Origin of the sequence: Stutzerimonas stutzeri, assembly GCF_024448955.1 — a bacterium.
In the GTDB taxonomy this organism is placed as follows: Bacteria; Pseudomonadota; Gammaproteobacteria; order Pseudomonadales; family Pseudomonadaceae; genus Stutzerimonas; species Stutzerimonas stutzeri_AQ.
In genome coordinates this window covers 1-56,357 of record NZ_JAMOIH010000013.1, presented here as the reverse complement: position 1 = coordinate 56,357, position 56,357 = coordinate 1, and the positions used below count along the sequence as shown (strand labels likewise).

The 56,357-nt window shown below is 61.6% G+C and carries 55 protein-coding genes and 1 pseudogene (1 of these 56 running past the window's edge); 28 read left to right on the top strand and 28 right to left on the bottom strand.

What is annotated here, in order from left to right:
- Positions 1-240, top strand: the final stretch of a protein-coding gene (locus NA645_RS14600; protein WP_256049494.1) for an LLM class flavin-dependent oxidoreductase. The gene continues 756 nt to the left of window position 1, outside the view; only the last 240 of its 996 coding nucleotides appear in the window; the start codon falls outside the window, past its left edge; its stop codon occupies positions 238-240.
- Between the two features lie 96 nt (positions 241-336).
- Here the strand turns inward: NA645_RS14600 and NA645_RS14595 are convergent, their stop codons facing one another.
- From NA645_RS14595 to NA645_RS14570, 6 genes are all read right to left on the bottom strand, one after another.
- Positions 337-552: a dodecin gene (locus NA645_RS14595; RefSeq protein WP_256049493.1), complete on the bottom strand. Its 216-nt coding sequence runs from the start codon at positions 550-552 to the stop codon at positions 337-339.
- A gap of 301 nt (positions 553-853) precedes the next feature.
- Entirely contained in the window at positions 854-1,069 is a 216-nt protein-coding gene (locus NA645_RS14590; protein ID WP_256049492.1) for a KTSC domain-containing protein, read from the bottom strand.
- Positions 1,066-2,871, bottom strand: a complete 1,806-nt coding sequence (locus NA645_RS14585) for an ABC transporter ATP-binding protein (RefSeq protein ID WP_256049491.1) — start codon at positions 2,869-2,871, stop codon at positions 1,066-1,068. Before NA645_RS14585 ends, NA645_RS14590 begins: the two co-directional genes overlap by 4 nt.
- Positions 2,868-4,022 (bottom strand): beta-glucosidase, encoded by a 1,155-nt coding sequence (locus NA645_RS14580; protein ID WP_256049490.1) that lies wholly within the window; start codon positions 4,020-4,022, stop codon positions 2,868-2,870. Before NA645_RS14580 ends, NA645_RS14585 begins: the two co-directional genes overlap by 4 nt.
- A 13-nt stretch (positions 4,023-4,035) precedes the next feature.
- The gene (gene glf, locus NA645_RS14575; RefSeq protein WP_256049489.1) at positions 4,036-5,277 is read right to left on the bottom strand and encodes a UDP-galactopyranose mutase; all 1,242 of its coding nucleotides are present in this window, start codon (positions 5,275-5,277) and stop codon (positions 4,036-4,038) included.
- Positions 5,265-6,449, bottom strand: coding sequence for a glycosyltransferase family 1 protein (locus NA645_RS14570; RefSeq protein ID WP_256049488.1), 1,185 nt, complete (start codon positions 6,447-6,449; stop codon positions 5,265-5,267). The genes glf and NA645_RS14570 overlap by 13 nt, the downstream gene beginning before the upstream one ends.
- 565 nt (positions 6,450-7,014) lie before the next feature.
- Between NA645_RS14570 and galE the strand changes: the two genes are divergently transcribed.
- Positions 7,015-8,079, top strand: coding sequence for a UDP-glucose 4-epimerase GalE (gene galE, locus NA645_RS14565; RefSeq protein ID WP_256049487.1), 1,065 nt, complete (start codon positions 7,015-7,017; stop codon positions 8,077-8,079).
- Positions 8,080-8,194: 115 nt separating this feature from the next.
- Here galE and NA645_RS14560 read toward each other — a convergent pair whose 3' ends face one another.
- Complete coding sequence (locus NA645_RS14560) at positions 8,195-9,118, bottom strand: LysR family transcriptional regulator (protein WP_256049486.1); 924 nt, start codon at positions 9,116-9,118, stop codon at positions 8,195-8,197.
- A 120-nt stretch (positions 9,119-9,238) separates the two neighbouring features.
- Between NA645_RS14560 and trpB the strand changes: the two genes are divergently transcribed.
- From trpB to NA645_RS14535, 5 genes are all read left to right on the top strand, one after another.
- Entirely contained in the window at positions 9,239-10,456 is a 1,218-nt protein-coding gene (trpB, locus tag NA645_RS14555) for a tryptophan synthase subunit beta (protein WP_272892079.1), read from the top strand.
- On the top strand, positions 10,453-11,274 hold the full coding sequence (gene trpA, locus NA645_RS14550) for a tryptophan synthase subunit alpha (protein ID WP_256049484.1): 822 nt from the start codon (positions 10,453-10,455) through the stop codon (positions 11,272-11,274). The genes trpB and trpA overlap by 4 nt, the downstream gene beginning before the upstream one ends.
- A gap of 173 nt (positions 11,275-11,447) precedes the next feature.
- Positions 11,448-11,972, top strand: a complete 525-nt coding sequence (locus NA645_RS14545) for an REP-associated tyrosine transposase (RefSeq protein ID WP_256049483.1) — start codon at positions 11,448-11,450, stop codon at positions 11,970-11,972.
- A 220-nt stretch (positions 11,973-12,192) separates the two neighbouring features.
- Positions 12,193-13,035 (top strand): glutathione-dependent disulfide-bond oxidoreductase, encoded by an 843-nt coding sequence (yghU, locus tag NA645_RS14540; protein ID WP_256049482.1) that lies wholly within the window; start codon positions 12,193-12,195, stop codon positions 13,033-13,035.
- 467 nt (positions 13,036-13,502) lie between these two features.
- Positions 13,503-14,297, top strand: a complete 795-nt coding sequence (locus NA645_RS14535; RefSeq protein ID WP_256049481.1) for a hypothetical protein — start codon at positions 13,503-13,505, stop codon at positions 14,295-14,297.
- A gap of 259 nt (positions 14,298-14,556) precedes the next feature.
- On the opposite strand, the gene NA645_RS14530 is transcribed toward NA645_RS14535, so the two are convergent.
- Positions 14,557-15,048: a DUF4126 family protein gene (locus NA645_RS14530; RefSeq protein ID WP_256049480.1), complete on the bottom strand. Its 492-nt coding sequence runs from the start codon at positions 15,046-15,048 to the stop codon at positions 14,557-14,559.
- Positions 15,049-15,316: 268 nt separating this feature from the next.
- Here NA645_RS14530 and NA645_RS14525 point away from each other — a divergent pair, with 268 nt between their 5' ends.
- Positions 15,317-17,134 (top strand): bifunctional metallophosphatase/5'-nucleotidase, encoded by a 1,818-nt coding sequence (locus NA645_RS14525; protein ID WP_256049479.1) that lies wholly within the window; start codon positions 15,317-15,319, stop codon positions 17,132-17,134.
- Between the two features lie 205 nt (positions 17,135-17,339).
- On the opposite strand, the gene NA645_RS14520 is transcribed toward NA645_RS14525, so the two are convergent.
- The 4 genes from NA645_RS14520 to pnuC all read right to left on the bottom strand — a co-directional run bounded on the left by NA645_RS14520 (position 17,340) and on the right by pnuC (position 20,743).
- Positions 17,340-18,824 carry a YdgA family protein gene (locus tag NA645_RS14520; RefSeq protein WP_256049478.1) on the bottom strand — a complete coding sequence of 495 codons (1,485 nt, stop codon included), beginning with the start codon at positions 18,822-18,824 and terminating at the stop codon, positions 17,340-17,342.
- Between the two features lie 147 nt (positions 18,825-18,971).
- On the bottom strand, positions 18,972-19,376 hold the full coding sequence (locus NA645_RS14515; protein WP_131649199.1) for a hypothetical protein: 405 nt from the start codon (positions 19,374-19,376) through the stop codon (positions 18,972-18,974).
- 282 nt (positions 19,377-19,658) lie between these two features.
- Complete coding sequence (locus NA645_RS14510) at positions 19,659-20,183, bottom strand: AAA family ATPase (RefSeq protein WP_256049477.1); 525 nt, start codon at positions 20,181-20,183, stop codon at positions 19,659-19,661.
- Entirely contained in the window at positions 20,180-20,743 is a 564-nt protein-coding gene (pnuC, locus tag NA645_RS14505) for a nicotinamide riboside transporter PnuC (protein ID WP_256049476.1), read from the bottom strand. Before pnuC ends, NA645_RS14510 begins: the two co-directional genes overlap by 4 nt.
- 468 nt (positions 20,744-21,211) lie before the next feature.
- Between pnuC and NA645_RS14500 the strand changes: the two genes are divergently transcribed.
- Genes NA645_RS14500 through NA645_RS14490 form a run of 3 tightly spaced genes read left to right on the top strand, consistent with a single transcriptional unit; the run spans position 21,212 to position 23,102 of the window.
- Positions 21,212-21,724: a PAAR domain-containing protein gene (locus NA645_RS14500; RefSeq protein ID WP_256049475.1), complete on the top strand. Its 513-nt coding sequence runs from the start codon at positions 21,212-21,214 to the stop codon at positions 21,722-21,724.
- A gap of 9 nt (positions 21,725-21,733) precedes the next feature.
- Complete coding sequence (locus NA645_RS14495) at positions 21,734-22,690, top strand: DUF6402 family protein (protein WP_256049474.1); 957 nt, start codon at positions 21,734-21,736, stop codon at positions 22,688-22,690.
- 1 nt (position 22,691) lies between these two features.
- The gene (locus NA645_RS14490; RefSeq protein ID WP_256049473.1) at positions 22,692-23,102 is read left to right on the top strand and encodes a hypothetical protein; all 411 of its coding nucleotides are present in this window, start codon (positions 22,692-22,694) and stop codon (positions 23,100-23,102) included.
- A gap of 299 nt (positions 23,103-23,401) precedes the next feature.
- Here NA645_RS14490 and NA645_RS14485 read toward each other — a convergent pair whose 3' ends face one another.
- The 3 genes from NA645_RS14485 to NA645_RS14475 are packed head-to-tail and all read right to left on the bottom strand — an operon-like array spanning position 23,402 to position 28,025.
- Positions 23,402-25,015: a hypothetical protein gene (locus tag NA645_RS14485; protein ID WP_256049472.1), complete on the bottom strand. Its 1,614-nt coding sequence runs from the start codon at positions 25,013-25,015 to the stop codon at positions 23,402-23,404.
- The gene (locus NA645_RS14480) at positions 25,015-26,076 is read right to left on the bottom strand and encodes a nucleoid-associated protein (RefSeq protein WP_256049471.1); all 1,062 of its coding nucleotides are present in this window, start codon (positions 26,074-26,076) and stop codon (positions 25,015-25,017) included. Before NA645_RS14480 ends, NA645_RS14485 begins: the two co-directional genes overlap by 1 nt.
- A gap of 56 nt (positions 26,077-26,132) precedes the next feature.
- Positions 26,133-28,025 carry a 3'-5' exonuclease gene (locus NA645_RS14475; RefSeq protein WP_256049470.1) on the bottom strand — a complete coding sequence of 631 codons (1,893 nt, stop codon included), beginning with the start codon at positions 28,023-28,025 and terminating at the stop codon, positions 26,133-26,135.
- 235 nt (positions 28,026-28,260) lie between these two features.
- Here NA645_RS14475 and NA645_RS14470 point away from each other — a divergent pair.
- A pseudogene (locus NA645_RS14470) lies at positions 28,261-28,798 on the top strand (DUF421 domain-containing protein).
- A 350-nt stretch (positions 28,799-29,148) separates the two neighbouring features.
- Here the strand turns inward: NA645_RS14470 and NA645_RS14465 are convergent.
- The 4 genes from NA645_RS14465 to pbpG form a co-directional block, all read right to left on the bottom strand.
- Positions 29,149-29,349: a DUF2934 domain-containing protein gene (locus NA645_RS14465; protein ID WP_256049469.1), complete on the bottom strand. Its 201-nt coding sequence runs from the start codon at positions 29,347-29,349 to the stop codon at positions 29,149-29,151.
- A gap of 176 nt (positions 29,350-29,525) precedes the next feature.
- A complete protein-coding gene (locus NA645_RS14460; protein WP_423836583.1) occupies positions 29,526-30,146 on the bottom strand; it encodes a DUF4157 domain-containing protein in 621 nt (206 codons plus the stop codon).
- Between the two features lie 111 nt (positions 30,147-30,257).
- Positions 30,258-32,327, bottom strand: coding sequence for a maltose alpha-D-glucosyltransferase (gene treS, locus NA645_RS14455; protein WP_256049468.1), 2,070 nt, complete (start codon positions 32,325-32,327; stop codon positions 30,258-30,260).
- Positions 32,328-32,545: 218 nt separating this feature from the next.
- Positions 32,546-33,490: a D-alanyl-D-alanine endopeptidase gene (pbpG, locus tag NA645_RS14450; RefSeq protein ID WP_256049467.1), complete on the bottom strand. Its 945-nt coding sequence runs from the start codon at positions 33,488-33,490 to the stop codon at positions 32,546-32,548.
- 394 nt (positions 33,491-33,884) lie between these two features.
- Between pbpG and NA645_RS14445 the strand changes: the two genes are divergently transcribed.
- Together NA645_RS14445 and NA645_RS14440 are read left to right on the top strand one after the other, a co-directional pair.
- Complete coding sequence (locus tag NA645_RS14445; RefSeq protein ID WP_256049466.1) at positions 33,885-34,193, top strand: DUF883 family protein; 309 nt, start codon at positions 33,885-33,887, stop codon at positions 34,191-34,193.
- A gap of 48 nt (positions 34,194-34,241) precedes the next feature.
- Positions 34,242-34,856, top strand: coding sequence for an NAD(P)-dependent oxidoreductase (locus NA645_RS14440; protein WP_256049465.1), 615 nt, complete (start codon positions 34,242-34,244; stop codon positions 34,854-34,856).
- 191 nt (positions 34,857-35,047) lie between these two features.
- Here NA645_RS14440 and aroE read toward each other — a convergent pair whose 3' ends face one another.
- Both aroE and hemF read right to left on the bottom strand, forming a co-directional pair.
- A complete protein-coding gene (gene aroE, locus NA645_RS14435; RefSeq protein WP_256049464.1) occupies positions 35,048-35,866 on the bottom strand; it encodes a shikimate dehydrogenase in 819 nt (272 codons plus the stop codon).
- A gap of 63 nt (positions 35,867-35,929) precedes the next feature.
- Positions 35,930-36,847, bottom strand: a complete 918-nt coding sequence (gene hemF / locus NA645_RS14430) for an oxygen-dependent coproporphyrinogen oxidase (RefSeq protein ID WP_256049463.1) — start codon at positions 36,845-36,847, stop codon at positions 35,930-35,932.
- A gap of 120 nt (positions 36,848-36,967) precedes the next feature.
- Here hemF and NA645_RS14425 point away from each other — a divergent pair, with 120 nt between their 5' ends.
- Positions 36,968-37,945, top strand: a complete 978-nt coding sequence (locus tag NA645_RS14425; RefSeq protein WP_256049462.1) for a quinone oxidoreductase family protein — start codon at positions 36,968-36,970, stop codon at positions 37,943-37,945.
- Positions 37,946-38,192: 247 nt separating this feature from the next.
- Here the strand turns inward: NA645_RS14425 and NA645_RS14420 are convergent, their stop codons facing one another.
- The 3 genes from NA645_RS14420 to NA645_RS14410 all read right to left on the bottom strand — a co-directional run bounded on the left by NA645_RS14420 (position 38,193) and on the right by NA645_RS14410 (position 41,014).
- Positions 38,193-38,750, bottom strand: a complete 558-nt coding sequence (locus NA645_RS14420; RefSeq protein ID WP_256049461.1) for an L-threonylcarbamoyladenylate synthase — start codon at positions 38,748-38,750, stop codon at positions 38,193-38,195.
- Positions 38,751-38,811: 61 nt separating this feature from the next.
- Complete coding sequence (dprA, locus tag NA645_RS14415) at positions 38,812-39,903, bottom strand: DNA-processing protein DprA (RefSeq protein WP_256049460.1); 1,092 nt, start codon at positions 39,901-39,903, stop codon at positions 38,812-38,814.
- A gap of 85 nt (positions 39,904-39,988) precedes the next feature.
- Positions 39,989-41,014: a LysM peptidoglycan-binding domain-containing protein gene (locus NA645_RS14410; RefSeq protein ID WP_256049459.1), complete on the bottom strand. Its 1,026-nt coding sequence runs from the start codon at positions 41,012-41,014 to the stop codon at positions 39,989-39,991.
- A 148-nt stretch (positions 41,015-41,162) separates the two neighbouring features.
- On the opposite strand from NA645_RS14410, the gene def reads away from it, so the two are divergent.
- The 9 genes from def to NA645_RS14365 all read left to right on the top strand — a co-directional run bounded on the left by def (position 41,163) and on the right by NA645_RS14365 (position 49,587).
- Complete coding sequence (gene def / locus NA645_RS14405) at positions 41,163-41,669, top strand: peptide deformylase (RefSeq protein ID WP_256049458.1); 507 nt, start codon at positions 41,163-41,165, stop codon at positions 41,667-41,669.
- A 55-nt stretch (positions 41,670-41,724) separates the two neighbouring features.
- On the top strand, positions 41,725-42,654 hold the full coding sequence (fmt, locus tag NA645_RS14400; protein WP_256049457.1) for a methionyl-tRNA formyltransferase: 930 nt from the start codon (positions 41,725-41,727) through the stop codon (positions 42,652-42,654).
- A 5-nt stretch (positions 42,655-42,659) separates the two neighbouring features.
- Complete coding sequence (gene rsmB, locus NA645_RS14395; RefSeq protein WP_256049573.1) at positions 42,660-43,985, top strand: 16S rRNA (cytosine(967)-C(5))-methyltransferase RsmB; 1,326 nt, start codon at positions 42,660-42,662, stop codon at positions 43,983-43,985.
- A gap of 139 nt (positions 43,986-44,124) precedes the next feature.
- Positions 44,125-45,498, top strand: coding sequence for a Trk system potassium transporter TrkA (trkA, locus tag NA645_RS14390; protein ID WP_256049456.1), 1,374 nt, complete (start codon positions 44,125-44,127; stop codon positions 45,496-45,498).
- Positions 45,499-45,848: 350 nt separating this feature from the next.
- A complete protein-coding gene (ehuB, locus tag NA645_RS14385) occupies positions 45,849-46,703 on the top strand; it encodes an ectoine/hydroxyectoine ABC transporter substrate-binding protein EhuB (protein ID WP_256049455.1) in 855 nt (284 codons plus the stop codon).
- Positions 46,704-46,948: 245 nt separating this feature from the next.
- On the top strand, positions 46,949-47,608 hold the full coding sequence (gene ehuC, locus NA645_RS14380; RefSeq protein ID WP_256049454.1) for an ectoine/hydroxyectoine ABC transporter permease subunit EhuC: 660 nt from the start codon (positions 46,949-46,951) through the stop codon (positions 47,606-47,608).
- Positions 47,605-48,264, top strand: a complete 660-nt coding sequence (gene ehuD / locus NA645_RS14375; protein ID WP_256049453.1) for an ectoine/hydroxyectoine ABC transporter permease subunit EhuD — start codon at positions 47,605-47,607, stop codon at positions 48,262-48,264. The genes ehuC and ehuD overlap by 4 nt, the downstream gene beginning before the upstream one ends.
- Positions 48,261-49,094 carry an ectoine/hydroxyectoine ABC transporter ATP-binding protein EhuA gene (gene ehuA / locus NA645_RS14370; RefSeq protein WP_272892074.1) on the top strand — a complete coding sequence of 278 codons (834 nt, stop codon included), beginning with the start codon at positions 48,261-48,263 and terminating at the stop codon, positions 49,092-49,094. Before ehuD ends, ehuA begins: the two co-directional genes overlap by 4 nt.
- A gap of 175 nt (positions 49,095-49,269) precedes the next feature.
- Positions 49,270-49,587, top strand: coding sequence for a tetratricopeptide repeat protein (locus tag NA645_RS14365; protein WP_256049452.1), 318 nt, complete (start codon positions 49,270-49,272; stop codon positions 49,585-49,587).
- A 28-nt stretch (positions 49,588-49,615) separates the two neighbouring features.
- Here NA645_RS14365 and NA645_RS14360 read toward each other — a convergent pair whose 3' ends face one another.
- Genes NA645_RS14360 through NA645_RS14350 form a run of 3 tightly spaced genes read right to left on the bottom strand, consistent with a single transcriptional unit; the run spans position 49,616 to position 51,425 of the window.
- Positions 49,616-49,882 (bottom strand): PilZ domain-containing protein, encoded by a 267-nt coding sequence (locus NA645_RS14360; protein ID WP_256049451.1) that lies wholly within the window; start codon positions 49,880-49,882, stop codon positions 49,616-49,618.
- A 28-nt stretch (positions 49,883-49,910) separates the two neighbouring features.
- On the bottom strand, positions 49,911-50,798 hold the full coding sequence (locus tag NA645_RS14355) for a lysophospholipid acyltransferase (protein ID WP_256049450.1): 888 nt from the start codon (positions 50,796-50,798) through the stop codon (positions 49,911-49,913).
- A 60-nt stretch (positions 50,799-50,858) separates the two neighbouring features.
- The gene (locus NA645_RS14350; RefSeq protein ID WP_256049449.1) at positions 50,859-51,425 is read right to left on the bottom strand and encodes a DNA-3-methyladenine glycosylase I; all 567 of its coding nucleotides are present in this window, start codon (positions 51,423-51,425) and stop codon (positions 50,859-50,861) included.
- Between the two features lie 139 nt (positions 51,426-51,564).
- On the opposite strand from NA645_RS14350, the gene glyQ reads away from it, so the two are divergent.
- Genes glyQ through NA645_RS14330 form a run of 4 tightly spaced genes read left to right on the top strand, consistent with a single transcriptional unit; the run spans position 51,565 to position 55,859 of the window.
- A complete protein-coding gene (gene glyQ / locus NA645_RS14345; RefSeq protein ID WP_256049448.1) occupies positions 51,565-52,512 on the top strand; it encodes a glycine--tRNA ligase subunit alpha in 948 nt (315 codons plus the stop codon).
- Positions 52,509-54,563, top strand: a complete 2,055-nt coding sequence (gene glyS, locus NA645_RS14340) for a glycine--tRNA ligase subunit beta (RefSeq protein WP_256049447.1) — start codon at positions 52,509-52,511, stop codon at positions 54,561-54,563. Before glyQ ends, glyS begins: the two co-directional genes overlap by 4 nt.
- Positions 54,564-54,567: 4 nt before the next feature.
- The gene (gene gmhB, locus NA645_RS14335) at positions 54,568-55,107 is read left to right on the top strand and encodes a D-glycero-beta-D-manno-heptose 1,7-bisphosphate 7-phosphatase (protein WP_256049446.1); all 540 of its coding nucleotides are present in this window, start codon (positions 54,568-54,570) and stop codon (positions 55,105-55,107) included.
- Positions 55,107-55,859 carry a lysophospholipid acyltransferase family protein gene (locus NA645_RS14330; RefSeq protein WP_256049445.1) on the top strand — a complete coding sequence of 251 codons (753 nt, stop codon included), beginning with the start codon at positions 55,107-55,109 and terminating at the stop codon, positions 55,857-55,859. The genes gmhB and NA645_RS14330 overlap by 1 nt, the downstream gene beginning before the upstream one ends.
- Positions 55,860-55,926: 67 nt before the next feature.
- On the opposite strand, the gene NA645_RS14325 is transcribed toward NA645_RS14330, so the two are convergent.
- A partial coding sequence (locus tag NA645_RS14325; RefSeq protein WP_256049444.1) for an FAD-dependent oxidoreductase occupies positions 55,927-56,357 on the bottom strand: 431 nt, incomplete at its 5' end.

The window sequence follows — 56,357 nt, the reverse complement described above, 5'->3', positions numbered from 1 at the left end:
GGCCAGAGCCTGGTGCTGGTACCACCGGTGAAGAGCATGCAAGGCAAGTGGCTGCCACACGAGCAGGACGCCGTAGGCAACTTCCTCGGCATGGCCTTGATCGGTGGGCCGGAGAAGATCCGCGCGCGGCTGGAGATTCTGCTGGAGCAGACCGGGGCCGACGAACTGATCTTCACCTGCGACTTCTACGAAACCGCCGACCGCCATCGTGCGTTCGAGATTCTTGCCGGGTTGCGGTGAGGGCCTTGGGTAACGGTGGGCTGAAGCGGAACGCCGCCGGCCGGCTCCGTAGGGTGGGCTTCAGCCCACCACCCAGCAAGCCAACAACAATGGCGATCAGCTGTCGGCGAGGCGGAAGCCAACTTTCATCGTGACCTGGAAATGGCCAATCTTGCCGTTCTCGACATGGCCGCGAATTTCGCCGACCTCGAACCATTCGACGTTGCGCAGCGTCTTGCTGGCTTCGGCGATGCCGTTCTGAATAGCTTCATCGACGCTGGTGCGCGAAGACCCGACGATTTCGATCTTCTTGTACGTGTGATGATCCGACATAGATTTCCCCTTCTGATCTGAGGAGCCTCCGCTCGGTGATGACGCATCCTGTCTGATTGAGGCCAGCCTGACGGGCCGGAAGTTCAGCGCAGCGGCCTAATCGAAGCGATTAAAGTGGGCGTACGCGTGGCGTCGTGAACGCGAGCAAGCTCGGTCCTACAAACTGCACTGGCCATTGGTGACAGGCGATAGCCGTAGGGTGGGCTTCAGCCCACCGGTAAGCTCAACCCCGCATGGTGGGCTGAAGCCCACCCTACATGCTCGCGATCCGCATCCACGCGAAGCGGGCCAACCACGTAGATTATTCGAGGCGCCGGTAGCGGTAATGCTGCGGCTTGAACACCTGATTGAAATAACGGCCCAGCGAATCCGCTTCGAGCAGCGCCTGCACCACCTCAGCCGGCACCTGCTCGTAGCGATAGACCGAGCCGTTGTGAAACTCCACCTCCAGCTCCTGCTCGTCGACGTCATAGCCCAGCGAACGCAGGCTGCGCGAGGACACCGCGACACGCTTCATACAGCCGAATCTGGCTGCTGCTTGAAGCCCTCGGCCTGCATCCGCCACAGCGCATCGAATTCACCGCCACGGCGGCGCAGCTCATGCGGCGGGCCGTCCTCGACGATGCGTCCGCCACGCAGCACGATGATCCGGTCGAAGCTCGACAGCGTGGACAGACGATGCGCTACCGCCACCACGGTTCGGCTATGCACCAGGTTGTTCAGCGCCGCCTGAATCTCCGCCTCGGACTGGGTATCGAGCGCCGAAGTGGCCTCATCAAGAATCAGAATCGGCGAATCCTTCAGGAACGCGCGGGCGATACCGAGGCGCTGACGCTGGCCGCCGGAGAGCATCACGCCACGTTCGCCGACCAGCGTGTCGTAACCCTGCGGCAACTCGCGGATGAAGGCGTCGCAGAAGGCGCTGTGTGCAGCTGCGACCACTTCCTCGTCGGTCGCGCCGGGGCGGCCGTAGCGGATGTTTTCGCGAATGCTGCGGTTGAACAACGCGGTTTCCTGCGGCACCACCGCAATCTTCTCGCGCAGGCTGTCCTGGCTGACGCTGCGGATGTCCTGACCGTCGATGAGAACGCGCCCGTCCTTCACGTCATCGAGGCGCTGGATGAGGTTGATCAGCGTCGACTTGCCGGCCCCCGAGGAGCCCACCACGCCGACTTTCTGCCCCGCTGGAATATGCAGGTCCAGGTGCTCGAACACCGCGCCGCGATCGGGATAGCTGAAGCTGATGTTTTCGAAGGTGATGTCGCCCTCGGCCAGCAACAGCTGGGCGTCGCTGTCTTCCAGGCCATGCGGCTGGACGATGATGCGTAGGGTGTCATCGATGGCGCCGATCTGCTGAGTGGCATCCACCAGCGCCAGCGCCAGATCACGCGAGCCGTGCAGGATACGAAAGGTCAGTGCACTGACCAGCACCACGTCACCCGCGGTTACTTCCCCACCGATCCACAGATTGATGGCCCAGATCAACATGCCGCCGGCCATCACTGACAAGCAGATGTCGTGCATCACCCGTGCTTTTTCCAGGTACATCCAGCTGCGCCGCTGGGCGCGGGCTTCATAACCTATCTCGTGAGCCAGGCGTTCGGCCTCACGATCACGCGCGGAGAACGCCTTGATGGTCCAGACATTGGAGACCGCATCGACCAATTCACCGCCGACCCGCGCCGATTGCGCGGCAAACCGCTGATGCTTGGAGCGGCCACGGATGCCGAACCCGGTGATCAGCGCGGCGACGATGGCGACGAACAGGATTAGTGCCACCGCCATGCGTACATCGACGGTGAGCAGCACCACCACCGCACCGATGAAATCGACGATTGGCGGGACGATTTTCCATGCCAGTCCGCCATAAATCGCGCCGGCCGCCTGTCCGACCGCGGAAATGCGGTTACCCAGCGACCCGGCGAAATGCTCGGTGAAATAGCGCATCGGGTGGCCGGTCAGGTGCTTGAACAGGTCGACACGGATATCCACGACGCTGGCCACCACCGTGCGGCAGCCGAGCCAGCCGCCGAGACGCCAGAACACGTTCTCGACAACGATCAGGCTGATGAACAGCCCCAACGGAAGCCAGACGTTGGCGGCGCCTCGATCCGAGCTGCCCTGGGCCATGGCGTCCACCAGCAATTTCATGCCGTACTGCACCGCCACCGCACAACTGGCGGCGCCTATGATCAGCGCCAGCAAGCCGCTGAAATGCCACGGTCGGCCACAGATGTAATGCCAGAGAAAGGCCACCGGCCGGCTTGGAAGCGGCGCCTCCTGAGGCTTCGCTTTGGGCGGCTGGGCCGGTACGTTCATGACAATGCTTCGGCGAGTGGCAGCGTGGCATTGAACTGGCTGAATCTCAGCTGTTGCAGGCGCAGCTCATCGGCCAGCCCCTCGTGCACGCAGCGGTTGCCGTTTTCATCGGGGAAGCCCAACAGCCCGACCGGGCAATGGCGCTCGTCGGTCCAGCCCGGATAGTCGAGCACTGGATACAGGCAGATGCCCTCCACCGGCACACCGCGCTGCATGGCCAGCCCCGCCTGCTCGCTCACGTAGCGCAGCCAGTCGCCGCGCAAGTCGCCCTCGGCACCGGTTTCGGCGATCAGCAAGGGCCGTTTGTAACGCTGCCATATTTCGCTGAGGATGCCTTTGAAAGGCCGATAGTCAGGACTGTCACGCTCGATGGTGCGGCCATCGCCGTGATACCACTGGTTGTTGGAGTAGTAATTGACGCCCAGCACGTCGAGGTATTCCGGCGCACCGCCGAGGCCCGGCCAGATTTCACCGCATAGCATGTCCCAGGCTTCGAACTGCGATTGGCGAAAACGCTCGGCCTCACGCTGCGGCCCGGGGCGGTCGTTGGCCGCCGCTACGTGAATGGCCGGGTCGACCTGGACGAAACGCGCCCGTGGGTCGACGTCGCGGATCGCCTGCATCGCGGCAATGGTGGCGCGCACCAGCTGGTGCTTGAGCTCGAAGCCACGACCGCGCGCCATCGGATTGAAATAGGCTTCGTCGCCACCGGCCCAAGCCCAGAAGGAGATTTCATTGAGCGGCGCATAGAAGGGCACCGTGTCGGTTTCGTCCTTGATCAGCTGCGCCGCCGCCGCTGCGTAACGTGTGAAGCGCTCGACGAACTGTGGGCGCCAGATGTCGATGTCGTCCGGCCAGCCGTAGTGGCACAGATCCCAGATCACCTGGGTGCCGTGCCGCTGCGCGGCCTGCAGCATCGGCAGGAAGCTCGACCAGTCATATTGGCCAGGCGCGCGTTCGATCAGGTGCCAGCGCAGCCCGTCACGTACGCTGCGCAGACCGTGGCGCTGGAGTACGCCATAGTCATGCGCAGCCCAGCGGTCATGGCCGGTCGCTGCCAGCAGATCGAGACGCCGCCCATCGCTACGGCGATGGTTCGAGCATTCGAAGCCGCCCATGAAAAAACTCTTGAACAACGTGGGCTGATGCATCGTACGCCTCGTCTCAGGGTGCTTGTTCGGCCAACGACTGGCTGTGTTCCAAGCTCTCGCCGGCCTCCGGTCCGCGCTCGGCTTCCTCGATGCGCTTGTACAGCGCCAGCGCCTGGCCGACTACCTGATCCATGTTGTAGTACTTGTAAGTGCCGAGGCGGCCAACGAAGGTGACGCCGGGCGTTTCATCGGCGAGCTTCTGGTAGCGCTTGTACAGCTCGGCGTTTTCCGGCCGCGGGATCGGGTAGTAGGGATCGCCTTCAGCCGAGGGGTATTCGTAGGTGATGCTGGTCTTCGGATGGACCTGCCCGGTGAGGTGCTTGTACTCGCTGATGCGCGTATAGGGCACGTCTTCACTCGGATAGTTGACCGTGCCGACCGCCTGGAATTGCTCCTGATCCAGCTGTTTGTGCTCGAATTTCAGCGAGCGATAAGGCAGCTTGCCGAAGCGGTAGTCGAAATATTCATCGATCGGCCCGCAGAAGATCAGGTGGTCGTGCTGCACCTCATCGCGGATCTCGCGGTAGTCGGTGTTGATCATCACCTTGATGTTCGGATGCGCGAGCATCTTTTCGAACATCTTGGTGTAGCCGTATTTGGGCATCTGCTGGAAGGTGTCGGTGAAGTAGCGGTCATCGGTGTTAGTTCGCGTTGGGATGCGCGAGGTCACCGACTTATCCAGCTGCGAGGGGTCCAGGCCCCACTGCTTGCGGGTATAACCGCGAAAAAACTTCTGGTACAGCTCGCGGCCGATACCGTTGATCACCACGTCTTCGCTGGTCTGAATGTCCTCGACCGGCTCGGCGCGGCTGGCGAGAAAGTCCGCCGCTTCCTGTTCAGTGGTCATGTTCAGGCCGTAGAGCTTGTTCAGCGTGGTCATGTTGATCGGGATCGGCACTTCCTGGCCGTCCACCTGCGCCAGCACGCGATGCTCGTACGGGCGCCACTCGGTGAACCGCGAGAGGTAGTCGACGATGCGCTGGGCGTTGGTGTGGAAGATGTGCGGCCCGTAACGATGAATCAGCACGCCGGCTTCATCGTAATGGTCGTAGGCGTTGCCGCCGATGTGTGGACGCCGGTCGACCACCAGCACACGCTTGTTCAGCCCGGCAGCCAGACGCTCGGCCAGCACGCTGCCGGCGAATCCGGCGCCGACGATGAGGTAGTCGAAGCCGCGCCGACGGCTGGAAGAATGATCGCTGGCGCCACCGCCTGCGTGTTCGGGATTGCTGTCTCGCAGGCTCAGATCGCGCATTGCATCTTCTCCTTCATCAGGGCCGAGGTGTGATCCCAGGACATGTCGCCAAGGATCTCGTCAGCGGTTTTCAACAAGCGGTCACGGTCCTGGCTGTCGACCAGCGCTTGCTCCACCGCGGCGATGAAGGCATCGGGGCTGTCAGCGATATGGACGATCTCGGTGTCACCGTAGGTGCGCACCACGTCCCTGATCGGCGTGGATACCACCGGGCAACCGCCGGCCAGGTATTCGGGGGTCTTGGTCGGACTGATGAAGCGTGTCGATTCATTCATCGCGAAAGGCATGATCGCCACGTCCCAGCCCGACAAGTATTTGGGCAACTCGTCGTAGGTCTTGCCGCCCAGGTAGTGAATGTTTTCGCGCTGTGGCAGCTCCGCCGGGTCGATTTTGACCACCGGCCCGATAAGCACGAACTGCCAGTCAGGGCGCTTCTCGGCAACTTCGGCCACCAGTTGGATATCGAAGCGTTCGTCGATCACCCCATAAAAGCCCAGCCGCGGATGCGGGATTTCCGCCTGATCGTCGGGATCGGCCTGGGTCCGGCGGGCCTCGGCGAAATGCGCAACATCGACACTGCTGGGAAAGGCGTGGGCGTTGTCGTGCAGCTCGCGCTTGGCTTCCCAAATGCTGTAGCCGCCAGTGAACACCACGTCGGCACGCTGCAGCAATTCCCGCTCGCGCTCCACCAGCTCGGGCGGCGCGCCGCGAAAGGCGGAGAGTTCGTCCATGCAGTCATAGACGGTGAGCTTGGGCTTCAGATGGCCAGCGTACCCGAGCGCCATCGGCGTGTAGTACCAGAGCATCAGATCGTTGACGCCGAGCTTGTCCAGGTAACCATCGAGCAGGTCGCGCTGGACGCGCAAAGCCGTCTCGCCGCCGCAGCCCTGAGGAAGGCGCGGAATCAGCACCTGCACGCCGTTCTCTTCCGGGCGGACCTCCAGCCAGGGCTGGGCATCCTCGGTGGGAATGGGCTCTTCGAAAAACAGCACGTTGAAGTCCCGCGCGAACCGCGACATCAGGTGCTGCGGACGCTGATAGACGAAGCTCCAGCGAAGATGCGAGAGACACAGCAGAGTCGGAACCTGCTCATCGAAAACGACTTCGGGCGGCGTCTCCTGCTTCTCGGGGGATTTTCCAATCTCGTATTGATAAGGGCCGGCCCAGCTCATGAACACCTCTCGGATCGCGAAATCTTCAGAGTCCGTTCTGCTGCATCGCATTGGCCCGCGCTGCCTGCGCAAACACATAAAAAGTCGGGGCTCGCTGCCTATGACGCTCGTGGCGTACCAAGCGCAGCCCGCGGGCTATGGACGACGCCGGGCAAGCCAAGGTTCCCTTTGCCGGGTTGCTGTGCATGAGCGCGCTCGGCGATGCAGAGTCGAAGGCCGCCGCCGAAGGTTCGTCTGGAGCCTCTGCACCGCGTCTTTTGCTCATCTAGCAGCTATAGAGCCGGCGTGGGTCGTTGCACCTCGACTGTTCGCGCCATTTCAACCGCGTACTGCGACAGCAAAGCGGTCGGTCATCGGCTGGCGGTCGTCTCGTTGGAACTTGGCCGCAACTCTCCCGTCCTTATCACAGGACGCATGATTTACCCCGGCACCGGCGCAGCGTGCTCTTGCAGTAGCACCGCCCGGTTCGCCGAACCCAACCCTGGAGATCCATGCAGCGACCGCGCTCATACGGCCAGCCGCAGTCTCCGTGCGCGTCGAAAGAATTCTCACGCGAGGTGGAAACATGATTCTGGTAACGGGAGGAGCTGGCTACATCGGGTCCCATGCAGTGCTGGAGCTGCTCCTGGCGGGCCATGAGGTGCTGGTGCTGGACAATCTATGCAATAGCTCCAAGGTGGCGCTGGACCGGGTCGAGGCGTTGTCCGGTCGCAAGGTGCAATTCGTCAAAGGCGACGTGCGCAACCGGTCGCTGCTCAACGCGCTGTTCGCCTCCTATCCTGTGACCGCCGTGCTGCATTTCGCCGGCCTCAAGGCGGTGGGCGAAAGCGTGCGCGAACCCCTGCGCTATTACGAGACCAACGTCAGCGGCAGCATCGCGTTGTGCCAGGCGATGGCCGAAGCTGGCATCTTCAGGCTGGTATTCAGTTCGTCGGCGACCGTCTACGGCGACTCGCCGCGGATGCCGATCACCGAGAAATGCCCGACCGGCATACCGACCAACCCCTATGGCCAGTCCAAGCTGATGGCCGAAAACGTGCTCAAGGGGCTGGCCGAGTCCGACCCACGCTGGTCGATCGCCCTGCTGCGCTACTTCAACCCCATCGGCGCGCACGAGTCCGGCCTGATCGGCGAAGACCCCAACGGCATTCCAAACAATCTGCTGCCCTACATGCTTCAGGTAGCGGTCGGTCGGCGCAAGCAGCTGAGCATCTACGGTGCCGACTATCCAACCCCGGATGGCACCGGCGTGCGCGACTACATCCACGTCGTTGACCTGGCCAAGGGTCACCTCAAGGCGCTGGAGCGGCTGGATCTGGTTCGCGGCGTATCGGTCTGGAATCTGGGTACCGGCCGTGGCTACTCGGTGCGCCAGATGGTTACCGCGTTCGAGGAAGTCATCGGTCGGCCATTGCCCCACGTCTTCAAGGCACGCCGCCCTGGCGACATCGCCCAATGCTGGTCCGACCCGACCAAAGCCCGCGAAGAACTTGGCTGGCAGGCGGATAAGGATTTGCTGACGATGCTCACCGACGCCTGGCGCTGGCAAAGCCGTAATCCGCAGGGTTATGCGACGGAGGTCCCAGCCGAGAAGGTCGCAGCGACCGCCGAAACCGCATTGGCGAGTTAGACCCGTAGGGTGGGCTTCAGCCCACCAGCACACGACGACCCTACAACGGTGGGCTAAAGCCCACCCTACCTACTGCCCCGGCCCGCCGGGTTCGTCGACCAAATTTCGTGGGCTGCTACCTAGTCATGCCAAGGCTACTTTCCACCGATTCGATTCCGGCCTGCTCGTTGCGCAGCCACTCGGCCAGCCGCTCGGCGCGCCGATCCAGCCGTCGCGACGGCACCCACAGCGCCAGCTTGGCGCGAGTTTCGACGAAGCCCCAGGGCGCCAGCAAGCGCCCTTTGCGCACATCGTCGATGATCAGCTGTTGCGGCGCGATAGCCACGCCCAAGCCGGCCAGCGCCGCTTCCAGTAGAAAGTAGAGGTGTTCGAAGCCCTGCCCCATTTGCAGACGGGCCGGGTCGATACCGTTGCCTTGCGCCCAGGCCGGCCACGCCTGCGGCCTGGACGTGGTGTACAGCAACGCTTCGCCAAGCAGCGCCGCGGCCGGCGCCTGACGCAACGCGGTGCAATTGGGATGATGCGGACTGAGCACCGGGCCGATGCGTTCGGCGGCCAGCTCGAACACCTGCATGTCCGCCGGCCACGGCGGCTCGGCGTACCACAGGGTGGCGTCCAGACCAGGCTTACGCGGGTCCAGCTCGCCTTCGCTGGCGGATAACTGCAGGTGTAGATCCGGCAGTTCACGATTAAGCCGATCGAGCCGGGGAATGAACCAGCGCGCCAGCAAGCTGCCGGGGCAACCCAGCACGAACGGAGCATCTGCGGTTTGTTGGCGAAGCTCCTGGCAGGTGCCGCGCAGCCGCTCGAAGGCTTCCCCCGCCACATCCCGCAAGCGAATGCCTGCATCGGTGAGTTTTACGCCGCGCCCTTCTTTACTGAACAAGGCCAGGCCAAGGTCGTCTTCAAGCAACCGAATTTGCCGGCTGACCGCACCGTGAGTCACGCTGAGCTCAACTGCCGCCTGGCTTACGCTCTGCAAGCGCGCTGCCGCTTCGAACGCACGCAGTGCGTTAAGGGGAGGAAGATTTTGGCTCATCGGTGAGATTTCCTGACAGATTGAGGCGATCTTATCGCTTTTTATCGACGACCAACTCGGTTAATTTCTCCCCCATCGCGCATCCTGCTTCGCCGGTGGATGCCGCCGTTCCCCCAGGAGATGACCATGACTTCATTGCGCAGCGGCCCTGACGCCAAGGGCCTGTTCGGCCACTTCGGCGGTCAGTACGTCGCCGAAACCCTGATGCCGCTCATCCACGAGCTGGCCGCTGAATACGAAAAAGCCAAGCAGGATCCAGAGTTCGCCAAAGAGCTGGCCTACTTCCAGCGCGACTACGTCGGCCGCCCTTCCCCGCTCTACTTTGCCGAGCGCCTGACCGAGGCCTGCGGTGGCGCGAAGATCTACTTGAAGCGCGAAGAGCTCAATCACACCGGCGCGCACAAGATCAACAACTGCATCGGCCAGATCCTGCTCGCCAAGCGCATGGGCAAGCAACGCATCATCGCCGAGACCGGCGCCGGCATGCACGGCGTCGCCACCGCCACCGTGGCCGCGCGCTTCGGCATGCAGTGCGTGATCTACATGGGCACCACCGACATCGACCGCCAGCAGGCCAACGTCTTTCGCATGAAGCTGCTCGGCGCCGAAGTGATCCCGGTTACCGCCGGCACCGGCACCCTTAAGGACGCGATGAACGAAGCCCTGCGCGACTGGGTGACCAATGTCGACAGCACCTTCTACCTGATCGGCACCGTTGCCGGCCCGCACCCTTACCCAGCCATGGTTCGCGACTTCCAGGCCGTGATCGGCAAGGAAACCCGCGACCAGCTGCAGGCTCAGGAAGGTCGCTTGCCGGACTCGCTGGTCGCCTGCATCGGCGGCGGCTCAAACGCCATGGGCCTGTTCCATCCCTTCCTCGATGACCAGAGCGTAGCCATCATCGGCGTCGAAGCGGCCGGCCACGGGATCGAGACCGGCCAGCACGCGGCGAGCCTCAACGGCGGCGTTCCCGGCGTGCTGCACGGCAACCGCACCTTCCTCTTGCAGAACGAAGACGGCCAGATCATCGATGCCCACTCCATCTCAGCCGGCCTCGACTATCCAGGCATCGGCCCCGAGCATGCCTGGCTGCACGACATCGGCCGTGTCGAGTACACCTCGATCACCGACAACGAAGCGCTCGCCGCCTTCCACAAGTGCTGCCGCCTGGAAGGCATCATCCCGGCCCTGGAAAGCGCCCACGCGCTGGCCGAAGTGTTCAAGCGCGCACCGACCCTGCCGAAGGATCACCTGATGGTGGTCAACCTATCTGGCCGCGGTGACAAGGACATGCAAACCGTTATGCATCACTACGACGAACAGGAAGAACATATATGAGCTCGGTGAACTCCCGCCTGCAGACGCGCTTCGCCCAGCTGAAACAAGAAAACCGCGCCGCGCTGGTGACCTTCGTGACCGCCGGCGACCCGGATTACGCCACCTCGCTGGAAATCCTCAAAGGCCTGCCCGCCGCGGGCGCCGACGTGATCGAACTGGGCATGCCCTTCACCGATCCGATGGCCGACGGCCCGGCGATCCAGCTGGCCAACATCCGTGCCCTGGCCGCCAAGCAGGACCTGGCCAAAACCCTGCAGATGGTCCGCGAATTCCGTCAGGGCAATCAGGACACGCCGCTGGTGCTGATGGGCTACTTCAACCCGATCCACAAGATGGGCGTCGAGCGTTTCCTGGCCGAAGCCGTGGAAGCGGGTGTCGACGGTCTGATCGTCGTCGACCTGCCGCCGGAACATAACGAAGACCTCTGCGACCCAGCTCAGGCCGCGGGCATCGACTTCATCCGCCTGACTACCCCGACCACAGACGACAAGCGTCTGCCCACCGTACTCAACGGCAGCTCGGGCTTCGTCTATTACGTCTCGGTGGCGGGCGTGACGGGCGCCGGTTCGGCGACCCTGGAACACGTCGAAGAAGCCGTCACCCGTCTCAAGCGCCACACCGACCTGCCCCTGTGCATCGGCTTTGGCATCCGCACCCCGGAGCAGGCCGCCGCCATTGCCCGTCTGGCCGATGGCGTGGTGGTTGGCTCGGCGCTGATCGACAAGATCGCCAATGCCGAATCGTCCGAACAAGCCGTAAACGGTGTGCTCGGCCTGTGCAGGGAACTGAGCGAAGGCGTTCGCTGCGCTCGCGGCTGACGTATGGTGGACCGGGCGGCGCCCAGCCCACCAATACCTCCCTCATAGCACCCGTGGTGGGCTAAAGCCCACCCTACATCTAAAGTTTCTCCGCGGGCTGAGACCGTAGGGTGGGCTTCAGCCCACCTTTTCCGATATGCCCTGCCCGCATCCATGAAGGCAAGGAGGCCTCCGTGACCAACTACCGCCGAAGCCAGGTGCCAGGCGGCACGTGGTTTTTCACCGTGACCCTGGCAGAACGCCGCTCTCGGCTACTGGTTGAAGAAATCGCACTGCTTCGCCATGCCTACCGCCAGACACAACACGCCCGCCCTTTTCAAACCCTCGCGATCTGCATCCTGCCCGACCACCTGCACGCCATTTGGACTCTCCCCGAAGGCGACGCCGACTACCCCGGTCGCTGGAGCCTGTTCAAAAGTACGTTCTCTCGCCAGCTCCCCACAGCCGTCCAAAGCCCCAGCAAGGCGCGCAAGAGAGAGAAAGGCATCTGGCAGCGCCGGTACTGGGAGCACCAGATCCGTGACGCACTGGACCTGCAGCGACACGTCGATTACATCCACTACAACCCGATCAAGCACGGGCTGGTAGAGCGCGTCGCCGACTGGCCCTATTCGAGCTTCAATCGGTACGTGGGGAAAGGGCTACTGCCAAGCGATTGGGCAGGCAGCGCTGGGGCGGACGGCCTATTCGGTGAATAGGCCGGCTAGGAACCTGGTGGGCTGAAGCCCACCCTACACATGGCATGGCACTACTCCCACGTAGGGTGGGCTTTAGCCCACCGTGGACGTCGCGGAGCTATGAACAACGCCAACCATCGGCCGTTGATGACCAATATCGACCAGCTCGATTTCGACCACGCGGGCTGAACGCGTAGGATGCTACGCACATCCCCGGTCAAACCCCTTCGAGGAGATCGCCATGCCTGATACCACCTACGTACCGCCAAAGGTCTGGACGCACGACGCACCGTCGGGCGGCAAGTTCGCCAGTATCAATGCGCCGACCGCCGGAGCGCGGGAGGAACGGGCGCTGCCGGTCGGCAAGCATCCGCTGCAGCTCTACTCGCTGGCCACACCCAACGGCGTGAAGGTCACCATCATGCTCGAAGAGTTGCTCGGCCTCGGCCACACCGGTGCGGAGTACGACGCCTGGTTGATCAAGATTGGCGACGGCGACCAGTTCGGCAGCGGCTTCGTCGAGATCAATCCGAACTCCAAGATCCCCGCGCTGGCGGATCACGGTGTCGAAGGAAAGCCGCTGCGAGTGTTCGAGTCCGGCTCGATTCTCGTCTACCTCGCGGAAAAATTCGGCGCTTTCCTGCCGACCGAACCAGTAGAGCGTACCGAAACCCTTAACTGGCTGTTCTGGCAGATGGGCTCAGCACCCTTCCTTGGTGGCGGTTTCGGGCATTTTTATGCCTACGCGCCGGAAAAGTACGAATACCCGATCAACCGCTACGCGATGGAGGTCAAGCGTCAACTCGATGTGCTGGACCGCCAACTGGCCGAAAACCGCTACATCGCGGGCGGCGAATACACCATCGCCGACATGGCCATCTGGCCCTGGTACGGCGTACTAGTGCAGGGCGAGCTGTATAACGCTGCCGAATTCCTTTCGGTGCAGGATTACAAGCACGTGCAGCGCTGGGCCGCCGAAGTGGCCGAACGCCCTGCCGTAATCCGCGGCCGCAAGGTCAATCGCACCTGGGGCGAAGAGTCGGAACAGGCGCCCGAGCGGCACAGCGCGTCCGATCTGGACTGAGCCGTCGGAGACCTCCGATCCCACATCCTAGGGGTGGAAAACGGCGAAGCCTTTTCCACCCTTCCCACACAATGTCCTAGCATCGGCGGATGCGACACCCAGCCCACGATGCCGCCACCACCCGCCTCGACCCCGCAACCCGTTTACCCCAGCGCCGCCGATGGCCAGCGCCTAGACAACCCTCGCAGACCCGTGCCCCGCACTGACCAAGCCAACTGAAACCGCCACGGCGCTTGTGCGATAGCGGCCAGCCTGCCAACCACCGATGCTTCATTTCTGAACTATGCATCCTGAACTATGCATTTCTGAACTATGGCCCTGCAGCCAGACCCAATGTTCACGGGCGTTGCTCTTGATAGCTGCCGAAGCGGCCAACGTTCATGGCTGCTCGCACCTGACCTGTCGTCAGGCCCTTATAAGCGCAGCGCTCCGCATACCCAGTTGTTCAACACAACGCGAGGTGAATCATGAAACACACATTGGTAGCAGCGTTCGCAACGCCAACCGACGCCAGCCGCACCTATGGCGATCTGATGTCTAGGGGCATTGCTCGGGAGCAGATCCATACCGTAGGCGCCGACAGCGCGGAAATCCATGGCTACGACACGCCCTATTCCACCGCAGGCAGCACCGTGGACCGCACGCATCACGAATCCAAGGTCGCGCATTTCTTCAAGTCGCTGTTCGGCCATGAGCCGCATGAAGACCATCGCCGCCACGCCACGGCGTATCCGGAGGCGGTGCGCCGAGGCGCCACGGTGCTCGCAGTAGATATATACGACGATGATCAACTCGTCAGGGCGCGTGATGCGCTGGAGTACAACGGCGCCATTAGCATTGATGACAACGGTGCCGGTTCCGGCTCAACGCCGGGCTATGCCGGGCCGACCAGCCCCTACGCCGGCGCGACGGGCGGCGACAGCCATCTCGACAAGCATTTCGTTGGGACCGCCCATACCACCGGTGATGCGGGTCATTCAGGAAGCAGGCATCTCGACGCGGGCGCCCTGGGCGGCAGCGCAGCGGGCACAGGCGACACTGTCGATGCTCACACAGGCTCCGGCGATACCGGCCGCTACGATGTAGGCACCGCCGCCAAACGCGCCGGGACAGGCTACCCGGAAACCACCGCCACCTCCTCCCCGACCGGTGGCGGCCTAGCCGGCGACAGCGTTGCCGCCCGCGACGCGACGCAAGGCATGGATCCCACCCAGGCGGGAACATGCAGCGACCGGATATGCGTGATCAAGCGGCAAAGCTGAGTGCTGGCTTTTGATTAACCAAGGGCCGCGCGCTGCGGTCCTTTTTTGTCGATCTAGGGCTGTAGCCGCTCGAAACGTAGCGTGGCTGTCTCAAATCATTGTCAAAACGAGAGCAGCCGAAGTTTTCAATGGGTACAGCTCACTCAACGCCTATGTGCCCGGTCCAGGCTCGGGATAGGTTGAGCCTTTTGATACACCACTCAGCTGGCAACAGCCCGAAGGTAACAACGGCAACGCCTTCAGGCCTGGCGCCGGAAGATCATCGCTTACCCAAGGCCCGCCGTAACCCAGCGCTCCCGATCGACAGCGCCACACAATCTTCAGCCAGCCCCAGCGCGGCGTTCGCCAGCGAATTGCTCTGGTAAGGCTTGCGCAGGTTGAGCCCGATCTCTGACGCGACCAGCGCCGCCGTCGCGCCGATCAGCGCCGGTAGCCAAATCGACTCCCGCCGTGCACCAGCTAACGCCGCCGCGGTCACGCCGCCTGATAACGCACGAAACATCATCGAAGGCAGAATCGTCCGATCCGGCGCAAAAGGCATCTTGTCGCCGAGCAATTCGGCAGCGGCCATGGGCATCAGAAATTGCTGGGCGCGATGCGAAGCCAGCGTTCGCGCCGGCTCGTCTGCTTCATCGATGTCGTCATGAGCTGCCAGCGCTCGGCTGGTCATCGTCGGCGCCAGTGTGCTGCGCATGCCTGTCACCAAGCCGAGCGCCAAAGCACCCCAAAACAGATTGCTGGATATCGTCATCGTCAGATCTCCCAATGGTTGCTAATACCGACCGGACGCCCGCTGTGAGCGTTCGGCGCCAGGCACGGCCAGCGACGGATGACATGACCCCGCTATAGCAACGGCCAGCCCTCTTCTTCGCAGTGCCAATGCCTTGCGCAACCGACTGCCGCACCCGGTTGCCGATAAACCGCACGTCGCTTCTCGCGAAAACGCCAACAAGCAGTCATCAACCTGCCACCTGCGCTTCCTAATTTCGGTCGCACCCCACCGCACAGAGGAACTCGCAATGCGTACGCGCATATTGGATTGGCTGTTCGCGGCAAGCCTGGTCGGCCTCGCCGGCCCGACTCTGGCTCAAACTCAAATACAGCCCGAGCACGGCTCCATCGAGCAGGATTACCGTGAAGATCGCTTGGAAGGCCTCAAGGCCCGGCAGCAGGCCAGCGAGCGACGCAGCTGGCGCGCACCGGACTGGCGGGTCGAGCCGGTGGTGTCGATCAATCTGCTCAGCATCAACGACTTCCACGGCCAGCTGTCGCCGCGCAGCGTGGCCGGGCGGCCGGCAGGCGGTGCGGCCGTACTGGCCGCCTACCTCAAGGCGGCCAGCAACGAGAACACCCTGATCGTGCACGACGGCGATCAGGTCGGCGCCTCCCCGCCCAACTCCGCCTTGCTGCGTGATGAGCCGTCGATCAGCTTCTTCAACCTGCTGGCCAACCCTCATTGCCGCCCCTTCAGCCGCCAGATGAACATGCCGCGCAGCGTGCAGCCCTTCGCTCAGCAGCGCTGCAACCTGCTCGGCACGCTCGGTAATCACGAATTCGATAACGGAAAAGCGGAACTGCTGCGCCAGCTCACCGGCGGCAATCATCGCAACGGGCCGTTCCTTGAAGCCTCCTGGGAAGGCGCGCGCTTTCCCATGGTGTCGAGCAACGTGATCGATGAAAGCGCCGGCGCATCCCTGCTGCCGCCCTATTCCATCTACTTCAGCGACGGGGTGCGCATCGGCGTGATTGGCGCCGTGTTGAAGGAAACCCCGTCAATCGTCTCGCCGAGCGGCGTCGCCGGCCTGCGCTTCATCGACGAGGCGGATGCCATCAACCAGTCCGTGGCCGAGCTGCGCCGGCATGGCGTGCGCGCCATCGTCGTCGCGCTGCACCAGGGCGGCCAGCAGACCAGCTACGACGGCCCGACCAACCCAGAGGCCGACACGGTCACCGGCCCGGTGGTCGACATCATCGAGCGCCTGGATGACGAAGTGGACGTGGTCATCTCCGGCCATTCCCATGGCTTCACCAACGCCCTGGTGCCCAACGCCAATGGCAAACCGATCCTCGTGACCCAGGCGTTCTCGGCCGGCACCGCCTACGCCGATATCGAACTGGTGGTCAGCCGCCGGAGCCGCGACATCGTTGAGAAGTCCGCCGCCGTAATCACCACCTGGGCCGACCAGGGCGCCGGCCTGTCGCCGGACCCGGCAGTCGCCGCGCTGGTGGCAGAGGCCGATGCCCGCGTCGAGCCGCTGGTGGCGCGCCTGGTAGGCGTGGCTCAAGGCGACATCACCCGCACCGAAACGCCCGCGGGCGAATCGGCACTTGGCAACCTGATCGCCGATGCCCAGCGTATGGCCACCGATGCGCAGATCAGCTTCATGAACCCGGGCGGCATCCGTGCTGATCTGGCGGGCGGTGAGGTGTCATGGGGCGAACTGTTCGCCATCCAGCCCTTTGCCAACGATCTGGTCTCCATGGACCTGACCGGCGCGCAGATCAAAACGCTGCTGGAACAGCAATGGATCGACCAGAGCTATGCGCGCATCCTCAAGCCATCCGGCATCCAGTACAGCTGGTCCGCCAGCCGCCCCGAAGGCAACCGCGTGATCGAAATGCGCGACGCTACCGGCACACCCATCAACCCCGCCGCGACCTACCGCGTCACGGTCAACTCCTTCCTCGCCAGCGGCGGCGACAACTTCACTGTCCTCACCGAAGGCACCAACCGCGTCGTCGGCCCGGTGGATCTGGATGCGCTGGTGGATTACATCGAAGGATTGCCGCAGCCGTTTGGTGGGAGTGTTGCGGGGAGGATTGAGCGAGTGGATTGATGGCGAAGAAGTAAAGGAGTGGATGGGACGAGGCCATCCTTCTCCATGCATCAGGCACGCCGCCCAAGGGTGGGCTTCAGCCCACCGTCTACCAAAGGGGCCAGACCGGCGGTCAAGGTCCACATCAAACGGCGACCTTCATCTAGCAAGCCGGGGCGCTTCTTTGGTGGGCTGAAGCCCACCCTACGGGCGTTCCGACGCGGGGTCAGCGGTTGCCGAGCAACCCGGAACCCTGTACCGAACCGAAGGCAAAACTCATGAACTCCTGGACACTCATTTCGCGCCCGTTGAAGGTCACCTGGTCGTCGGCGTAGTGCAGCGAGCTGACCAGACGGTCGCCTTCCAGGCGGGACCAGCCCGCGTTGAGCGCCATGCCGCTGAACAGCTCAGTGGTGGCGTCGGTTTCCTGCTTCAGCGCCACAGGATCGAGTTGACCACCCTGCTGCTGGCGCTGCGCGATCAGGCTGACCACATCGCGCACCAGACCCTTGTCGATGCCGGCTTCGGCTTTGAGCGAGGCGAGCATGCTGGTGATCATCGCGTCGGGCGTGAAGGCGTCTTCGCTTGGGCCGCGCAGGTCGAGCACAACGGACAGACGGGCGGTGCCATGAGCGGTCTCGAAGCCGAATTCATCAAGCGCCAGGGTGGGCTTGTGCTGGAGCAGCTGCACGGCCTGAGCCTGCAATTTCTGCTGTTGGGCATCGGTCATGTTGGCAATTGCATCCTGCTGGTCGGAGCCGCTTTCGAGCAGTTCCTTGTAGCTATCGAGCAGGGCTTTGAGGCTGCCTTCATCAAGATTGCGCAGGCTGAAGGCAAGGGCGAGGTTGCTGAAGGTCTGACCTTGCGCTTCCAGCTGGCCGACGCGGTAGGCGAGCGTCTGGTCGAGGCCGCCGCTACCCTGGCTCAGCGCTTCCTCGACGGACGCGTTCTGGATGACCACGGCGGGATCGTCGCCAGTCTGGATTTCCATACGCTTGAGGGCGACGGCGGACGGGCCAAGGGCCAAACCGTTGGCGTCCTCCTGCTTGTCGGCGCTCAGGCTGAAGCCGCGCATGCTCACGCGCACCGGCTTGCCGGTGACGCTGTGTTGCAGGTTGATGTCGACTTCTGGCAGTTCACCGTCCATGCGCACGGCGGTGGCGTCCTTCGCCGCTTCGAAATTGATCGTGCCGGACGAGACGCGAACCGTGCCCTCTTCATCTTGCACGTTGAATGCGGCCGAGCGCAGATCGCCGTATTGGCGGCCGTCATAACCGATGGTGACGTCGCCCGTCAGCGGGGTTTCACCGGAAGCGGCATCGAACAGCTTCTCGGTCAGAGGCGTCCGCTCGAGCTGGAAATGACTCTGGGCGGCGACCGGCATCAACTGGCCGCGGGCCAGGCGGGAGACGGGGAATGGGCCGTGCTCCAGGCGGTCCTGCAGCAGCACCGAGTACTTCCGGGTGCCGCCTTCGTCATCAGGGATCTCGATGTCGATCTGGTAGCGGGCGGCGCTGGACAGCAGACCGCGGTCGAAGCTGAGCAGCTGCAGGCTGACGTCGGCTCCGCCGCCTGCACTCATCTCGTGCAGCTTGACGTTGGCCTGGTCGACGGCATCGCGGGCGGTCGATTCGACCTGGGTGCTGGTGTAAAAGGTGGCGGCCCCGATAAGGGCGAGGGGAACGGCAACGGCGAGCGCGAGCTTTTTCATGGAGCATCCTGTGCGGCGGCTGGGCAGACGTCCTGTCAGCCGATGGTTGGTAAGCGGCGGCACTCTATCAGCGAGCCTGCGCCGGCTCCAGCGCACCATGCAACGGGATGGGAAGGAGTGAGAACGTGACGACAAATCATGGTGCCTTCACCATTGATAAAGCCCATAGGCGAGCACACCAAGACCGAACCCCATTTGCGCCAGCAACAGGGCCCGAATGGCAAAGGTGTAGCTGATGATCCAGCTTTGCCCCAGCGCATCGTGGGCAAATAGCCGGTGGCTTGCGGGAAACTCCGTCTCCATCTCTTTGAGCGCCGTGATGGTCAGTTGCAACAGCTGGCGGCTCCGCGCATCGACCAGCCAGAACACCATCGCCAGCAAGACGGTGAAAGCGCCTAACAACACCAGCAGCCCTGGCGAGAAGCCCCGCTCCAATGCTGCCAGCACCCCGCCATCGGCAAAGATCGCCAGCACCACAAAGAAGTTGAACCCGCGCAGGCGCTGCTCGGCATTGAGCTTGAAATGCGCCCAAACAAACTCTCGACTATCCACGCGCTCCCCTCCTGTCGAACAGCCAAACCCTGATAAGCACATGCTTCGGCGAAATCGCGCAGCTGCCTGTCGCGGCTATCAAGGCTGCTGGACGCCTTAACACCACACATCAGAACGTGGCCGGTGCGATAAATCCCATCAGAAGCTATTCAGATAGCGGAGCGCCGCTCGGCCCGTCCTACGTTCGTCAGTTCATCGCCTCAGATTGTAGGGTGGGCTTCAGCCCACCATTGACTCACTCGTGGCGGGCTAAAGCGGAGCGCCGCCCGGACGTTCATCAGCTCATCGCTTAAGCAGTGCGCGAACCTGAGCAACAGCCTGCTGCTCGCGGCTGGCCCAATCCCCGGCGATTTCCACGAAAGGCTGATGGTGGCGCTCAAGCCAGCTTCGACACGCATCATGAAAATGCCAGCGCTGCGCAACATCCGGTTGGCAACGCTGGCCATCGGCATGCCACTCGGCGCCCTCGGGCGATAACAGCAGATGCTGATCGTACCGGCGCGACAGCAGTTCATCCTCCAGCCACGCCGGGCAGCTGCCGAACAGCGTCTGGCTCCAGAGCATATTGCTCAGCAGATGCGTATCGAGGATCAGCAGCTCAGGCGCCGTGCTGCGCGCGGCGTCTTCCCACAGGAGCTGGCCTCGCGCGATAACGGGAATATCGTCCAAGCAGGTGTCGCGCTGCTCCTGCTCGATGAAATGACGGACATACTCGCCCACCACCACCCCACCGAAGCGTTGCTGCAACCGCGCGGCGAGCCAACTCTTACCCGTCGATTCGGCTCCTGTGAGCACCAATACTTTCATTGGACCGCGAGCCTCGCCTGCCGCCATTCGCGCAGTCCCGCGATCGCCAGCAGCGTGAACAACCCGTAAAGCCCCGCGGTGAGCCAGTAGCCTTGAAACAGGAAGAACCCGACGTAGAGCACGTCCACCACGATCCACAACACCCAGCACTGCCACCGCTTGAGCGCCATCCACAGCTGCGCAAGCAGGCTGAAGGCCGTCAGCGTCGCATCCGGCCAGGGATAAGCCGCTTCGGTAGCAGTCGCCATCACCAAACCCAGCCCGACACTACCCAGCGCCGCCACAGCCAGGCCCGCATTTACCTCCATCGCCGTCGCGCCCACCACAGGCCGGCCACCTTCCCTACCGCTGCCCCGCGTCCACTGCCACCAGCCATACAGCTGCATGGCGGCAAACACACCGTTGAGCAACACCTGCGAATACAACCGCGCCTCGAAGAAAAACCAGGCATAGAGCGAAACCATCACCAACCCGATGGGCCAGCACAGCGGGTTTTGCCGCACGGTTAGCCAGACGGCGAGCACGCCGAGGGCTGAGGCGATGAGTTCGAGGGGGGGCATGTCATTGATCAGAAGCAGAAACGGGTGAGCATGATACGGCAGGTGTAAGGCGTTGCTTGATACGCGCCGGGACAACTCGGAGTAACTGTAGGGCTGATGCGAGGTATCGGCATTGAGAGTACGCGTGGACAAGCAAAGCGTTGTCCACCCTACGCCACCAAACTAGCCTGCTCCGCCGACGCTTCGGTATTGCGTAGGGTGAAAAACGGCGGAGCCTTTTCCACGCGCCACTCCCAGGCTACCTCGCTATAAATAACGTTTGGATCTGATTGAACGCGACCAGCAAGCGGAGAGGACGGATAACTAAATCTGTCCCCTTTTTCCGTTGGTTAGCGATAGAAGACGCAAAGCGCCATTAGCTGGCGAAAACGTTAACAAGTCGGACTCCTTGGGATGGCGGAGTCGATGAGCTCCGCCAGACTTGTTAGGGTCTTGACCCTCCACTCAAGGATTACGAAAGGAACTCGTATGGCCAAGCCCGCTGCCCGCTTATCCGACACCCACTCCTGCCCTATCCCCGGTCACGGTTCCAACCCGATAGCGGTTGGTTCGCCGGACGTGTTGTTCAACAACCTACCTGTTGCCCGAGTCGGTGACGCCAGTAGCTGTGGCGGCGTGATATCAGAAGGCGAAGCCACGATTTTGGTCAACGGCAAGCCGATTGCCTTCCTCGGCAGCCCCACGACGCATGGAGGCAGCATCGTGACCGGCTCCGGCAACATCCTGGTCGGCTCTTCGGTCAGCACGGCGCCCTTCACCGCGCCAGCGCCGATGCCTAACCAGTTGGACGAGCATTTCGTGCTCAGCGATAGCGATACCGGCCTGCCTTTGGCCAACCGCCCTTACAAGCTGAAGACGGCCTCCGGCAAGGTCATCGAAGGGGTGACTGACGAGCACGGTAAGACCAAACCTGCTGCGGCCTATACGGCTGAGGCCGTGTCCGTCGAGTTCATGCCACAAACCGAAATCTTCATTGGCTGAGGCAGCAGCATGTCGAGCACGGAGCCAGTCGTCGCACGATCGAACCTGAGCCCTGCGAGTAATACGCAAGGCACCCCAGTTCAGGCCAGGCTATTCAAGATCAGCGACATTCCGGCAGCCATGGATGCCATCGATTGGCCGGTTTCAGCCGCGCTGATGCGTCACTGGTTTCAGGGGCAACCCTGGCCAACGGAAAATGGTGGCATGTCGCAGCGGGTCAAGGAACATGCCGAGTGGCCCCCGGCGCAGTACATCGAGGAAAGCATCGTCAAGATGAGTTGGGTGGCCAGTTTCGACAAGGTCCAGCCGGTTCTTGCCGAGCTGCGTAGAAGCTGGAATAACGCCGCCGCCATGGGTGAGATTCGCAAGCATCTGCTCAGGGCCTATGGCGACAAGGGACTCGGCTGCTATCCCCTGGTTTTCCCGAATTTGGCGAGCGCGGTGGAGCGCTTCGGCTACTTCAACTCACGCGCGATCACCTTTTCCAAGTGGGGCAGCGAAGGCCTCAACGACCTGCGCGGAGCGCTGGCGGATTTCAACCTGCGGGTGGCGGCCGAGGGTGACGTAGAGGTTCATGCAGATCGCATCCTGTTTCGCCCGAGAACGTTGCTGTTCTATGCCGAGGACAATTACGACTTCAACGACGATGGCTCGGTGTTCAGCCAGCCGCTGGGCTTTTGGAACTTCGATGGCATCGCTCCCAGCCTGCTGACGGCCACGGCGCACAATGCCGGCGTCGATGCGGTCTCCAGAGGCATCATGCAGCAGTCGTTGTTCGGCATGAGTGCGCAGAACCAAAGGCGCTACATAGACGAACAGAGCAAACGCTACATGCTTGTGCTGAACAGCCATTTCGCCGCCTACCGGGCCAAATACAAACGAGGCGGAGACTTCCGCGTGTTTTCCGATCTGCTACGCGAACCCTTGCCACCTGGCACGCCCGTCATCACCCTGCCGAAACACTGACATGAACAAAACCATTCTCGCTGTATGCAGCCTTCTCGCCGCGCTCGCCCTGCTCTTTGGTTGGAGCCTCAACGATGCGCTGAGCGCGCCGCCATCGGTTTCGCAAGTCAGCCCGCACGGTGGCCATTTGATCGAAAGCGTACCGGTACAGGGCTTGCTGGCCCCTGGCGGTGGCCTGTCGTATCTGCGCATCGTCGACCGTGCGGACCGGTCGACGGTATTTCGCAGCCCGCTCTATACCACCCGCTCAGTGGACATGCGGGCAAGCGAAGACAGCCAACGCCTGGGCGTGACCTGGATCGCCTTCGACAAGCGTACCGAGGGTTTTACCCTGAGCATCCCTCAATGGCGCCCGGACTGGCGCAACATCTTCTTCAGCAATACGCCCTACGAGGTCGTGCCGAACGGCTGAGCCACAAAAGAGCGCCGTTGAAGCTGAGCGCAACATGGCTGGATTCTGAGCACCCGAGTGAGCGATAAGTTCGAGGTGGCCACGAGGAAAGGGCAGCCGCGAAATCGCGGCGGGCATCATACGCTGGCGGAGGCCTTTCGTATCTGCGCATCGTCGACCGTGCGGATCGGTCGAAGGTATTTCGCAGCCCGCTCATACACGCATTCAGCGGACATGCGGGCGAGCAAGGACAGCCAAAGCCTGAGCGTGACCTGGATCGCCTTCGAGGTAATAAATTTGCCAGTTAGAAACGCATCGATTTATGAACCAGAAGAGGGAATGGGGAAGGGAATAACAAGTCTGCTCCCCTTTTCTCGATGTGAAGCAGGGGACGACGGTTGTGGCTCCGGCAAGCGAGTCGCTGGCTCGTCCGTAGGCGCAGCTTTACCCACCTCCTGAGTTAACGGTTCATGCGTAACGCTTAGCTTGTTGAAGAAATACCCGACGGAAAAAACCACTATAAAAATAGCGGCCGTAACCATCCATAAAGTCGCGAATTTTCTAATACGCCCATGAGCGTGTATACGAGTCGCTTCAATTGCTGGAGACAAACTCCCCAATAGCTCCTCGTGGTCTATTATATTCTTATAAGCAGACTGCGTTGAGCTATTTATTTGGTCAGTGAAGTACACTAGCCTACCGCGAGTATCCAGAAAAGAAATAACCATCCAGCCTAGCGAAGTCGCACATATCAGTACAGCTATAATTAGATATTCAAAAGAAAATATTCCCGTCGCGCCCTTATCTTTTAGACCGTTCACCGCAACAACACCAACCACAAAGGTTATATATGCAATTGTGTTAGCCTGAAAAGAACTAGCAAACGAATCGACTATATCGAGAGACTTTTTACAATGGTTACTTATCGAGTCCAATAGATCTCTTTTTATTGACAAGTATTGGGTTATGTTCTCAGTGAGATAAATGTCATAGTTAGACCTTATGGCCAACCAAGTGGAATCGGTAAGATTTATCCTGTTTTCGTTAGCATTAAGAGTAACAACATTTCTGACCAGGCCTAATTTATCCGAGCAATGCCCTCCGTCATAAGCCCAAGAATAAACCTTGTACGACACTGATGAATCTTCATCCAGGTCCTCTATTTGTCGATAGTGCGTAACAATACTTTTATATCCATTAAATTTAAACCGAATACTTCCATCACCTTTAACATCTACAAGATTGGAAAGATAGGCTATTGAAAAAAACAGCTTCGATGTAGCGAAAAAATTCTCTATGCTGGCTGGTAGTGAATCCGAGGTAGTGAAATCAAAATCTTCTGGGATAAACTTATCAAATAAAGACTTATGAGATATCGTATGCTCATTGAATAGCGATATTTTATTGTTTCTAACGCAGTCCGTAGTGTGCTCGGAAACGCTCGAATTATGAAAACTATCAAACCAAATAGCTTCACTGCCGAAGCCATCAATCATCTCAAAAACCACAAATCTAATTCCCTGACGGAACCTTGTGGCAATAGCTTCCAGATTGTCGATAACAGAAGAGCTGCCGAAATTTTCGGCAAACAAATCAAGATCGTATACAGACACTCGGTTACTACACGGGTCTTTGCAGATTTTCAAAGTTATCGCTGAAAATTCCACTTCCTCAGAAAAACTCTCGCAGTGCTCGCGGATTCCCTGATATGAGGGGGTGTCGAATGAAGTTGCAACGTAAGAGTTCCCATCCATCTCTATGGTTAACTCAAACGTATCACCGTCCGGTAATCGCTCAAGCTCGTGAAATATTTTTAATGCAGCACTCATGGTGGCAGCTGGCTGATGAATCTCTGCAAAAAACCTAGATATGGTTTCAGTCATTGATAGACATTCAGACTCACCCCTAAGCTCATTCAGCGTTGCAGACAGCATTAGGCAACTCTTTCTTTTCGTTTGAAATTTCTCGCTTCACTAGTCTCTATGACAAGAAGCTCCCGCCCATCCTTTGTTATTTCCGCCCAAACTTTTTGTTCAAGATTCTCAGTGCCATCCTTGATAGTTAAAAACATATCGTTGTTTAACTTATAAGTTGTCTTACGAAAAGGAACCGCTTCTGGAACCAAAACGAACAGGGTGTCGAAGCCCTTCTTAGCGGGTAAAACCTCTAGCTTCTTTATGAGAGCTTCTTTAGCTTTCTTGAATTCTGGGTTATCGGACTCATAATTCCTTATGGTTTTATCTAAAAAAACTGAGTAGTCCATTGTTCCTTTTTGCTTAAACGCCGCAACTGTTGCATTTCTTAGAACCGTATGGTCTTGCGGGAAATTCTTCTTAAGGGTCGCCAGCTTAGATATAATTTCTTGAGATGCCTTTTGTGTGTTGAATGTGTCAGTGTTCTTCTCCTGCACCTCTAAAAAATCAGCCCACCAGTATCTGGTTAGTTTTGACTTAGAGTCATAAATATATACGTCCACGGGAGTTCCATCAGGACTATACTCTACGCTTACTGCTTTATAGATTTTGTCGGTAAGCCCCAAGCCGGCTTTCTTCTTAAAATCGACCTGATCAAGGATTACTTGATGTTCAACTTTTACTCCCAGATACCTCAAGCACCCTTTCTCAGAATAGGTAAACTGGAGAAAGCTACCGATCTTTACGTGAGTATCGTCTTTCTTACTCAGATGTGAGTACTTTTGAGATGTCTTTACCTCGACAGCCAAAAGGCGCTCTGCCAAAAAACTACCAACAGCTTCTTTTTGCAAGTCTGAAGATTTGGCTATGGCCAGCGCCACTTTTTTGAAATCAGTATCTTGTAATGGAAATAAAAAAGACCTTTTTTGCTCTTTCTCTCCAATCTCCCTAAGTAGCGTTTCCAAATAAACTTCAAGCTCCCTGTTATTCAGATCCGCTGGAAACTCTGTGCTGCTATTGGCCCCTATATCAATATGATGAAGGCATGTACTAGTTACACTATTTCTATCCAAAACCGCCATGGTTTCTCCTAATTTTATTAACAAGCTCTCAGAATTTCGTTAGAAGGCAAATCTATCTACTCTCGTTTACGCACCGGCCTCTGTTCTTCGACCAACCCCTCCCTAACCCCACCAATCGCCTCCTGCACCCGCCTCGTAAAATCCGAATGCGCCTGATACGTCATCACCAACCGATCAATCGCTCTTGTCATCGCCACATACAGCAACCGCGCTTCATCCGCTTCGGCCTCGCCCTTCTTCGGCATTTCGCCTAGGCCCGGGATCAGCACCAGCCTGAATTCCAGGCCTTTGCTGGAGTGCATGCTGACGATCTTGACGCTGTCTTCGCTGCCGTAGAGTTCGCCGCGGCCTTTGGAGCTGGTGCCTGAAGCGTAGGCGATGCCGGCTTGGGTCAAGGCGCGTTCGGCGGCTTCGGCCTGGGTGTTGTTGCGGTAGATGATCGCCATGTCGTTGAGGACGCGGCCGTTGGCTTGTTCATCGCGGATGCGGGTGACGAGGCAGTCCCATTCCTGCCAATGGCCTTCGCATTGGATCAGTTCGGGGAAGGCGCCGCGGCGGCCGGCACTTTCGGGGACGATGATGGGGACGCCGTCTTCGCCGGCATCACGGCCGGAGAGCAGTTCGGTGGCGAAGGCGCGGGCGACCGAGAGCACTTCTAGCGTGTTGCGGTAGTTGAGTTTGAGGATGGTGGTGCGGCCCTGGGCCTGGATGCCGACGCTGGCGAAGCTGAAGTCCAGCCCGGTCTTCTTGCCCTTACCGCGGTAGATGGACTGGGCGTCGTCGTAGAGCACCAGCAGCGCGTTGGTGGCCGGGTCGACCATCTGCACGACGAGCTTGAACCACTCCGGGGCGAAGTCGTGGCCTTCGTCGATCAGTACGGCGGAATACTGCGCGCGCGGTATCTGTCCGCGGTCGACGCCGTCGATGGTGAATTGGATCATCTGCTCCATCTTCTGGCCGACCGGCAGGCGCGGGCTGGGCTTGTCGACCTGGTAGGCCGTGAGCATGTCCGAGCACCAGGCGTGGAAGTTGCGCACGCTGACTTTCTCGCCCAGGCCCTTTTCGTCCAGCACCTGACGCAGGCGCCCGGCCAGGGATTTGTTGTAGCAGAGCACCAGAATCGGCTTGGGCGAGACCTTGGCCAGCTGTTCGCAGCGGTAGCCGAGGATCATGGTCTTGCCGCTGCCGGCCGCACCGTGGATCACGCGATGGCCTTCGCCCAGTGAGCGGGCAAGTTGTTCCTGCTGGAGGTCCATCACCTTGATGAGGCTTGGGATCGGCGCGTCGCCATCGGCAAACAAGCCGAACTGGCCGGGCCGGGCGCTGACGCGAACCTCGGGGTAGAGGTGATAGCGCACGCGGTCGATCTGCGGCAGCGTGAGGGTGCAGGGAAACACGTGGGGGAACATGTTCCACAGGCGCTGCTGGAAGGCTTCGGGGTCGGCCGTTTCGGTCATCTCGTCCTGAAAGATAACGCGCTGCGGGTCGAGCACGTCGTGCAGGTCGGTCCCTTCGAACTGGCGGCGAGTGATGTTGGTCAGCACCACGCCCCAGCCCCACGGCATGATCAGCTCGCCCGGACGCGGCGAGCTTTTACTCTGTCGCAGTAGCGGATCCTTCTTCAGCACCATGTCGACTTCTTTGACGTAGGTGTGAGCTTGCAGCATCGGGTTGGCCACGGTCTTGAGGCCGCTGCTGGTGTGCAGGGTGGCCTGGCCGTGATTCATGCTCTGGATGGTGGCGAGTTTCCAGTCTTTGACCTCCAGCACGAGGATGCCGCGGCGCGGATGAAGCACGACGAAGTCGGGGTAGCGGGCCTTGGGACCGACCGGGACGTTGCTCCAGCAGAGGTAGTCGTCTTCCAGCAGCTTTTCCAGCCGCTCGGCAAAGCGGCGTTCGCCGGGGGTGTCGAACTGGCATTGCGACCGAACGGGGAAGAAGCGCGCCATCTGTACCTTCCTTGGTAGCGGACCGGTGCAGATCGTAGCGTCGCAGCGGAACCGTGAACGAGTGCGCAGTGCTGCGCGTGATGGCACATTAACCACTGCTTACGTACGGGTAAAGCAGACGATGGATTAATCCCGACTTTTCACTCCGGCGCCTGACGCGCGGTCATTCGCCCCATTTGCACTTTCCGCCCGCCAACCCTGTCCATTCCTGCATGGCTCAGTTGCGGAGGTGATCATGGAAGGCATGTTTTTCAGTAGCGGAACGACGCTGATACGCACACTGGTGGTTGGCGTGCTGGCCTATATCAGCCTGATCTTGCTGTTGCGGCCTTTCGGGGCGGCGTACGTCGAAAATGAATGCGTTCGATCTGGTGGTAACGGTGGCGCTGGGGTCGACCTTTGCGACGATTCTGCTCAATCGCAATGTGTCGCTGGCCGAGGGGGTGCTGGCCTTCGCGCTGTTGATCGGGCTGCAGTACGCGGTCACCTGGTCGAGCGTGCGGGTGGCGTGGGTGCGGCGTACAGTGACGGGTGAGCCGGCGCTGCTGTTCTATCGCGGGCACTTTCTCGGCGACGCCTTGCGCGCGGCGCGGGTGACCGAGGACGAGGTGCGTGCCGCGGCGCGCAGTCAGGGGCTGGCCGCGCTGGATGGCATCGAGGCGGTGGTGCTGGAGACCGATGGCAGTTTTAGCGTGATTACCGATGGCGCGGGCGAAAGCCGTTCCACGCTGGACGGGGTGAATATTCCAAGGCCGAATGAAAAGGGCGTTTAAGGCCCTGGCAGGGTGCCGCGGCGGCTGATCGACAGGCCTATGCCCAGGCGACCGCGCCGGTCCGGTTGCCACAACGGACTGGCATTGCGACCGAATGGGGAAGAAGCGGGCCATCTTTAGCTTCCATGGTGACGGGCCGGATGCCCCGTCGTGGTGGGTGCTTTTGGCTTAAGCCGAGCGGCTTGTTTGTGATCCGCGTGCTCAATCCAGACGCGTGCGCGCCACGTTACCGATGCGTTTGACGGGCAAAGCGTCGCCGCCGATGAATCGCTACTTATTTTTAGGGTTATCAAACGTATGGCTAGGCAGGATGCGAGCCCGCTTGGTGCAGGCTCGCATGGAAGTAGAGCCTACTTTTGCTCGTCTGAAGACTTGGGCATAGGGATCGCGACACTGCTTTCTACACTGCCGGCCGTGGCATCGCCTTCCTTGTAGAAGGGCTCCATCTCGTCTCTTGCTTGCGCCCAGTGTTCGCCTTCCTGTCCTTCCGGTCGGCCTTTGGCTTCCCAGATTTCGTATGCCTTTTCACGAATGCGTTGTTCGTCGCTCATCTCGCTCACCTCGCCGTGTGGATTAAGCCGGTATCGGCCGCAACGTTGCCTTGGACGTGACGACCCACCTGTTCAGCAGAGAGGGGCAACGTGAAGATGGTTCCGGTATTCCTTGCGCAGCCGACGAACCGATTGCTCGCTGATGTCCATGGCGAATGCTGTGCGGCTTCGCTTGATTACTGGCGCGGGCCGGTTGCAGTGGCAGGCGTCTGCTCTCGTTCGATTTCGATCTGCAGGGCATAGGCGGGGCGTTCGACGCTGCGATGGTCGCGGGTATAGCGCCGGGCGAATTCGCCGACCCCCCATTGCAGATATTGCTCGACGTGCTTGAGCTCATGAGCCCAGAGCGCGACGTTGTCGAGGGCATCCGCCTCGTTGCGAAAGACGATGATGTCGATCAGTGTCACGGCGGTGACATCGGGGTGTTGCAGCAAAGTATTGGCGGCGTTGAGCACGGCGTCATCGCCCACCCGGTAACGCGCCGTTTCCAGCACGGCAAGATCGAAGCGCGATTCGAGCTGCGAGCGGATATGCAGCGGTATCGGGCGGCTCTCCTGTAGTGCCAGCCGGTCACGGGATTGGCGTATCCAGGTTTCCAGTCCGGCGGCGGCCAGCCATTGCACCTGCTCGTAAAACGCCTCGGTATCGCGTGGCGAGCCGGGCAGGCAGACACAAACGCCCAGGCAGATGGGCTGCTCGCCCGGCGGGCAAGCGGTCTGGGCGGGCGCCGCGGTGGCATAAAAGCAGGCAGCGCCAAGCAATACTTGGCGGAACAGGCGAAGGGCAGATACAGGCAAGCGAGTGGCTCTCGGGTCGAGGTGCAGACGGCGTTCAAGGTGCCGTCCGGCGCGCACTATAGCCGCGCCGGGCAGCGCGGCGAAGAGCCACTGTCATACCAATCGTCGTCGTTAAAGCACCGGTGACGCAGCGCTTACCACCCGCAGGGCCAGACCTTCATACGGGTCGAGGTTGAACGTCATCTCGCCGTTTTCGGTCAGATCGCCCTCGACCCGCTCATGGATGATGTCCACCACCGGGCCGGGTGCGATGCCGGGGAGGGCAATCGTTTCGCTGATCGCCTCGGCGCTGAAATTCAGCGCGGTGATCTGCACGCCTTTGCCAGCCGGCAGCTCATGCACCATCACCAGCAGACCCGGCGATTGCACATCCGGGATCAGGATCTGTTTGCTCGCCGCGATATCGTAGGCGCGACGAACGCTGAGAATGCGCTTGAGCTGGCAGGCGAAGGAGCCGGTGTTCTGCAACTGTTCGACCAGGCTGCCGTAGAGCGAGCGCGCCTTGGGCAAACCTTCGGTTGAAGCGTCGGCCTCGGGTGCGAGGTCGGCCAGGTCGTAGGCACCGCGGTGCAGCCAGCGGGTATCGCCGTCGCCCATCAGATGTGCAACCTGCTCGGCTTCCAGCGGCAGGGCGCCGACCAGGTCCCAGCCGGAGAGGGCGAACACACCGGGTTGCATGGCATTGAACATGACCAACAGGATATGCAGGCGTTGGATCTGTTCGATCTCGGCCGCGCCGATGGTGTTCAGGTCGCGAATGCCCAGCGCGGCGGTAATCACGCTCACGGTGGTGCAGGACACGCCATTGGTGACGAACTTGAGGTTGTAGGGCGCGTGCTCACCGGTCAGCCGCTCGTACATTTCCTCGCGGATGTGCTCGCGCAAGATGCCGCCCGACAAAGTCTGGCCGTGGTAGTGGTAATGGTCGTAGGCATGCAGCGTCCAGAAGTGCACCAGCTCCAGGGTCAGCTCGTCGTGATTCTGCATCGCGTGGATCAGCGAGGCCGGGTCGATGCCGAAGGCGTGTACTTCGCGCAGCATCAGCCGCAGGAACTCGGTGTCTCCGGTCAGCAGTGCATGGTGGTAGGCCGGGCGGGTGATGAAGTCATAGGACAGGTCGGCGCCGCCATGGGACATGCTGGCGATGTCGTCGATAGTCAGGTTCAGCTCCTGAAAGCTGAAGCCGCCGGCCTTGCGAATGGTGCTGGCGATCAGCTGGTTGCCGGTCACCGACAATGGATGGCTCTCGGACCAGGCGGTGCCCTCGGCACGACGCTCGACCCCAAGGAAGCCGTTGGCGTCCAGGCGCAGCACGCGTGCACCGGACACGTCGATGGCATGCAGGGCATCGCCGATGATCAGCTGCTGCGCGGCGAAGGTCGGGTCCAGCCAGTTCAATGATGGCTGGCCTTCCTTGAAATAATGCAGATAGACCCAGCGGCGGCGCTTGCCGTCCACACCGGTCACGACGCCGGTGGCGCTCCAGTCGGTGTCCTTGATCCCCGGTTCGAAGAAGATCACCCGCTGCAGCTGGCCGACGATGTAGTGCTTGTCCTTGAGCTGGTCGACCACCGGCGGCGCGAGGTTGACCGAATCGCGGCCCGCTGGCACCTCGGGCAGCAAGGGCCAGTCCTCCTCGTTGATCTCCACCATGTGGTACAGGCCCGGATAGTCCCCGTAGGCCATCTCGGCCAGCCGGAAATCGGCGCCCTTGCCTGTGTGCGCCGGGACGATGTCGTCGATGACGATGGCATTGTGCGCGGCGGCCATGCGGCTGAGCTGCAGCATTTCCGCCTCGGTGCCGAGGTTGGGGTCGATATCGAAGCTGATGCGGTCGAAGTTGCCATCGATGGTCGGCGTGAACTCACGCCCGCGCAGACCGCCGGAGCGTTTCATCGGGCCGTTGTGAATACCCTGCACGCCGAGTTCGGACAGGGCGCTCCACAGGCGATCGTCGCCCAGCGCCTGCAGCACCGAGCCGCCTTCAGGCGTGATGATGGCGGCAGGGTAGGCGGTGAACCACACCGAGGAAATCGCGCTCGCATCGCGCGGTCGCGCCTGGGCATAGGGGCGCTGCCAGAGCCGAGCCTGGCCGGCATAGAGACGGGCCCGCTCGCGGGCTGTACGAAGCATGGATTGGTTTTCCAGCCATTCGATGTAATTGCTGTCTGGTGTGCTCATAGCGACGTTCGTTTCCCGGTGCGCTGAGGGACGATGTAGTCGTTTGAGTCGGGTGTTTCGTCATCGTTGCATCGAGAATGCGATGCGTTGAAGCCAGACGCTCGTTGCCGGTTAGTCAGTGTAGGAGCCAGCTTGCTCGCGAACTGCCGCGTCGTGCAGCCCTGTTCGCGAGCAAGCTCGCTCCTACGCGTCTTGGCTCGCCTTCTCGCGGGGGCGCTTCAACGCTCGGACAGCACCGCAGCCGCCGCATCGCCAGGTTGCCCGGCCAGTTGGCGCGCGGCCTGCTTCTGCTGCTTGTAAGCCAGCGCGGCGGGCGCCACTGGCGTGACCTTGCCGGTCTCCAGCCATTTCTTCAGACGACTGGCATCGGCCATGTGGGTGTACTTGCCGAACGCATCGAGCACGACGAACGCTACTTCGCGTTGATCCATGACGGTGCGCATCACCAGGCAGTGTCCAGCGGCGTTGGTGAAACCGGTCTTGGTCAGCTGGATGCTCCAGTCGGGCTTGCGCACCAGCGCATTGGTGTTGCGAAAACCGAGGGTGTAGTTGGGCTTGTGGAAGGCGACGGTCTTTTCGCCCGTGGTGCTGAATTGTTCGATCAGAGGATAGCCCTGGCTGGCCTTGAGCAGCTTGACCAGATCATTGGCGCTGGAGACGTTCAGCTCGGACAGACCGGTGGGTTCGACATAGCGTGTGTGGGTCATGCCCAGCGCCAGCGCCTTGGCGTTCATGGCCTGGATAAATGCGGCGTAACCGCCCGGATAGTGATGCGCGAGGCTGGCGGCAGCGCGATTCTCGGAGGACATCAGGGTCAACAGCAGCATCTCGCGGCGGCTGATCTCGCTGCCGATACGCACCCGCGAGAACACGCCCTGCATTTCCTGCGCATCGCGGATGGTAACGGGCAGTCGCTGATCGAGAGGCAGCTTGGCATCGAGCACGACCATCGCCGTCATTAGCTTGGTCACCGAAGCGATGGGCACCACCCAGTCGGGATTGCTCGAATAGAGCACTTCGTTGCTGTTGAGATCGATCAGCAGGGCGCTGCTGGAGGCCAGCTCCTGTTGCACGGTCGATTGTGGGGCAGCGCTGACCGCTGGAGACACGATGACGCTGCCGCAAGCAAGCAGCAGGCCGAGGATGGATTGACGAAATTTCAAAATGGACACCGATGAATTGGCATTGAAGAAAGACGCGCCGAGGCCGACAGACGCGGCGCGCATTTTATAGATAAACCCGAACCGCGCCTCATATTTCTGCACGTTCAGCACCGTTACCACCAGGTTGCGCGCATACCGCTGCGCTTGTTATTCCGCGAATGTGGCGACGCTCAACGCAGCGCTGCTGAGTGTAGAAGAACATTGCGAGCCTCGCTTGGAGTCGGGTGGGCCATTCCCTCGCTATCGGCAGCGGGGCGCAGCCAACCAATCAGCCCGACGGACGGGAACCCGCGCGGATGCTGCTGGTCCGCTACCTACCAGGACGATGCCGGGAGGCTGCACCTTCGCCCGCCCATGGGGTCCAAACAGCACATTCAAACGGGGAGGACCGATTATGTCCCGCTTCAGCAAGCCCACCACACGCGACGAAATCGAGCGCGAGATCCACAACCTGATGACGGCGCTCGACGAGCTCAAGCACGACGCGACCCGCGGCTCACGGCATCGCTTCGATTCCCTGCGCTCGCGTGCCGAGTCGCTGTGGCACGACGCCGATCTGGACGCGCATTACCGCGATCTGTCCAAGCGAAGCCGCGAAGCCGGCCGTCTGGCCAAGGACTGCGTACGCGAACATCCGGTGAGCACCCTGGCGCTGGCTGCCGGCGCGGTGGCGCTGATCGGCTATCTGGTTACACGTCGTTAGGCTTACGACGTTCGCTGCGAGCTGCGAACGTCGAATAGGAGATTTCTCATGCTCAACGCCGAGACGCCACGCCTCAAGTTCGCCCTGTACGGGGCTCATTCCAGCCTGGGCAACGCCTTGTTGTGCGAGTTGCTGAGCCGGCAGCACGAAGCCGTGGCGCTGGTCAACGACCTCAACTCGATGACCGCGCGCCCCGGACTGCGGGCCAAGCCCGGCGACCTGTTCGATGCCACCAGCGTCGCGCGCAGTGTCGCCGGCATGCATGGGGTGATCTGCCTGTTCGACAGCCCCTCGGTTCCCACCGCTCCAGGCGCCGCCGCCGTGGGGCAGCCGCAGGATCTGTATCAGGCGGTGGAGACGCTGCTGTCAGGGCTACGTGAGGTGGGCGTCGAACGCCTGCTGCTGGTGGCAGACTTCACCGCCCATGCCGATGAGCCAGAAGTCATGGCCGCCTTGCAAATACTCGCCGCCGAGCATTCGCTGAAATGGACCCTGGTGGATGCCAACAGCGCGGGTGAGGATTTGTCGATCGAAGACTTCACCAATCTCGAAGGGATGGACACCGAGGACCGTCGCGTGCAGCTGCGACGCATCGCGGCGGGCATGGTCGACGAGCTGGAGAACCCGCAGCATGTGCATCAGGAAATCCGCTTCCGCCTCTGAGCCTGCTATTGAGGCGGTGGCGGCTCAGAGCGCTTACTTAAACACGTGCCGTTCCGTGGCGTGCATCTGCCGCGAGGCGCGGGCAAGTTGCTTTTTGTAGGAGGCCCGCCCTCGGGGCGAAGCTTTTGCTTCTGTGTTGGCGCAGGTTGCGAATTCGCAGCGAGGGCGCGCCCACAGACTGATGCGCACCGTCAGGCCGCGAGCTGGCGGCGCAGTTCAACCAGCACCGGCGCCGACTCCGGGCGCACACCACGCCATAGCTCGAAGGCCGCCGCAGCCTGTTCGACTAGCATGCCCAACCCATCGCGGGTGACCGCGCCGCGTGCTGCGGCCCATTCACAAAAGGGTGTGGGTTTGGCGCCATACATCATGTCGTAGCAGAAGGTTTCGCCGGTATCGATCAGGCCTTCGGCCAGCGGCGGCAGATCTCCACCGAGACTGGCCGAGGTGCCATTGATGATCACATCGAAGCGGCCTTCCAGCTGCTCGAAGGCGCTCGCGCTCACCGCACCCAGCTCGGCGAATTCCGTGGCCAACCGCTCGGCCTTTGCCAGGGTGCGATTGGCGATCACCAGTGCGCTGGGCCGCTGAGCCAGCAGCGGTTCGAGTACGCCACGCACCGCGCCACCGGCGCCCAGCAACAGGATGCGTTTGCCCTGCAGATCGATGCCGGCGTTATCCAGCAGATCGCGCACCAGGCCGATGCCGTCGGTGTTGTCGCCTAGCAGGGTGCCGTCATCGAGTTTCTGCAGGGTATTCACCGCACCAGCACGACGTGCGCGTTCGGTCAGTTGATCGGCCAGCCGATAAGCGTCTTCCTTGAAGGGCACGGTGACGTTGGCGCCCCGGCCTTCGGTGAAGAACTGACGGGCATTGCCGGCGAAATCGTCCAGCGGCGCCAGCAGGGGCTCGTAGCTGAGCGACTGGCCCGTCTGCTCTGCGAACAGGCGATGAATCTGCGGCGACTTGCTGTGGCCGATGGGATTGCCGAATACGCCGTAGCGATCCATGGGATTCCTTAGCTGGAAGCTTAAAGCCTGAAGCTTGAAGCTTTTTACTCCCAGCTTCCAGCTTCAGGCTTCAGGCTTCAGCCAATCACGATCTTTTAAAAAGTATTCAGTCAGCCGCGCTTCCGGCGTACCGGGTTCGGGATTTTTGTCATAGCCCCAGCTTACGTGCGGCGGCAGCGACATGAGGATGGACTCGGTGCGCCCGCCTGATTGCAGGCCGAACAGCGTGCCGCGGTCATAGACCAAGTTGTATTCCACGTAACGGCCGCGCCGCAGCAGCTGGAATTCCCGTTCACGCTCACCGAAGGGCATGGCCTTGCGCTTGCGCACGATGGGCAGGTAGGCCTCGATATAGGCATCACCGACCGCGCGCATGAAGGCGAAGCTGGTATCGAAATCCCATTGGTTGAGGTCATCGAAGAACAGCCCACCAACGCCGCGCGGTTCGTTGCGATGCTTGATATGGAAGTAGCGGTCGCACCATTCCTTGTAGCGCGGATAGACGTCCGCCCCGAACGGCGCGCAGGCATCGCGGGCGACCCGGTGCCAATGCACGCAGTCTTCATCAAAGCCGTAATAGGGCGTCAGGTCGAAGCCGCCGCCGAACCACCAGACCGGCTCTTCGCCTTCCTTCTCGGCGATGAAGAAGCGCACGTTGGCGTGGGAGGTCGGCACGTAGGGGTTGTTCGGGTGAATCACCAGCGACACGCCCAGTGCCTCGAAGCCGCGCCCGGCCAACTCGGGGCGATGCGCGCTGGCCGAGGGCGGCAGACCGCTGCCGTGCACGTGGGAGAAATTCACCCCACCTTTTTCGATCAGCGCGCCGTGCTCGATCACCCGCGTCCGACCACCGCCACCGGCCGGGCGGGTCCAGGCGTCCTCGACGAAGCGCGCGCCGCTGTCTTCGGCTTCCAGCGCGGCGCAGATACGATCCTGCAGATCGAGCAGGTAGGCTTTGACGGCTTCGGTTCGGTCGTTCACGAGATCACCTTGGCAAGAGGAGGGCAGTGCGATGAGGCGAGCAAGCATACCATCCGCCCGGTTGACGAATGCCCGCCGGAGGGGTTGGATAGCTCCTTTTATGCCCGCCAGGAGCTCCACATGTCGCAGCGTATCCAGTTCAGCCAGCACGGTGGTCCCGAGGTTCTCGAACAGGTCAAGGTCGAGGTTCCTGTCCCCGCCGCCGGTGAGGTTCGCGTGCGCAACCACGCCATCGGCCTGAATTTCATCGACACCTATTTCCGCAGCGGCTTGTATGCGCCGCCGAGCCTGCCATCCGGGCTGGGAACCGAAGGCGCCGGCGTGATCGAAGCGGTGGGCGAGGGCGTCGAGCAGTGGCAGGTAGGTGATCGCGTCGCTTACGCCACCGGTCCTTTGGGTGCCTACGGCGAGCATCACGTGCTACCGGCGCGGCATCTTGTGAACCTACCGGAAGCGATCAGCTTCGAGCAGGCAGCCGCAGTGATGCTCAAGGGCCTAACCACGCAATATCTGCTGCGTCAGGTGCATCCGCTGCAGGCCGGCGAAACCATTCTGTTCCACGCGGCGGCGGGTGGCGTCGGCTCGATTGCCTGCCAGTGGGCGAACGCATTGGGCGCCAGGCTGATCGGGGTCGTCGGTTCGGCGGAAAAGGCCGAGCGGGCCAAGGCGCTGGGTGCCTGGGCCACCATCGACCGCACCCGCGAGGACGTGGTGCAGCGAGTCATGGAGCTGACCGATGGCCAGAAATGTCCGGTGGTCTACGACTCGGTGGGCAAGAGCAGCTGGGAAGTCTCACTGGATTGCGTCGCGCCGCGTGGGCTGCTGGTCAGCTTCGGCAATGCGTCCGGTGCGGTGACCGGCGTCAATCTCGGCGTGCTGGCGCAGAAGGGCTCGCTGTTCGTTACCCGACCGATCCTGGCCGGCTACGCGGACACGGCGCCACGGTTGCAGGCGATGGCGGCCGAGCTGTTCGAAATGATCGCCAGCGGCAAGATCAAAGTGGAGATCGGCCAGCGCTATTCGCTCAGCGAAGCAGCCGAGGCCCAACGCTTGCTGGCTGAAGGACGTACCACGGGGTCGACGATTCTGGTGCCGTAATGAACCTGTAGGGCCGAATTCATTCGGCCGCGGAGTGTGTAGGCCGAACAAGTTCGGCCCTACGGTTTTGCCCGATCCTCCAGCCGTTTCTAAGTCGTCCTGACGGCTCCACTGCGCACGTCCTGGCCGAAGGGGTGTAACCGGATCGACGATTTTGTTGCCGTAATGGACCTGTAGGGCCGAATTTATTCGGCCGCGGAGCGTAAAAGGCCGAACAAGTTCGGCCCTACGGCGCCCTCAGCCACCGCTAACTTGCCCGTATGACTTCTCCGCTACGCACATCCCGGATAGTGCTGGGATTGCGTCTTCCGCCCAGGCGGCCACCGAGCACTGCGTCGAGCTGGCGCGGAAAATACTGCTCGACGCGCAAACGTGTACGGGCCGATGGGCGGCCGGCGGGATTTGCCGAGGTGGACACCAATGGGCCCGTCAGCTCGCAAAGCCGCGCGACCAGCGGATGATCGCTGACGCGCAAGGCCACGCTGTCATGTTTGCCGGTAATCCACTCGGGTAGGCGCTGCTGGTGCGGTATCAGCCAGGTATTGGGTCCCGGCCAACTGCCCGCCAGACGATCCAGCCAGCGCTCGGGCAGGTCTTGCAGGAGAAAATCAAACTGTTCGATGCGGTCGGCCACCAGAATCAAACCCTTTTCCACCGGACGGTCCTTCAACGCCAGCAACCGGTGCACCGCATCGCTATTCCAGGGATCGCAACCCAGCCCCCAAACGGCTTCGGTCGGATAGGCGATGACTCCGCCGTTTCTGACCACACGAGCCGCCTGTTGCACACGCCAGTTACCGACCATTACTACCTCCGCTGACTGATCTGCGCAGTGTACCCAAGCGCATGTGGCGAGACAGCTGCACTCAACCGACTCGCGCGATCCAGACACCGTTTTCGCAGGCGACCAGCCCTTCGATCTCCAGCTCGGTCAGTTCCGCCAACACCTGCGCCAGCGGCTGCGCGACCGCCCCGGCCAGGGTCTCGCTGTTCATCGGCGCGGCATGTAGCTGATCGAGCAGCGGATGAGCCGGGCGATCGGGTTGTGACTGGCTGGCAGGAGCCGTCTGCTGCCAGCCGCGCAGTGCCTGAAGGATGTCGTCGACGCTTTCCACCAGCGCCGCGCCCTGCCGGATCAGCTGATGGCAGCCGCGAGCGCCTGGATGGTGAATCGAGCCGGGTATTGCATAGACCTCGCGACCCTGCTCGGCCGCGAGCCGGGCGGTGATCAGCGAACCGCTGGAGGGGCTGGCCTCGACCACCAAGACACCCAAAGACAGCCCACTGATGATTCGATTGCGTCGCGGAAAATTGGAGGCGTGGGGCGCGCAGTCCAGCGGCAATTCGGAAACCAGTGCGCCGCCCGCTTCGACGATGCGCGCGGCTAGACCGATGTGACGGCGCGGATAGAGTTGCTGCAGGCCGGTACCCAGCACCGCCACGGTCTTGCCACCGACATCCAGCGCACCCTGGTGCGCCGCACCGTCGATGCCGAGTGCCAAACCACTGGTGATTACGAAGCCGCCGTTCGCCAGGCTTCGGGAGAACGCCGTGGCGTTGTCCAGCCCGGGACGCGAAGCGCGGCGGCTGCCGACCATCGCCAGTTGCGGGCGCTCCAGCAGGCTTGGGTCACCCTCGACGAACAGCAGCGGCGGTGCGTCCGGCAGTTCTGCCAACAGCGCGGGGTAGGCGGGATCGTCCCACATCAGCAGTTGATGGCCTGGCTGCTCCAGCCAATTCAGGGCCGCGGCGGCTCGCTCGCGTATGGTCGGGCTGCGTCTGGGTTCGGCGCAGCTGGCCGGCAAGCCCAGGGCACGCCAGGCGGTTGCCGGTGCACTGAGCGCGGAAGAGGCGTCGGGAAAGGCGCTGAACAGTTTTTGCAGGCGCCGCGGGCCGAGCTCCGGCAGCAGATGGAGGCGCAGGCGGGCTTCGAGTTCGGCAGGAGAGATCGCAGGCACGTAAACGTTCCTTGTCTTGGCGCACCGCATCCATACGGTGCCAATCAACAGAAAAAAAGCCCCGCATCGGCGGGGCTCGGGTAACTCAGGGATTGCGGACCTTATCCATCACCGACAGCGAGCGGGTCGCTTGCAGCACCAGACCGTAGCTGAGCTTGTCATAGGTGCGGAAGACCATCAGCAGGCCCGAGCGCTCGTCGGGAATCTTGACGTTTTCGCCGGTGACCCGGTCGCGTACGGTTTCCCCGGTCTTGTACACCGCCAGTACGTTGCCAATGCTCAGCCCGTCACGCGCGCCCTTGTTCAGGGTAACTACGTCGAACTGACCGATCTGCGTCACCCCGCGCGGCACGTCGAGAATCACGCCGTTAACTTCTTCTTCCGGCTCGCTCGGCATGAAGGTCGAGTTCACCGCGCGCTCTTCGCTGGGGAACATGCGGTCGCCGATGCGTGCTTCCTGGGTGACACGCGTAAGCATCATGGTCGCGATATCACCTTCCATGTCGATACGCTCGGCGGTTCCGACGTCATCGGCATTGATGCCCAAAAACTCACCTGTCTCAGGATCCGCGTAAGTCTTGCCCTGACGGAAGATGCCATAGACGGCGATATCGTCCTGGAACTCGCCACGCCCGTAGATGCGATCGCCGGAGCCGCTGATGACGCGCTCGGCGTTGCCGGCGACGATATAGGGCGCGGCTTCGAATTCGGCGGCGCTGTCGACGATGCGGTTGCTCAGCAGAAAACTGTTGATGGCTTCCAGCGGGATGGTGCTGATGGCTTCGGCCATGGGCGTCGAGCGTACGGTGGGGGAGAGCTTAATGGTCCCACGCGATGCGCCGCGGTTTAGCATGATGCGCGGTTGGCCATCGATGTAGACCAGGCTCAGGCTGTCGCCGGGATAGATCAGATGAGGGTTTTCGACCTGGGGATTGGCGTGCCAGAGTTCTGGCCATTTCCAGGGTTCGCTGAGGAAGCGACCGGAAATATCCCAGAGGGTGTCGCCTTTCACTACGGTGTACTGCTCCGGATGATTATCCTTGAGCTGCACAGCGGCCTGCGCCATGCCGCCAACCGCCACCAGCAGCAGGGCGAGTAGTGATTTCCTCATGTGGTGAATCCCTTTATGATGTGCCTTCACGTAAAGCGCCCTAGCGCCGCAGAAACCCTTGTGGAAAGCGGCGTTAAGCCGTTTACAAGCTGCCCGGCATCTTAGCAGCGGCTTTTCACTTTATTCCATAAGTGCATCACAAACGCATATGGCAATCCTGAACATCCTTGAGTTTCCCGATCCACGCCTGCGTACCATCGCCAAACCGGTGGACATGGTCGACGACGGTATTCGCCAGCTGATCGACGACATGTTCGAGACCATGTACGACGCGCCGGGCATTGGCCTGGCAGCGACGCAGGTCAACGTGCACAAGCGCGTGGTGGTCATGGATCTGTCCGAGGACAAGTCCGAGCCGCGGGTTTTCATCAACCCCGAGTTCGAGTTTCTCACCGACGAGATGGAGCAGTACCAGGAAGGTTGCCTGTCCGTGCCCGGGTTCTACGAGAACGTCGACCGTCCGCAGAAGGTCAAGGTCATGGCGCTGGACCGCGACGGTCAGCCCTACGAGCTGATCGCCGAAGGCCTGCTCGCGGTGTGCATTCAGCATGAATGCGATCACCTCAACGGCAAGTTGTTCGTCGACTATCTATCCAATCTCAAGCGCGACCGGATCAAGAAGAAGCTGGAAAAGATCCACCGTCAGCAGGCTTGATTCCCGACACCAAAGGCTTGCAGCAGCAAGCCTTTTTTATTGATGAGTGTTTTAGATGCGCATCGTTTTTGCCGGAACGCCGGAATTCGCCGCCCAGCACCTGCAGGCTCTGCTCGACGCCAATCGGCAAGTGGTGGCGGTTTACACCCAGCCGGATCGGCCTGCAGGTCGCGGGCAGAAGCTGATGCCCAGCCCGGTCAAGCAGCTCGCGCTGCAGCACGGGATTGCCGTGTACCAACCACAGACCCTGCGCGATCCGGCGGCTCAAGCGGAACTGGCGGGACTGCAGGCCGATCTGATGGTGGTAGTCGCCTACGGCTTGATCCTTCCGCAGGCGGTGCTGGATATGCCGCGCCTGGGTTGTATCAACAGCCATGCCTCGTTGCTGCCGCGCTGGCGCGGTGCGGCGCCGATTCAACGTGCAGTCGAAGCCGGCGATGCCGAATCCGGGGTCACGGTGATGCAGATGGAAGCCGGCCTGGATACCGGTCCGATGCTGCTCAAGGTCAGCACACCGATCACAGCTGACGACACCGGCGGCAGCCTCCATGACCGCCTTGCCGAGCTCGGCTCGCGCGCAGTGGTCGAAGCGGTCACGGCGCTGGAAGCCGGCTCGCTGAAAGGCGAAGTGCAGGACGACAACCTGGCGACCTACGCGCACAAGCTGAACAAGGACGAAGCGCGCCTCGACTGGAGCCGCCCGGCCGTCGAGCTGGAACGTCTGATCCGCGCCTTCCATCCCTGGCCGATCTGTCACAGCAGTCTGGACGAAGCCGCCGTGAAAATTCACGGCGCACGTCTGGCGGATGGGCAGGGCGAGCCAGGTCAGATCATCGGGGCCGGCAAGGACGGTCTGCAGGTCGCGTGCGGTGCAGGCTCGTTGTTGATTACGCGCCTGCAACTGCCGGGCGGCAAGCCGCTTGGTTTCAGCGATCTGTACAACAGCCGACGTGAGCAATTCGCGCCGGGCAAGGTGTTCGAATAATGTCGATGAATCCGCGTCTCGCCGCGGCCCGTGCGCTCGGTGTGGTACTGGCCGGCAAAGCCTCACTGAACAGCAGCCTGCCCGATGTGTTGAGCAAGGTCGACGCGCGCGACCGCGGTCTGACCCAGGAACTGGCGTTCGGTGCTGCACGTTGGCAGCCGCGTCTGGCCGGCCTGGCCGAACGCCTGCTGCAGAAGCCATTCAAGGCCGCCGATCGAGACGTCGAAGCGCTATTACTGATCGGCCTGTATCAGCTGTTCTACACCCGCATACCGCCGCACGCCGCCATCGGCGAAACCGTCGGCTGCGTAGACAAACTGAAGAAGCCTTGGGCCAAAGGCCTGCTCAACGCCGTGCTGCGCAATGCTCAACGCGAAGGCGAAGCGCTGTTCGCCGAACTGGAGCGTGATCCGGTGATCCGCTTCGCCCATCCGCGCTGGCTGCAGAAATCGCTGAAGGCGCATTGGCCGGAACACTGGGAGGCGATCTGCACCGCGAACAACATCCATCCGCCAATGATGCTGCGGGTCAACCGTCGTCAGACCGGGCGCGACGGCTATCTCGCCGAACTGCAGACCGCCGGTATCGAAGCCTTCCCCTGCAGCCACAGCGAGGACGGTATCCGTCTGGCCGAAGCCTGCGACGTCAATCTGTTGCCGGGCTTTGCCGAAGGGCGCGTCAGCGTGCAGGACGAAGCGGCGCAGCTGGCGGCCGGCCTGCTCGATCTGGCGCCCGACCAGCGCGTGCTGGACGCCTGCTGCGCGCCGGGTGGCAAGACCTGCCATATCCTCGAACGCGAGCCCAAGTTGGCGGAAGTCGTCGCACTGGATCTGGAGCCCAAGCGGCTGCAACGCGTGCAGGAAAACCTTGATCGTCTGCAACTGAAGGCACAGCTCGTTGCCGCCGATGCACGCGCGACGGATCAATGGTGGGATGGCCGACCCTTTCAACGGATTCTGCTCGACGCGCCCTGTTCGGCGACCGGCGTGATCCGCCGTCATCCAGACATCAAGCTGGCCCGCCAGGCCGATGACATCGCGCCGCTGGCCGCGCTGCAGGGCGAAATGCTCGATGCGCTCTGGCCAACGTTGGCGGTCGGTGGGGTGCTGTTGTATGCCACCTGCTCAGTGCTGCCGACCGAGAATCGCGAGGTGATCGAGGCGTTCCTGGCGCGCATGCCTGGCGCGCGCCAGCTGGATCTGCCGAAAGGTTTCGGTGTCGAGCAGTCTCATGGGCGTCAGCTGTTGCCGCAGGAGAACGGCCATGACGGCTTCTACTACGCCAAACTGATGAAGATCGCGGCCCAACCCACGGCCAGCGTGTCTCAATGAGACAGGCTGGGGACATCGGTGCGCTGAAGCCCACCCTACGGCTTTTGTGCCGGGCGGCGCTCCGCTTCAACCCACCGATAGGCAATCGGCAAGTCTGGCCAATAATGGGCGTTGAAAGCTGCCCTTCAGGAGCGACTTCGTGAAAATCATCATTCTCGGTGCGGGGCAGGTGGGCGGTACGCTGGCCGAAAACCTCGCCAGTGAAGCCAACGACATCACGGTGGTCGACACCGATCCCGATCGCCTGCGCGATCTCGGTGATCGCCTGGACATTCGCACTGTGGTCGGCCGGGGCTCGTTTCCGACCGTGCTGCGACAGGCCGGTGCGGACGACGCCGACATGCTGGTGGCGGTGACCAACAGCGATGAAACCAACATGGTTGCCTGTCAGGTTGCCTACACGCTGTTCCACACCCCGACGAAGATCGCACGGGTGCGCGAGTCCGTATACCTCACCCGCTCCAATCTGTTCAGCAACGAGGCGATACCTGTCGACGTACTGATCAGCCCCGAGCAGGTGGTCACCAACTACATCAAGCGCCTGATCGAGCATCCCGGTTCGCTGCAGGTGATCGACTTTGCCGGTGGCAAAGCCCAGCTGGTCGCGGTGCGGGCCTACTATGGCGGGCCGTTGGTGGGCCAGGAGCTGCGCCAGATTCGCAAGCACATGCCCAACGTCGACACGCGGGTGGCAGCGATCTTCCGTCGCAACCAGGCGATCCTGCCGAAGGGCGATACGGTCATCGAAGCCGACGACGAGGTCTTCTTCATTGCAGCGCGTGCGCATATCCGCGCGGTAATGAGCGAGATGCGCCGACTCGACGATTCCTACCGCCGCATCGTCATCGCTGGCGGTGGTCATATCGGCGAGCGCCTCGCCGAGGCCATCGAAAGCCGTTATCAGGTGAAGATCATCGAGATGAATCCGGCACGCTGCCGCTACCTCTCGGACACCCTCGACAGCACCATCATCCTCCAGGGCAGCGCCTCGGACCGCGATCTGCTGGTGGAGGAGAACATCAACGACGCCGATGTGTTCCTGGCGCTGACCAACGACGACGAGGCCAACATCATGTCGTCGCTACTGGCCAAGCGCCTGGGCGCGCGCAAGGTGATGTGCATCATCAACAACCCGGCTTACGTGGATCTGGTGCAGGGCGGCGAGATCGATATCGCCATCAGCCCCCAGCTGGCCACCATCGGCACGCTGCTGACGCACGTACGCCGTGGCGACATCGTCAGTGCCCACTCGCTGCGCCGGGGCGCAGCGGAGGCGATTGAAGTGATTGCCCATGGCGACTCGCGTTCGAGCAAAGTCGTCGGTCGCGCCATCGGCAAGATCACCTTGCCGCCGGGCTCCACCATCGGCGCGGTGATTCGCGCCGAGCAGGTGCTGATCGCCCATGACGACACCGTCATCGAGTCGGGCGACCACGTGATTCTGTTCCTCGCCGACAAGAAGCACATTCGTGACGTGGAGCGGCTGTTCCAGGCGGGCCTGACTTTTTTCTGATCTGGCGGATTGCTGCCGTTTTCTCACCGACGCCGGGCAAGCCCGGCACCGCAGCAGCTGGCCGGATTCAAGCCAGACGGTGACCCTTCTCTTTTTTGCAGCTGATTCGAGACGAATCGGCTCAGATAGCCTCTACATTTCCGTTAACTGCTCGGCTTTTGTATCCTCCGGTCAGGGATACGAAGCCAGCAAGCCGTGTGACGGCGCTTCGTTAACCTGCGGTGATGGCAATAACAACAACCGAGGCAACCGCATTCAACACAGGTTTGACCACGTTCGCCCCTGGCGGCGGCCTCCTAAAGCTAATGATCCGCCTTGCGGATTTCAAAGGAACACAGGAGAGACACCCCATGAGGAATTTCAGCATCTCACCCATTGCCCGGCTACTGGTCGGTTGTACTGCGCTAGCGAGTGTGACCATCAGCAGCCTGGTCCAGGCCGATACCCTGGATGACATCAAGGACAGCAGTAGCGTCCGCATCGGCTACGCCAACGAAACCCCATTCGCCTACACCGCCACCGACGGAAGCGTCACCGGCGAGTCCCCCGAAATAGTCGAAAAGATTTTCCAGCAGATGGGCATCGAAACCATCAACCCCGTCCTCACCGAATGGGGCTCGCTGATTCCCGGCCTGCGCGCCAGCCGCTTCGACCTCATCGCTGCCGGCATGTACATCACGCCGGAGCGCTGCAAGCAGGTGCTGTTCACCGATCCGCACTACCAGTTGCCCGATACCCTGCTGGTGAAAACCGGCAACCCGAAGAACCTGCGCAGCTACGCCGATATCGCCAACGACCCCGAAGCCAAACTGGCCATCATGTCCGGCACGGTCAATCTCGCCTATGCGCGCGAAGCCGGTATCAAGGATTCGCAGATCGTCCAGGTGCCCGACACCACCTCGCAACTGCAGGCCGTACGCACCGGCCGCGCCGACGCCGCGATCGGCACCCAACTGACCATGAAGGGACTGGCCGATAAGGCCGGCGATCAGGTCGAAGCGACCACCGACTTCAAGGACGATCCGGCCCACACCGGCTACGGTGCCCTGGCATTCCGTCCCCAAGACAAGGCGCTGCGTGATGCGGTCAACGCCGAGCTGAAGAAGTGGCTGGGCAGTGACGAGCACTTGAAAACCGTAGAGCCGTTCGGCTTCGATCGCTCGAACATCACCGACAAGACTGCCGAGGAGCTCTGTAGCGCCTGAATGGATTCGGCGCGGCCGCTGATGCCGCCCCGGACTTCCCTCGGTGAACAGTCCTTCGATAGTGCTTCTGCCTCCGGTCGGTCGCCGCGCGTCATCGCGCTGCGCCGACTCACGCATGCCTGCTCCCCGCCGCCGGACGCAAGACGCCACGCGGTGGCCGGACCGCAGCCCGCTCACGCAGCCGGCCTTACCGGGTCACCTGCGATCCCAGCTCCAACATCCCCGGAGCCAACCGGAAATCCAAGATGAATGAATTACTTCCCCTTCTGCTGCAAGGCGCCTGGGTGACCGTACAGGTCACCTTCTGGGGCGCCTTGCTGGCCATTGCCGCGGCGCTGGTTGGCGCATTGGGCCGGCTCTCGCCAATCGCACCGCTACGATGGCTGGCGATCACCTACATCGAGGTGTTTCGCGGCAGCTCGTTGCTGGTCCAGCTGTTCTGGCTTTATTTCGTGTTGCCGATGCCGCCGTTCAATCTGTCCATGAGCGCCTTCAGCGTCGCAGTCGTCGGCCTCGGTCTGAACATTGGCGCCTATGGCGCGGAAGTGCTGCGCGGCGCCATACGTTCGGTGCATGAGGGGCAATACGAGGCGTGCCAGGCGCTGAACATGACCGCTTGGCAGCGCTTGCGCCGAGTGATCCTGCCACAGGCCCTGCTGGCGGCGATTCCGCCGGGCACCAACCTGCTGATCGAGCTGCTGAAGAACACCTCGTTGGTTTCGTTGATCACCCTGTCGGATCTGGCATTTCGCGCGCGCCAGCTGGATCAGGCCACGCTGATGACGCTGGAAATCTTCGGCCTGGCACTGGTGATGTATTTCGTTCTTGCGCAGCTCATCAACTTTTCCATGCGAATGCTCGAACGGCGCCTGGCGCGCGGACGCGTGCGGGGAGGGCTGTCATGAGTTTCTTCGATTGGGCATTCGCCCTGGAGATTCTGCCCAGGCTGCTCGACGCCTCGCTGAAAACCATCGGCATCACCCTGGCGGGCTTCTCCATCGCCATCGTTCTGGGTCTGTTCCTCGCCGTGGGCCGACGCAGTCGGCATCGCTGGCTGTCCTGGCCGGTGACCGGGTTGATCGAATTCATCCGCAGCACGCCGCTGCTGATTCAGGTGTATTTCCTGTTCTTCGTGCTGCCCAACTACGGCCTTAATCTGTCAGCGCTGCAGGCTGGCATCATCGGCATCGCGCTGCACTACGCCTGCTACACCGCAGAGGTCTACCGTGCCGGGCTCGATGCTGTGCCGCGTGCGCAATGGGAAGCGGTGACGGCATTGAACATGAAGCCGCTCAACGCCTACCGCACAATCATCCTGCCGCAGGCCCTGCGGCCCATTCTGCCGGCGCTGGGCAACTACCTGATCTCGATGCTCAAGGACACGCCAGTGCTGTCCGCAATTACCGTGGTGGAAATCATGCAGCGGGCCAAGAACATCGGCTCCGAGCATTTCCGCTATCTGGAACCGATCACCATGGTCGGTCTGTTTTTCCTCATTCTCAGTCTCGGCCTCGCCTGGTTCGTGCGCCGTCTGGAAAACCGTATGGAGCTCGCCCGATGAACGCAGTGATGCCCACCACCGAAAACTCGAACCCGACCGCTGCGGCCAATGAGCCGGAAATCATGGTGCAGTTTCGCGACGTGTCCAAGCGCTACGGCGATCTGACCGTGCTCAACCATCTCGATCTTGACGTGCGCAACGGCGAAAAGGTCGCCATCATCGGCCCCAGCGGGTCTGGCAAATCCACGCTGTTGCGCGCCTTGATGACGCTGGAGGAAATCGACGAGGGCGTAATCATGGTCGATGACGAGCCGCTGACGCATATGCCCGGAAACAACGGTGATCTGGTTCGCGCCAACGCCCGTCACCTGCGCCGTGTTCGCGGCAAGGTGGGCATGGTGTTCCAGAGCTTCAATCTGTTTCCGCACATGAGCACCCGGCAGAACGTGATGGAAGCGCCGGTGCAGGTGCTGGGGCTGTCGAAAAAGGAAGCGCGCGAGCGCGCCGAGGAATTGCTGGCGATGGTCGGGCTGGAAGACAAGCTCGACCATTACCCGTCGCAGCTGTCCGGAGGCCAGCAGCAGCGGGTTGCCATCGCCCGCGCGCTAGCCATGCGGCCAAAGGTGATGCTGTTCGACGAGGTGACGTCGGCGCTGGACCCCGAGCTATGCGGCGAAGTGCTCAATGTCATCCGCCGACTGGGCGACGCGCATAGCCTGACCATGCTGATGGTCACTCACCAGATGGGCTTCGCCCGTGAGTTCGCCGACCGCGTATGCTTCTTCAACGAAGGCCGGATCCACGAGCAGGGCACGCCGGAAGAGCTGTTCGGCAATCCGCAGGAAACGCGCACTCAGGAATTTCTCAGCGCGGTCACTCAGGCAAGCTAATGTCCTGATTCGGATCATTGAAAAATGGCGGCTGGTGTGTAACCGGGCAAGGCACTCTTTGGGGCGGCGGCCTTAGGGCCGAACTTGTTCGGCCTTCCTACTCTCAGGCCGAATGAATCGGCCCTACGGACTTGAGCTCCAACTTGTCGCACGTGCTTATCGAAGGGGAGCGCAGATGCTCGAATCACTGGAAAAGATGCTGGCCAAGGGCATGGATAATCCCATGCTGCGCTTCGGCCTTGGCAAAGGTTATCTGGATGCCGGCGATGCGGCGCAGGCTGCAACGCATCTACAGCGCTGCGTCGAACAGGATCCGAAGTATTCCGCGGCCTGGAAACTATTGGGCAAAGCGTTGCAGACCAGCGGTGACCGCGACGGCGCGCGTCGGGCCTGGGAGCAGGGCGTGGTCGCGGCGCAAGCACACGGCGATAAGCAGGCGGAAAAGGAGATGGGCGTGTTTCTGCGCAAACTGGACAGGCAGGCCGGCGTCTAGTGCCAGCCATTGCGCGACAGGTTCGGTCTCAGCTGTCCTGCACGAAGCGCAAGCCGACACCTTCGGCATCGACACGCATCACTTCCATCTGCAGCACAGGTGCCGGGATCGGCAGATCCTGTACCTGACCGCTGACGATCATGCCGGGCCGAAGCTCGGTCAGCTGAGGGTGTTTGACATACACGCCGCCATCGGACAGGTCGCGCGTGTGGGCGAACACCTCGCCGAAGGACTCATGCGTGATGCGTATCCGGCACTTCATGGGCGCGCGTGGATGCTGTCGCTGGTTGGCCATCTGACGTTCCTGTTGTCTTCGTTAGCTTTCAGTACCAGCGACGCTCGCCGGCCGGGCGCTTCTTGAAGCGCTTCATGGTCCACATGTACTGGCTCGGCCAGGTGCGCACATAGCGCCCGATGACGTCGCTCATGGCCGCGACCGCAACCTCGATATCCTCGTCGTACATGGCCGGCGGTGCCGCTTCGATGATCACCTTGTAGCCCGAACCGTCCTCCAGACGCAACGCATGGAGGAACACACCAATGGCCTTGCCGCCGGTGAGCATGCCGGGTACGAATTTGCTGGTCAGCGCTTGTGTACCGAGAAAGGGGACAAATATGCCGGCGCCTTCACTGGGCTCCGGATCCGCCGGAATACCCACAGCGCCGCCTCGGCGCACTTCCTTGATCACGCTGATGATGCCTTCACGGGTCGAGGGCGCGACCTTGTTGCCCAGCTGCACCCGCTGGCGTTGCAGCAGGTCGTCGACCGCCTTGAGCTTCGGCGGACGATAGAAAATGATCGGCTTGCACTGCGCGCAATAGAAGTGATTGAGCACTTCCCAATTACCCAAGTGGCTAGTGATGCCGACGACGCCCTTGCCGGACGCCAGAGCCTGTTCCAGCACCTCGAGTCCTTCGACCTGTCTGACCAGACGCAACGTCTTGTCCGCCGGCCAGATCCAGGCGCAGGCGCTTTCGGTGAAGGCCTTGCCGATCTGCTGCAGGCTTCGTCCCAACAGCGCTTCGTGTTCGGCGGCAGGCAGTTCTGGAAAACACTTGGCCAGGTTGATCCGGGCGACTTCGCGGGAACGGTTGGGCAATTTCCACATCAACCAGCCGATAGCACCGCCCACGCCTTGCACCGCGCGCCAGGGCAGCAGGGCGAACAGGCGCAGGAAACCGACCACCAGCGCACCTTTGAACTTGTCCAAGGATCTCTCCCGAAAATCAAAGCCGCTAGTGTAACTGCTTCCAGTGTTCGGCTACTCGTACTAGGCACTGACCGAGGTGCCGGCAAGCATCGCGTAGCGCTCGCAATCGATGGTGTGGTCCATGACCATGCCGCAGGCCTGCATGTAGGCGTAGCAGATGGTCGGGCCGACGAAACTGAAGCCGGCCTTCTTCAGCGCGCGGCTCATGGCCTCGGCTTCAGGGGTCACCGCCGGAACCTCGCTGTGCGACCGGAAACGGTTGACCTTCGGTTGGCTGCCGACAAACGACCATAGCCAGCCAACCGGGTCCTCCAGCTCCAGCCAACGCTGGGCATTGCTGCGTGCAGCCTCGAGCTTGCGTCGGTTGCGGATGATGCCCGCGTCGAGCATACGCTCGTCGATTTCGGCGTCGCTCATCTGCGCCAACCGCTGCGGATCGAACCCGAACAGCACCTGGCGATAGCGCTCGCGCTTGCGCAAGACGGTGATCCACGACAGCCCAGCCTGGAAGGCTTCGAGGATCAGAAATTCGAACAGAACCTGGGGATCACGCGTCGGCACGCCCCATTCGCTGTCGTGATAGTCGATGTACAGCGGGTCATCAGTGCACCAGGCGCAACGCGGCATTTTCCGGTCCTCGAAAGGGGACGTGAGCAGAGTGCCGAGGTCACCACTGCATCCAACCCAAAGGCAAGCGCCACCACGGGTTGGAACGGTTATCGGGTATACTCCGAGGCTTTCTGTCGAAGCCAGCACAGGTGAAATTTTGACCCAGCCTACGCCTGCCGTGCGCACCTTCCAAGACCTGATCCTCGCCCTGCAAAGTTACTGGGCAGAGCAGGGTTGCGTCGTCCTGCAACCCTATGACATGGAAATGGGCGCCGGTACTTTCCACACCGCCACTTTCCTGCGCGCAGTCGGTCCCGAGACCTGGAATGCAGCCTACGTCCAGCCTTCACGCCGCCCGGCCGACGGCCGTTATGGCGAGAACCCCAACCGCCTGCAGCACTACTACCAGTTTCAGGTGGTGCTAAAGCCCAACCCGGACAATATTCAGGACCTCTACCTGGAGTCGCTGCGCCGCATCGGCGTGGATACCTCGGTGCATGACGTGCGCTTCGTCGAGGACAACTGGGAGTCGCCGACGCTCGGCGCCTGGGGCCTGGGCTGGGAAGTATGGCTGAACGGCATGGAAGTCACCCAGTTCACCTACTTCCAGCAGGTCGGTGGCATCGAATGCTACCCGGTGACCGGCGAGATCACCTACGGCCTAGAGCGCCTGGCCATGTACCTGCAGGGCGTCGATTCGGTCTACGACCTGATCTGGACCGATGGCCCGTTCGGCACCGTCACCTATGGCGACGTGTTCCATCAGAACGAGGTGGAGCAGTCCACATACAACTTCGAGCATGCCAACGTCGACAAGCTGTTCGAACTGTTCGATTTCTACGAGTCGGAAGCCAACCGGTTGATCGAGCTGGAGCTGCCACTGCCCACCTACGAAATGGTGTTGAAGGCGTCGCACACCTTCAACCTGCTGGATGCCCGTCGGGCCATCTCGGTGACGGCGCGTCAGCAGTACATCCTGCGCGTACGGGCACTGGCCCGCTCGGTAGCGCAGAGCTACCTGCAGGCCCGCGCTAAACTCGGCTTCCCCATGGCGGCCCCTGACCTGCGAGATGAAGTACTGGCCAAGCTGGAGGCAGCAGAATGAGCGCACTGGATTTTCTGGTCGAACTCGGCACCGAAGAGCTGCCGCCCAAGGCGCTGGGCAAGCTGTCCGACGCCTTCCGCGCCGGTATCGAGAAGGGTCTGAAGGAAGCCGGCCTCAAGCATGCCCGTGTACAGGCCTTCGCTGCGCCGCGGCGTCTTGCGGTGCTGGTCGAGCAGCTCGATACCGAACAGCCCGATCGCAGCATCAACCTCGACGGGCCTCCGCTACAGGCCGCCTTCGACGCTGAAGGCGAACCGACCCAGGCCGCGCTGGGCTTCGCCCGCAAGTGCGGTGTGGATCTCGCGGAGATCGACCGCAGCGGCCCGAAGCTCCGTTACAGCCGCTCGATACCCGGCCAGCCGACCGCCGAGCTGTTGCCTGGCATAGTCGAAACCTCGCTGAATGAGCTGCCGATTCCCAAGCGCATGCGCTGGGCCGCGCGCAAGGAAGAATTCGTTCGTCCAACTCAGTGGCTGGTGATGCTGCTGGGCGATCAGGTCGTCGACTGCACCATTCTCGCGCAGCGCGCTGGACGCGAATCGCGCGGCCACCGTTTCCACAGCCCGGGTCAGGTGCGCATTTCCAAGCCAACCAGTTACTTGGAAGACCTGCGCGCAGCCCGCGTGATCGCCGACTTCGCCGAGCGCCGCGAGCTGATCGCCAAGCGCGTCGAGCAACTGGCAAGCGAGCAGAACGGCACCGCCATCGTGCCGCCGGCCCTGCTCGATGAGGTCGCTGCGCTGGTCGAATGGCCGGTTCCGCTGGTGTGCTCCTTCGAAGAACGCTTCCTGGAAGTCCCACAAGAAGCGCTAATCACCACCATGCAGGACAACCAGAAGTACTTCTGCCTGCTGGATGTAAACGGCAAACTTCTGCCGCGCTTCATCACCGTGGCCAACATCGAATCGAAAGACCCGGCGCAGATCGTTGCCGGTAACGAGAAGGTGGTGCGCCCGCGCCTGACCGACGCCGAATTCTTCTTCAAACAGGACAAGAAGCAGAAGCTGGAAAGTTTCAACGAACGGCTGAAGAACGTGATCTTCCAGGCGCAGCTGGGCACCGTTTACGACAAGGCCGTGCGGGTATCGCAGCTCGCCGCTTTCATCGCCGAGCGCACCGACGGCAATCCGCAATGGGCCGCTCGTGCCGGCCTTTTGAGCAAGTGCGATCTAGCCACTGAAATGGTCGGCGAGTTCCCGGAAATGCAGGGCATTGCTGGTTACTACTACGCGCTCAACGATGGCGAGCCGCAGGACGTGGCGCTGGCGTTGAACGAACAGTACATGCCGCGTGGTGCCGGCGCCGAGCTACCAAGTACCCGTACGGGTGCGATTCTGGCGGTGGCGGACAAGCTGGACACGCTGGTCGGCATCTTTGGCATCGGCATGTTGCCTACCGGCAGCAAAGACCCCTACGCGCTACGTCGTGCGGCGCTGGGTATTCTGCGCATCCTCATCGAGAAGCAACTGGATCTCGACTTGGTAGAGGCCGTGCGCTTCTCCATCGGCCAGTTCGGCAAGCAGGTCAAGGCCGACGGGTTGGCCGATCAGGTGCTGGAGTTCATCTTCGATCGCCTGCGGGCACGCTATGAGGATGAGGGCATCGAAGTTGCTTCCTATCTGTCGGTACGCGCCGTGCAGCCAGGCTCCGCGCTGGACTTCGATCAGCGTGTACAGGCGGTGCAGGCGTTCCGCACGCTACCGGAAGCAGAAGCGTTGGCAGCGGCCAACAAGCGTGTCTCGAACCTGCTGAGCAAGTTCGAAGCGAAGCTGCCGGAAACCGTCGAGCCCCGCTGGTTCGACAACGCCACCGAGTTCTCGCTTTATTCGGCGTTGCAACAAGCCGAACAAGCCGTGCAGCCGCTCGCAGCGGCGCGCCAGTATCGCGAGGCGCTCGAGCGTCTGGCGCATCTGCGCGGCCCGGTGGATGCCTTCTTCGAGGCGGTACTGGTCAATGCCGAAGACGCTTCGGTACGTGCCAACCGCTATGCCTTGCTTGCCCGGTTGAGAGGACTGTTCCTTGGCGTCGCCGATATTTCCGCACTTGGCTAAGCCGGTGAAACTGATAGTGCTCGACCGCGACGGCGTCATCAACGAGGACTCCGATGCATATGTGAAGAACCTGGATGAATGGATTCCGATTCCAGGCTCTCTCCAGGCCATCGCCAGCCTGTGCAAGGCGGGCTGGACGGTGGCGGTCGCCACCAACCAGTCCGGGCTGGCGCGAGGCATGTTCGATGCCTCAATGCTCGACGATATGCACTTCAAGATGCAGCAGCTGGTGATGGAGCAGGGCGGACGCATCGACCTGATCATGCATTGCCCGCATGGTCCGGACGATGGCTGTGATTGCCGTAAGCCCCTGCCGGGGCTGTTCCATAAAATTGCCGAGCATTTTCATTTGCCCGATCTTAAAGATGTACCGGTGGTCGGCGACAGCCATCGTGACCTGCATGCCGGTATGCTCCTGGGCGGTGCGCCTTACCTGGTCAGGACTGGCAAGGGCATGCGTACGCTGGAAGGCGCGCTGCCACCCGGAACCCAGGTATTCGATGACCTCGCGGCGGTTGCCGATCACCTGCTGAGGGCATCGTGATGAAGCTTCTGTTTGCCGCACGGATTGCGCTGTTCTATTTCCTTCTGGCCTTCACCGCATTCGCCTGGTGCTTGGTTTGCCTGGTCTTCGCTCCGTTCATGGCGTTCCGCATGCGCTACCGCTTCGTGGTACAGAACTGGTGCCGCTGCGCCGTGTGGCTGGGCAAGACGCTGGTCGGCCTGCGCTACGAGGTGCACGGTGCGGAGAACGTCCCGTCGCGCCCTTGCGTGATTCTGGCCAAGCACCAGAGCACCTGGGAGACATTCTTCCTGTCGGCCTACTTCGAGCCTCTGACCCAGGTGCTCAAGCGGGAGTTGCTGCGGGTGCCGTTCTTTGGCTGGGCGATCATGTTGCTCAAACCCATCGCTATCGATCGCGACAATCCCAAGGCCGCGCTGCGGCAGGTGGCCAAGCAAGGCCATGAGCGGCTGGAGCAGGGCGCCTGGGTGCTGATTTTCCCGGAAGGCACGCGCGTACCGGTCGGCGAGCAGGGTAAGTTCTCCCGGAGCGGTGCGGCGCTTGCCGTCAACGCCGGGTTGCCAGTCCTGCCGATCGCACATAACGCTGGGATGTTCTGGCCCAAGAGTGGTTGGGGCAAGAAACCCGGCACCATACAAGTGGTTATCGGCCCAGCGATGTATGCCGAAAGCGAAGGCCCTCGCGCTGTTGCCGAACTCAATCAACGCGCGGAAGACTGGATCAATGCGTATGTCAGGCAGCTCGAGGATGGGGATCTGACGGCAAAGAAATAGCAGTCCAGAGCACAACGAAAGGGGGAGCAGACCGAAATCTGCTCCCCCTTTTTCGTGCCCGTCAGGTTCAGTCTTCGACAGAACTGCGGATCAGGTGGTCGAACGCACTCAGCGAGGCCTTGGCGCCTTCGCCGACGGCGATGACGATCTGCTTGTACGGCACCGTGGTGACGTCGCCCGCCGCGAAGATGCCCGGCAGCGAGGTCTCGCCCCGCGCATCGACGATGATCTCGCCGCGCGAAGTCAGTTCGACGGTGCCCTTCAGCCAGTCGGAGTTGGGTAGCAGGCCGATCTGCACGAAGATGCCTTCCAGTTCCAGGTTGTGAAACTCGCTGGAGTTGCGGTCCTTGTAGGTCAAACCGGTGACCTTCTGGCCGTCGCCAATGACTTCACTGGTCAGCGCACTGGTGATCACGGTGACATTAGCCAGGCTGTGCAGCTTCTTCTGCAGCACGGCGTCGGCACGCAACTGGCTGTCGAACTCGATCAGCGTGACGT

Excerpts from the sequence above, each read along its gene's own strand:
- NA645_RS14410 (WP_256049459.1), bottom strand. The coding sequence starts at position 41,014 with ATGAGGAAATCACTACTCGCCCTGCTGCTGGTGGCGGTTGGCGGCATG.
- yghU (WP_256049482.1), top strand. The coding sequence starts at position 12,193 with ATGCCTGATACCACCTACGTACCGCCAAAGGTCTGGACGCACGACGCA.
- NA645_RS14500 (WP_256049475.1), top strand. The coding sequence starts at position 21,212 with ATGGCCAAGCCCGCTGCCCGCTTATCCGACACCCACTCCTGCCCTATC.
- NA645_RS14535 (WP_256049481.1), top strand. The coding sequence starts at position 13,503 with ATGAAACACACATTGGTAGCAGCGTTCGCAACGCCAACCGACGCCAGC.
- NA645_RS14490 (WP_256049473.1), top strand. The coding sequence starts at position 22,692 with ATGAACAAAACCATTCTCGCTGTATGCAGCCTTCTCGCCGCGCTCGCC.
- ehuA (WP_272892074.1), top strand. The coding sequence starts at position 48,261 with ATGAACGCAGTGATGCCCACCACCGAAAACTCGAACCCGACCGCTGCG.
- rsmB (WP_256049573.1), top strand. The coding sequence starts at position 42,660 with ATGAATCCGCGTCTCGCCGCGGCCCGTGCGCTCGGTGTGGTACTGGCC.
- ehuB (WP_256049455.1), top strand. The coding sequence starts at position 45,849 with ATGAGGAATTTCAGCATCTCACCCATTGCCCGGCTACTGGTCGGTTGT.
- NA645_RS14475 (WP_256049470.1), bottom strand. The coding sequence starts at position 28,025 with ATGGCGCGCTTCTTCCCCGTTCGGTCGCAATGCCAGTTCGACACCCCC.
- trpB (WP_272892079.1), top strand. The coding sequence starts at position 9,239 with ATGACCATGACTTCATTGCGCAGCGGCCCTGACGCCAAGGGCCTGTTC.
- NA645_RS14360 (WP_256049451.1), bottom strand. The coding sequence starts at position 49,882 with ATGGCCAACCAGCGACAGCATCCACGCGCGCCCATGAAGTGCCGGATA.
- NA645_RS14585 (WP_256049491.1), bottom strand. The coding sequence starts at position 2,871 with ATGAACGTACCGGCCCAGCCGCCCAAAGCGAAGCCTCAGGAGGCGCCG.
- NA645_RS14595 (WP_256049493.1), bottom strand. The coding sequence starts at position 552 with ATGTCGGATCATCACACGTACAAGAAGATCGAAATCGTCGGGTCTTCG.
- ehuD (WP_256049453.1), top strand. The coding sequence starts at position 47,605 with ATGAGTTTCTTCGATTGGGCATTCGCCCTGGAGATTCTGCCCAGGCTG.
- NA645_RS14350 (WP_256049449.1), bottom strand. The coding sequence starts at position 51,425 with ATGCCGCGTTGCGCCTGGTGCACTGATGACCCGCTGTACATCGACTAT.
- NA645_RS14495 (WP_256049474.1), top strand. The coding sequence starts at position 21,734 with ATGTCGAGCACGGAGCCAGTCGTCGCACGATCGAACCTGAGCCCTGCG.
- glyS (WP_256049447.1), top strand. The coding sequence starts at position 52,509 with ATGAGCGCACTGGATTTTCTGGTCGAACTCGGCACCGAAGAGCTGCCG.
- galE (WP_256049487.1), top strand. The coding sequence starts at position 7,015 with ATGATTCTGGTAACGGGAGGAGCTGGCTACATCGGGTCCCATGCAGTG.
- NA645_RS14365 (WP_256049452.1), top strand. The coding sequence starts at position 49,270 with ATGCTCGAATCACTGGAAAAGATGCTGGCCAAGGGCATGGATAATCCC.
- NA645_RS14465 (WP_256049469.1), bottom strand. The coding sequence starts at position 29,349 with ATGAGCGACGAACAACGCATTCGTGAAAAGGCATACGAAATCTGGGAA.
- fmt (WP_256049457.1), top strand. The coding sequence starts at position 41,725 with ATGCGCATCGTTTTTGCCGGAACGCCGGAATTCGCCGCCCAGCACCTG.
- NA645_RS14445 (WP_256049466.1), top strand. The coding sequence starts at position 33,885 with ATGTCCCGCTTCAGCAAGCCCACCACACGCGACGAAATCGAGCGCGAG.
- NA645_RS14530 (WP_256049480.1), bottom strand. The coding sequence starts at position 15,048 with ATGACGATATCCAGCAATCTGTTTTGGGGTGCTTTGGCGCTCGGCTTG.
- aroE (WP_256049464.1), bottom strand. The coding sequence starts at position 35,866 with ATGGATCGCTACGGCGTATTCGGCAATCCCATCGGCCACAGCAAGTCG.
- NA645_RS14480 (WP_256049471.1), bottom strand. The coding sequence starts at position 26,076 with ATGGCGGTTTTGGATAGAAATAGTGTAACTAGTACATGCCTTCATCAT.
- NA645_RS14560 (WP_256049486.1), bottom strand. The coding sequence starts at position 9,118 with ATGAGCCAAAATCTTCCTCCCCTTAACGCACTGCGTGCGTTCGAAGCG.
- glf (WP_256049489.1), bottom strand. The coding sequence starts at position 5,277 with ATGCGCGATCTGAGCCTGCGAGACAGCAATCCCGAACACGCAGGCGGT.
- ehuC (WP_256049454.1), top strand. The coding sequence starts at position 46,949 with ATGAATGAATTACTTCCCCTTCTGCTGCAAGGCGCCTGGGTGACCGTA.
- NA645_RS14525 (WP_256049479.1), top strand. The coding sequence starts at position 15,317 with ATGCGTACGCGCATATTGGATTGGCTGTTCGCGGCAAGCCTGGTCGGC.
- NA645_RS14485 (WP_256049472.1), bottom strand. The coding sequence starts at position 25,015 with ATGCTGTCTGCAACGCTGAATGAGCTTAGGGGTGAGTCTGAATGTCTA.
- NA645_RS14330 (WP_256049445.1), top strand. The coding sequence starts at position 55,107 with ATGAAGCTTCTGTTTGCCGCACGGATTGCGCTGTTCTATTTCCTTCTG.
- NA645_RS14570 (WP_256049488.1), bottom strand. The coding sequence starts at position 6,449 with ATGAGCTGGGCCGGCCCTTATCAATACGAGATTGGAAAATCCCCCGAG.
- def (WP_256049458.1), top strand. The coding sequence starts at position 41,163 with ATGGCAATCCTGAACATCCTTGAGTTTCCCGATCCACGCCTGCGTACC.
- NA645_RS14440 (WP_256049465.1), top strand. The coding sequence starts at position 34,242 with ATGCTCAACGCCGAGACGCCACGCCTCAAGTTCGCCCTGTACGGGGCT.
- NA645_RS14590 (WP_256049492.1), bottom strand. The coding sequence starts at position 1,069 with ATGAAGCGTGTCGCGGTGTCCTCGCGCAGCCTGCGTTCGCTGGGCTAT.
- NA645_RS14420 (WP_256049461.1), bottom strand. The coding sequence starts at position 38,750 with ATGGTCGGTAACTGGCGTGTGCAACAGGCGGCTCGTGTGGTCAGAAAC.
- NA645_RS14510 (WP_256049477.1), bottom strand. The coding sequence starts at position 20,183 with ATGAAAGTATTGGTGCTCACAGGAGCCGAATCGACGGGTAAGAGTTGG.
- NA645_RS14425 (WP_256049462.1), top strand. The coding sequence starts at position 36,968 with ATGTCGCAGCGTATCCAGTTCAGCCAGCACGGTGGTCCCGAGGTTCTC.
- NA645_RS14580 (WP_256049490.1), bottom strand. The coding sequence starts at position 4,022 with ATGCATCAGCCCACGTTGTTCAAGAGTTTTTTCATGGGCGGCTTCGAA.
- trpA (WP_256049484.1), top strand. The coding sequence starts at position 10,453 with ATGAGCTCGGTGAACTCCCGCCTGCAGACGCGCTTCGCCCAGCTGAAA.
- pnuC (WP_256049476.1), bottom strand. The coding sequence starts at position 20,743 with ATGCCCCCCCTCGAACTCATCGCCTCAGCCCTCGGCGTGCTCGCCGTC.
- NA645_RS14520 (WP_256049478.1), bottom strand. The coding sequence starts at position 18,824 with ATGAAAAAGCTCGCGCTCGCCGTTGCCGTTCCCCTCGCCCTTATCGGG.
- treS (WP_256049468.1), bottom strand. The coding sequence starts at position 32,327 with ATGAGCACACCAGACAGCAATTACATCGAATGGCTGGAAAACCAATCC.